The sequence below is a fragment of the Stenotrophomonas sp. STEN147 genome, from assembly GCF_056757995.1.
This window is the reverse complement of record NZ_JBRRCG010000018.1, coordinates 1-55,660: the sequence shown is the minus strand read 5'-3', so window position 1 is coordinate 55,660 and position 55,660 is coordinate 1. Positions and strand designations below refer to the sequence as shown.

The following is a 55,660-nucleotide window of genomic DNA, read 5'->3' as shown; positions in this document are numbered from 1 at the left end:
GGCACCCCCCATCTGGGCAACTACGTTGGCGCCATCCGTCCGGCCATCGCGGCCAGCCGCACCCCGGGGATCGAGAGCTTCTTCTTCCTGGCCGACCTGCACAGCCTGATCAAGGCGCAGGATCCGCAGCGCACCCAGCGCGCGACCCTTGAGATCGCAGCCAGCTGGCTGGCCTGCGGCCTGGATCCGGAACACGTCTGGTTCTACCGCCAGAGCGACATCCGCGAAACCACCGAACTGATGTGGTTCCTGACCGCGATCGCCAGCAAGGGCATCCTCAATCGTGCCCATGCTTACAAGGCAGCGGTGGACAAGAACCGCGAGGAAGGCCTGGACGAGGATGCCGGCGTCAGCGCCGGGCTGTTCATGTACCCGGTGCTGATGGCTGCCGACATCCTGATCTTCAAGGCCAACCAGGTGCCGGTCGGTCGTGACCAGATCCAGCACATCGAGATGGCCCGCGACTTCGCCCAGCGCTTCAATCACGTCTATGGCAGGGAATACTTCCCGCTGCCGGAGGTGGTGATCGATGAGCAGGTGGCCACGCTGGCCGGCCTCGACGGCCGCAAGATGAGCAAGAGCTACCACAACACCATTCCGCTGTTCGCGCCGCGCGAGGAGCTGAAGAAGCTGGTGTTCTCGATCCTGACCGACTCGCGCGCACCGGGCGAGCCCAAGGACACCGAGGGTTCGGCGCTGTTCCAGATGTACCAGGCCTTCGCCACTCCCGAGCAGACCGCTGCTTTCGCCCGGGCATTCGCCGAGGGCATCAGCTGGGGCGATGCCAAGCAGCAGTTGTTCGAGCGCATCGACGGTGAGCTGTCACCGTTGCGCGAGCGTTACAACGCGCTGATGGCCGAGCCGGAAAAGATCGAGGCGCTGCTGAAGCGCCGTGGCCAGCAGCTGCGCGAGACGTTCGCGATGCCGCTGCTGGATGAGCTGCGGCACGCCGTGGGGTTGCGCGACCTGTCCACCGCCGGCGACATCGCCAGCGAGGATGCCGGCGCTGCCCGTGTGGCGCCGCCGCAGTTCAAGCAGTACCGCGAGAAGGATGGTCGCTTCTACTTCAAGCTGACCGCCGGCGACGGCACGCTGCTGATGCAGAGCATTGGTTTTGATTCGCCGCGCGATGCCGGCCAGTTGATCGCCGTGATCAAGCAGGCCGAGCAGGGTGATGCGCTGCAGAGCGAGCTGTTCAAGCTGGAGGCGGAGGTTGACGCGGTCCTGGCGGCGCTGGCGGTGCTGCGCGAAGATGCCTGAGCGGAGGCTGCTGTAACGCCGGGCCCATGCCCGGCGGCGCTACCTGATGCACCCCGCCGGGCATGGCCCGGCGCTACCGATGGATGTGGAGTCGGGCATCGGGCCCGGCGCTATGGAAGGAGTCTGCGATGGCGTGGTTGTCGCTGCTGCTTTTCCTGCCCTGGTTCGTCGTGCTGGGCAGCCTGTACTGGCTGTTCCCGCGCCAGCCGCGCACGTCGCGGCGGCGCCTGTTCGATGGCCTGGTGCTGCTGCTGGCCTTTGTTCTGAGCATCGTGGCGATGCTGTGGGGCCACCACCTGGGCCTGGTGCAGACCGACGCGGGGCCGATCTGGCCGCAGGTGCTGGCGGTGCTCTATGCCTACGGCGCGTTCCTGGCGGTGCTGGTGCTGGCACTGCTGCTGCGACCGCGATGGTTGTAGTCCCGGGGCAGAGTGCGTGCCTCCGACCAAAGCCGCATCGAACCGGTCCTGCCTGCGCGCCTACCATGGACGCCTGATTCCGATTCCGCCAGGTGCGTGCCGATGATCGCCGACCCCAGCATCCACACCATCGATACCGGCTTCCAACGTCCCGACTTCGATGCGGCCTACCTGATCGTCGAGAACGGGCGGGGCGCCTTCGTGGACTGTGGCACCGGCCTGTCCGTGCCGGCGATGCTGCGGGCGCTGTCCGATGCCGGCCTGCAGCCCGACGCGGTGGACTGGCTTCTGCTCACCCATGTGCATCTGGACCATGCCGGCGGTGCGGGCCTGTTGATGCAGCAGCTGCCCAATGCCCGGGCCGTGCTGCATCCGCGCGGTGCGCCGCACATGATCGATCCGACCCGGCTGATCGCCGGCGCCACCGCAGTCTACGGCGCGGAAGAGATCGCACGCAGCTATGGCCGCATCGAGGCGATTCCCGAGCACCGCGTCGTGGTGGCCGAGGATGGCCATCGCCTCGATCTTGCCGGACGCGAACTGCTCCTGCTGCATACGCCCGGCCACGCACTGCATCACTACTGCGTATGGGATGCGCGCAGCCGCAGCTGGTTCACCGGCGATACCTTCGGTATCTCCTACCGCGAACTGGACAGCGCGCAGGGCGCCTTCATTTTTCCGACCTCTTCGCCCGTGCAGTTCGATCCCGAAGCGATGAAGGCGTCGATCCAGCGCATGCTCGACTACGATCCGCAGTCGATGTACCTCACCCACTATGGCCGCGTGGAGCAGGTGCAGCGGCTGGCCGGCGACCTGTTCGAGCAGATCGATGCGATGGCGGCGATCGGCCGCCAGTGCGACGAGCGGCCCGACCGCCATCGCTGCCTGCTGGCGGCGCTGCAGGCCCTGTACCTGGAGCGCGCGCAGCAGCATGGCTGTGTGCTGGATGACGCAGCGGTGGTGGCCGTGCTGGCCATGGACATCGAGCTCAACGCGCAGGGACTGGCCTGCTGGCTGGATCGCGAGCGCCGCTGACGGAGCGGGACTGCGGCCGGCACTGCTGTCACGTTACACTCTGGTGACTTCCCATCCTGCCGTGGTATTGCCGTGAACCCGATGCGCGTGTTGCTGCTGTCGTCCTGCCTGTTCGTGGGTGGCCTGGCCCAGGCGGCCAATGACCTTCCCGGCGGCGGTATCGACCCGCAGGCGCTGTCGCGCCACGTGCGTGTACTGGCGTCGGACGAATTCGAGGGCCGCGCTCCGGCCAGCGAAGGCGAAGAGCGCACCGTGCAGTACCTGATCGAGCAGTTCCGCAGCTATGGCCTGCAACCCGGCGGCGTGGACGGCAGCTGGGTGCAGCCGGTGCCGCTGGTGCGTGCGCAGCTGGAGGGTGCGGCCACGGCCAGCCTGGCGTTGAAGCAGGGCCGCCGCGCCCTGGTCAATGGCGTGGATGTGACCCTGCAGAGCCTGCAGCCGCGCGCCCGGGTGCAGATCAAGGATGCACCGCTGGTGTTCGTGGGCTATGGCATCGACGCACCGGAACGCCATTGGAACGACTACAAGGACATTGACCTGCACGGCAAGATTGCCGTGGTACTGATCAATGATGCCGATTTCGAGGCCGACGCTCCCGGCGCGTTCGATGGCAAGGCAGTGACCTACTACGGCCGCTGGACCTACAAGTTCGAGGAGGCTGCGCGCCGCGGCGCCGAAGGTGTGCTGATCGTGCACGAGACCGCACCTGCGGCCTATGGCTGGGCGACGGTGAAGAGCTCGGGCACTTCGCCGTTGTTCGATATCGAGCGCAGCCAGGCCGAGGCGATGGCCCAGCACACACCGCTGCGCGGCTGGATGCAGCGCGAGCTGGCCGAGGCGATCTTCGCCGACGCCGGCCTCGATTTCGAGGCGGAGAAGCGCAAGGCGATGCGTGCCGACTTCCGTCCGGTGGCCCTGGACAACGCGCGGCTGAGCGTCGATTTCGCCCTCAAGCGCGAACAGGTGGTGACCCGCAACGTCGTGGCCAAGCTGCCGGGCGGCGAGCACGGCGATGAAGCAGTGATCTTCTCGGCGCACTGGGACGCTTTCGGCATCGGCCAGCCCGATGCGAAGGGCGACCGCGTGCGCCGTGGCGCCATCGACAACGCCACCGGCGTGGCTACCGTGCTGGAACTGGGCCGGGTGTTCGCGGCCGGCCCGCAGCCGCAGCGCACGCTCTACTTCGTGGCGCTGACGGCTGAAGAAAAGGGATTGCTGGGGGCCAGCTACTACGCTGCGCATCCGCTGGCGCCGCTGGACAAGACCGCTGCCGTACTGAACATCGAGATGTTCAGCCCGGATGGGCCGACCCGTGACATCGCTTCGTGGGGCAAGGGCCGGGTATCGCTGGAAGGCGACCTGGAGCGGGTGGCCAAGGCACGCGGCCGCAGCTACAGCCCGGACCCCAACCTGGAGGCCGGTTTCTTCTACCGCGCCGACCATTTCGCCTTCGCCCGGCTGGGTGTACCGGCGATCACCATCGGCCCGGGCCTGGACAAGCTGGACGGCGGCGTGGACGCCGGGCGCGCGCTGCGCGAGAAGTACTTCGCCGACTGCTATCACCAGGCCTGCGACGCATGGACGCCGGGCTGGGATCCCAGCGGTCATGCCGCCGATACGCTGCTGGTCTACGACCTGGGCGCGGAGCTGGCCAACAGCCGGCGCTGGCCGACCTGGGAGAAGGACTCCGAGTTCCGCGCTGCCCGCGACAAGAGCGAGGCGGCACGCCGCTGACGGCTAGCGCCTGCGCAGCAGCGTCCAGGCACCCCATGCGCTGGCGGCCAATGCCGCCAGGTAGCAGGTGATCATGGTGCCGAGGCTGACCGTGCGCAGGCCGCTGAAGCGGCCGAGCAGGTTCATCCGCAGCGAGCTGTGACCGCTGCCCAGGTCCACTGCCAGCTGCAGTGCAAGCGCGGTGGCGAACACCAGAAGGGCGATGCCGAAGCCGGTGCGTGGCCAGCGCGCCTGCGCGCCCGGGCGTCGCAGCAGCCAGGCCAGCGTGGTTGCCACCGTCAGCAGCAGGGCGGCCCACATCAGGGGCGTGGCGGGAGATGCGGCAGCCACCGGCATTGCACCGGTGGCTGCCATCAGCACGGCATCCTTACTTGCGGGTGCCGTCGAGCCAGTTCGGGCCCTTGTTGGTGAGGAAGAACACATAGACCACCAACGATACCGCGATGGTGGCGGTGACATAGATGGCGAACCAGTCCACGTGGCCGGTCTTCAGCGCGCCCTGGTACAGCAGCGGGGCCGTACCGCCGAACAGCGAGTTGGCCAGCGCGTAGCCCAGGCCCACGCCCAGTGCCCGTACGTGGGTCGGGAACAGTTCGGCCTTCACCACGGCGTTGATCGAGGTGTAGCCGGTGAGGATGACGAAGCCCAGCGCCAGGGTGAGGAAGGCGAAGGTAGCATCGTGCTGGTGCGGCAGCTGCGTGATCAGGTACCAGCTGTACAGCACGCCGCCCACGCCGAAGAACACCAGCAGGCTCTTGCGCCCGATGATGTCCGACAGCCAGCCGCCGACCGGCTGCAGCACCATCAGGAAGGCCAGCACGCCCAGGTTGATCAGGGTGCCGGTCATCGGGTCGTCGCCTGCGAAGGCGCTCTGGATCATCTTCGGGCCGTTCACCGAGTAGGTGTAGAAGGCAATGGTGCCGCCGGCGGTGATCAGGAAGCACAGCAGCAGCGGGCGCCACTGGTGCACGAACAGTTCGTACATCGAACCGGATTTCTTGGCCTTGCCTTCGCGCGCGGCCTCGATCGAGGATTCTTCCAGCGACTCATCCATGCCACGGCGCAGCCAGAACACCACGACCGCGGCGATGCCACCGATGCCGAAGGCGATGCGCCAGCCGAACTCGGAGATCTCCGGCTTGCCCCAGACGTTCAGCATCAGGAACAGGGTCAGCTGGGCCAGCACATGGCCGCCGACCAGGGTGACGTAGTGGAAGGAGGACAGGAAGCCACGACGACCCGGAATGGCGGCCTCGGACATGTAGGTGGCGCTCGCGCCGTACTCGCCACCGGTGGCGAAGCCCTGCAGCAGGCGCGCGAACAGCAGGATGATCGCCGCCCAGATGCCGATGCTGGCGGCAGTGGGGGTGATGGCGATGATGAAGGAGCAGAACGCCATCAGCGTGACCGATACGGTCAGGGCCAGGCGACGGCCGTGGCGGTCGGCGAAGCGGCCGAAGAACCAGGCACCGATCGGGCGCATCAGGAAGGTCGCGGCGAAGATCGCCCAGACGTACATCGTGGAGTTCTTGTCTTCCGGCGAGAAGAACTGCGACTCGAAGTACACGGCGAACACCGAGTACACGTAGACGTCATACCACTCCACCAGGTTACCGGCGGAGCCTTTGAGGGTATTGGAGATCGAGCGGCGCAATGCGGCGCCGTCGGTCGCGGGAACAGCAGGGTGGGGCGTGGTGCTCATCTGGGCGGGGATCCTCGATGCGATAGCGTCCGTGCGCGGAAAATACAGCGTCCGACCATGTGGTGGCGCAGCCGGGCAGCCTTCTTGGTACTGCATGACCCGTCAACGCGGGGTGGCAGGCCAGGACAGGGTGCATGGATGGACGACAGCGTGCCACCTTGCGGGGTGCCGGACCATACTCAAAACGTCCTAGAATCCGCCTTCCCCCGGTCCCTTGGTGCGTCATGTCGGCTCCCCCTGTTCCGTCTGCGGCTGCCCCCCGGGGCGGCCTTGTCGTGTTGGCGCTGCTGCTGGTCTACGTGGTCTGGGGCTCGACCTATCTCGGTATCGCCAAGGCCCTGCACGGCGGTGCGCTGCCGCTGACGATGGTCTCCGGCAGCCGCTTCATCATCGCCGGGGGCCTGATGTACCTGGCGCTGCGCCTGTTCTGGAAAATGCCGAAGCCGACGTTGCGGCAGTGGCGCAGCCTGGTGCTCATGGGGGTGACCATGCTGGTGCTGGGCAACGGCATGGTGGTGCTGGCCGAACGCGATGTGTCGTCCGGCCTGGCGGCCACGGCGGTGGCGTCGGTGCCCCTGTGGATGGCGCTGTTCTCGGCGCTGCGCGGCCAGCACGCCAGCCGCGGCGAATGGCTGGGCATTGCCATCGGCTTCCTCGGCGTTGTCTGGCTGAATGCGGGCAGCAGCCTGACGGCGACGCCCACCGGGCTGGTGCTGCTGCTGATCGCACCGATCGGCTGGGCCTTCGGCTCGGTGTGGGCGCGCGGCCTGGACCTGCCTGGCCCGTTCATGACGGCCGCCGGGCAGATGATCTGCGGCGGCGTGCTGCTGGTGCTGATCGGGCTGGCGGCGGGTGAGCGACCCACCACGCTGCCCGATACTGGTGGCCTGCTGGCCATGGCCTATCTGTGCGTGTTCGGCTCGATCGTCGCGTTCACGGCCTACGTGTGGCTGCTGCAGAACGTACGCCCGGCGCTGGCCGGCAGCTATGCCTACGTCAACCCGGTGATCGCGGTGCTGCTGGGCGCAGCCCTCAACAGCGAACGCTTCGGCTGGCGCGACGTGCTGGCGATGGTGGTGATTCTGCTGGGCGTGGTGGTACTGACAATGGCAAGGACGCGCAAGCGATGAACATCGACGAGACAGAACAACGCCGGGGCCTGCTGGTCACCGCATCCACCTTCGTGCTGTGGGGACTGGTGCCGGTGTACTGGCACCTGCTCAATGAAGTGCCATCGTTCCAGATCATCGCCCATCGCATCATCTGGAGCACGGTGCTGGTGGTGGCCTGGCTGCTGCTCAGTGCGAAACTGGGCTGGTGGCGGAAGATCGCCGCGCAGCCGCGCGCGCTGCCGATCCTGGCGGTGTCGAGCCTGACCATCGCGTTCAATTGGGGCCTGTACATCTGGGCCGTCAATGCCGGCCACGTGATCGAGACCAGCCTGGGCTACTTCATCAACCCGCTGGTGAACGTGCTGCTGGGGGTGCTGGTGCTGAAGGAACGCCTGCGCCGGCTGCAGTGGGTGGCGGTGGGCATGGCGGCGGTGGGCGTGGCCTGGCTGACTCTCGACGCTGGCACGCCGCCGTGGATCGCGCTGGGCCTGGCCTGTTCGTTCGGCCTGTACGGCCTGCTGCGCAAGCTGGTCTCGGTCGATCCCGTAGCCGGGCTGGGCGTGGAAAGCCTGTATCTGTTCCTGCCTGCGCTGGCGTTCGCGGTCTGGGCCGAGAATGGCCACGGTGGCGGATTCTTCAGCGGCTGGGGCCTGCGCAACGATCTGCTGCTGATCTTCGGCGGCGTGGTCACCGCCGTGCCGCTGATCGGTTTCGCCTACGGTGTGAAGCGCATCGCGCTGTCGCTGGTGGGCATCCTGCAGTACATCGCACCGAGCCTGCAGCTGCTGCTCGGCGTGTTCTTCTTCCACGAATCGTTCGACATGGCCAAGGCCGTCGGTTTTGCAGCGATCTGGGCCGGACTGCTGCTGTTCATCGGTGACAACCTGCGCACGATGCGGGCGGCAAAGCGCTGAGCCGGAAAGCAACGCGGGACGGAGCACCGGCCCCGTCCCGCGTCCGCGCCGCCTCCGCTGGCGGCGCATGCATCAGGTTTCGCGCAGTGCCGTGGTGATCGGCAGGCGGGCGGCGCGCAGCGCCGGGAACAGGCCACCGACCAGGCCGATGCCCAGGGCCCACTTCAGCCCCGTCCACAGCAGTTCCGGCGATACGTGGAACTTGAACACCACCGCGCTGAAGTTGCTGCCGATGGTGGACACGCTGTAGCCATTGAACAACAGCCATGCCACCGTGCAGCCCAGCAGGCCGCCGAGCAGGGCCAGCAGCATCGTTTCCAGCATCACCGCGGTCACCACCGGCAGTCCGCGGAAACCGATCGCGCGCATGGTGGCGATTTCGCGCGCACGCGTGGCCACGGCGGCATACATGGTGTTGAGCGCGCCGAACACCGCGCCCACCGCCATGATCGTACCGATCACCTTGCCGAGGATGTCGATCAGCTTGGTCAGGCCGCCGCCCTGCTTGCTGTAGTACGCACGGGTGGTTTCCACGTCCAGCTTCAGGCGCGGATCGGCGGCGACGGCGGCCTTGAACTGATCGAAGCCCGGCTTGCCCTCGGTACGCACGCTGATCGACTGCCAGGCACTGCGCTGGTACGTGGTGGCCAGGGTATCGGCGTCGGTCCACAGTTCGGAGTCATGCGCATCACCGGTGGCGAACACACCGACCACCGTCCAGGTCTGGTTGCCCAGGGTGAGCGTCCTGCCGACCTCCATGTCGCGGAACTGGCCCTTGGCGCCCTGGCCGACCACGATCTCGCGCAGGCCGGTAGCAAACTTGCGGCCTTCGATGATCTTGACCTTGTCATGCACCGCCCACGCCTGCGGCCCGACCCCCCGGAACTGCGCGTTGACGTCGGTACCGTCCGATTTGGAGACCAGGTTGACCACCTGCGAGAGTTCAGGCGACAGCAGCGGCCGTCCCTGCGCATCGCGGCTGATCCCGGGCAGAGTGGACAGCGTCGGTACCTGCTCGCGGGTGATGACCGAATTGGTTTCCGCCTGTGAGCCACCGCGCAGCACGATGGCGGTGGTGTCATCGCCGGTGTTGCTGAGCGTGGCCTGGAAGCCTTCGCCCATCGCCAGCATCGCCACCAGCACGCCGACCACGCCGGCGATGCCGACCACGATCACCGAGGATGCCCCCCAGCGCTGCGGCAGGCTGGCGATGCCGATGCGGGTGGCGGCCAGGGCCAGCCGCCCGCTGCGGGTCAGCGCCAGCCACAGCCCCACCAGCACCGCCACGGCAAGCACGCCCACCCACGGCAGGCCGATCCATACCGCCAGGCCGATTGCCAGCGCCAGCACGGTCACCGTGTTGCCGAACCACTTCTTGAGCTTGTTCTTGAACATGTCGGTGTCCTCCTCAGCGGCCGGCCAGTGCGTCGACGATCTTCAGGCGCTTGGCGCGCAGCGCCGGCAGCAGGCCGACGACCGCGCCGATCACCACGATCAGGCCCAATCCCATCAGCCAGGTCGGGGTGGGGATGTGCGGCGGCAGCAGGCCCATGCTCTTCGGTCCGATGGCGGGCAGGATCAGTGCCGCCAGGCCCATGCCGATCAGGCCACCGAGACCGATCAGCAGCACCGATTCGATCATCACCAGTATCAGCACCGTGCTGTCCTTGAAGCCCAGTGTCTTCAGCGTGGCCAGCTCCGGCACGCGCTCGCGCACGGCCTGGGCCATGGTGTTGCCGGTCAGCAGCAGCAGGGTGAAGAACACCGCGCCCATGATCGAGGTGACGATCATGCCGATGTCGGCAAACTGCTTGACGAAGGCCTGCTGGAACGCCGATTCGGTCTGGGTCTTGGTTTCGTGGTCGGAGTTGGCGGAAATCGCATCGATGGCCTGTGCCACCCGCGAAGAGTGGTCGGGGTTGTCGAGCGTCACCGTGTACCAGCTGACCTGGTTCTTGATGTAGTCGTTGGACTCATCGAAGTACTTCCAGTTCATCATCAGCTGGCGCTCTTCGTTGGAGGCCTGCGCCGGATCCTTGGAACGGAAGATGCCCTTCAGTTCCAGCGGCCAGTCGTTGCTGCCGCCGCGCGGGAAGATCGTCGCCTGCAGCGGGATGGTGTCGCCGACTTTCCAGCCGAACTGCTTGGCCAGGGTCTCGCCGACGATCGCACCGGTGCGGGTGTTCTTCCAGTCTTCCAGCTGCGCCGGGTCGATCTGCAGTTCGCGGTAGACGTCGAAGTAGTTGGGCGATACCGAGAAGTTCGGGAAGAAGTTCTTCGGATCCTGGTAGATGCCGCCGAACCACATGCCATAGGCCACGTCGCGCACGCCCGCCACCTGGCGGATCTGCGTTTCCAGGCGGATCGGCAGCGACTGGGTGATCGACAGGCGCGAGGCCACCACCAGGCGGTTGGCCCCTTCCACGCTGCCACCGGAGGTGAATGCCACGCGCACCGAGTCGAGCATGCCGAACAGGAGGAACGCGGCCACCACCGACAGCAGGGTCAGCAGGGTCCGGGTGCGGCTGCGGAACAGCTGCGCCCAGACCAGAGAGAAGTATTTCATCGCTGTGGCCTCCGTCAGTGGGCCAGCGGCGCGTCGGCCAGCTCGCCCTTGTCCAGGTGCACCGTGTGCGTGGCGTACTCGGCGGCCTTCGGGTCATGGGTGACCATGATGATGGTCTTGCCGTGTTCGCGGTTGAGCTGCTGCAGCAGGCCCAGGATCTCCTCGGCGGACTGGCGGTCGAGATCGCCGGTGGGTTCGTCGCAGATCAGGAAGGTCGGGTCGGAGACGATCGCCCGGGCGATCGCCACGCGCTGCTGCTGGCCGCCGGACAGCTCGTTGGGTCGATGGTTGCGGCGGTCGGCCAGGCCGACCAGGGTCAGCGCGATCTCGGCGTTGCGGCGGCGCTGCGCGGCATTGAGATGGGTCAGCAGCAGCGGCAGTTCCACGTTCTTCTGCGCGGTCAGCATCGGCATCAGGTTGTAGAACTGGAACACGAAGCCAACGTGGTGGCTGCGCCAGGTCGACAGCTGGCCACCGCTCATCTGGTCGATGCGCTCGCCTTCGATGCTGATCTCGCCGCCGCTGGGATTGTCCAGGCCACCGATCAGATTGAGCAGGGTGGTCTTGCCTGAACCGGACGGCCCCATCAACGCGACGAAGTCGCCGCGGGCGATGTCCAGGTCGATGCCGTGCAGCACCTGCACCTTCTCGGGACCACGCTGGTAGGTCTTGGTGATGTTGCGCAGTGAAACCAGGGTCGACATGGGTGGTTCTCCACGTAGGCGGGAAACGGTGACGCACCCCGGCCGCCGGCCGGGCATGCGTGGAACGGTGTCGTTGTCGAACGGTGCCGCTGGCGGCGCCCCGGAAGGCGCCGTGCCGCTACTGCGTTTGTTTCTGCTGGACCCGGGTGCCATCGCGCAGGGTGTCCGGCGGGTTGACCACCACCAGCTCGCCCGCATTCACACCCTTGAGCAGCTGGCGATCCTTGCCCATGGCCTGGCCAGCCTGGACCGTGCGCTGCTGCACGCGGTTCTCGTCGCCGAGCACGAAGGCCACCGATGCACCCTCGCGCTCGACCACCGCGCCTGCCGGCACACGCACGCCCTGCGGCTTGGCTTCAGCCTGCGGTGCCGCCTGTTCCAGGAAGCTGACCCGCACGCCCATCTCCGGCACGATGCGCGGGTCCTTCAGCTTCAGGGCCACGCGCACCTTCACCGTCGCCTTGCCCCGGTCGGCGGTGGGGATGATGGCGATCACCTCGGCCGGAATCTTCCATTCCGGATAGGCATTGAGGATGGCTTCCACCGGCATCTTCGGTTGCACGCGGCCGATGAAGGCTTCGCCGACCTCGACCTCGATCTCCAGCGAATCCATGTCGACGATGGTGCCGATGCCTGTGCGGGTGAAGCCGCCACCGGCCGACAGCGGCGAGACGATCTCGCCCGGCTGTGCCGCCTTGGCAGTGACCACGCCGGAGAACGGCGCACGCACGATGTTGTTGTCCACCCCAAGGTCGGCGATCGCCAGCTGGTCGTTGGCCACCTTCACGTTGCGCTGTGCGGTTTCCAGCTGCGCGCGCAGGCTGTCGCGCTGGGCCACGGCCTGGTCGTACTGCGAACGCGAGACCAGCTGCTGCCCGACCAGCGCCTGCAGCCGGCTGGCCTCTGCCGCCGCCTGCCTCTGCTGTGCCTCCAGTCCGGCCACCTGGCTGCGTGCGGCCTGCAGCTGCGAGGCATACAGACTGCGCTGTGCGTCGGCATCGATCGGGTCGAGGGTGGCCATGATCTGTCCCGCCTCCACGCGCATGCCTTCCTCGATCATCACCTCGCGCACCTTGCCGGTGATCTTGGCCGACACCGTAGCCATGCGCCGGGCGACGACATAACCACTGGCATCGAGGACCGAGCTGCTGGCGCTGCCATGCTGGATGGCGACCGCCGGTGCGGTTTCCACCTGCACGGCCGGAGTGCGGCCGAACAACGCGAAGGCGCCTGCGGCCAGGAGCAGCACCACCGCGATCACGGCGATCCACAGCCAGCGGCGCCCGCTGCCACCACCACCAGAGGCAGGCGGCGGTGACTTGCGTTCGATACGGAGTTCCTTCAACAGCTCGGCAGAAGCGTTCATTCGTTCCATCACAGGCGTTCGGGCGGGTGTGACCGGAAGGGCGGACAGCGGCGGTTCCGGCAGTGGAGCGTGCGGCACAGCATGACGGCAGGCACGGGGATGACGGCAGTGACAGCTGTCATCCGATGACCTTGACGGTGGCAACTGCGAAACGTGACCAAGGGGGCGCAGGATGGCAACGTCCCCGCTACCGGTACCGCCCATGGCTCCGATCGCCCCGTCGCTGGCTGGCCTGCAGCAGATGCAGGTGCGTCGTAACGGCGCCGGCAAGAGTACCGCGATCAGCGGGCTGTTGCGCCTGCGCCTGCGCAGGATCGGCTGAACTGGCATGATCGGCAGCGATCGTTCCCGCCTGGACCCTCCCGTGTCATCGAGCTGGCTGGCCTCCCTGCTGCGCCCTGCGCCGGACTCGGCGGTCGCCGACACGCTGCGGCGTGGCAAGTCGCCCTGGAGCGAGGCGATCCATCTGCTGTGGTCGGTGTGGATCGTCCTGACCCCACTGCTCGGCCACGGCTTCAACCTGCGCTGGCTGCTGCTGACGCTGGCCAGTTACCCGGTGTTCCTGCTGCTGTACGCGAGGGTGATGGTGGCTCCACGCCATCATGCGCCCCGTTATGCGCTGGGCCTGATCGCGATGGCGCTTGTGCTGCTGCCCTGGTATCCGGCCGGGCTGACCTACTTCGTGTTCGGCTGCGTGCTGCTGAGGGTGAGCGGGCGGGGCAGCTGGTGGACGTATCTGTTGCAGCTCACCGGCCTGAACATCCTGTTCTGCAGTCTCGCCGTGTGGTTCCAGTATCCGTGGCAGAGCCTGGTCTGGATTCCGGCGGTGTCGTACATCGTCGGCCTGGTGGTGAACGTGGAGGCGATCAACCAGCAGAAGGACGCGGCATTGCAGCTCTCGCAGGAGGAAGTGCGGCGACTGGCCACCACCGCCGAGCGTGAGCGGATCGGTCGCGACCTGCACGACCTGCTGGGCCACACCCTGTCGCTGATCACGCTGAAACTGGAGCTGGCACGCAAACTGCACGATCGCGGCGACGCGCGCGCGCGGCAGGAGATTGGCGAGGCCGAGGCCATCGCCCGCGAAGCGCTGGCGCAGGTGCGCAGTGCGGTCACCGGCATCCGGGCCAGCGACCTGGCCGGGGAGCTGGCCTCGGCGCGGCTGCTGCTGGAGTGCCAGCAGGTGCATCTGCAGTACGCGCCGCCGCCGCCGATGCCGGTGGAGGTGGAGCGTGGCCTGGCGCTGGTCCTGCGGGAGGCCGCGACGAATATTGCCCGCCATGCGCAGGCGACACAGGCGCGGGTGGACTTCATGAAGGAAGGAAAAGTACTGGTGATGCAGATCCGCGATGATGGCCGGGGTGGCATGCAGGCCGAGGGCAATGGACTGAGCGGCATGCGTGAGCGCGCCGCGGCGCTGGGCGGGTATCTCACCGTGCAGTCTCCGCGCGGCGAGGGCACGGTGCTGAGCGTGCGCGTGCCGCTTTCGGCGGCCACTGTCCCGTTGCCGCCCGCTGCACCCGCGCCGGTGGCGCAGGATGGCGCGGCATGATCCGCATCCTGCTGGCGGAAGACCAGGCCATGGTGCGCGGCGCACTGTCCGCATTGCTCGGCCTGGAGGCGGACATCGAGGTGCTGGGCAGCGCCGCCGATGGCGAGGCCGCCTGGCGCATGCTGCAGCAGCTGAAGCCGGACATCCTGGTGACCGATATCGAGATGCCCGGTCTGTCAGGGCTGGAACTGGCCCAGCGCATCGCACGCCACGAACTGCCCATCAAGGTGGTGATCGTGACCACCTTCGCGCGTGCCGGCTTCCTGCGCCGCGCGCTGGACGCAGGCGTGCTCGGCTATCTGCTCAAGGACGCGCCAGCGGAGAACCTGGCCGATGCACTGCGCAAGGTGAAGCAGGGCGTGCGTGCGATCGACCCACAGCTGGCACTCGATGCCTGGTCACAGGCGGACCCGCTGACCGACCGCGAGCGGCGCGTGCTGCGCCTGGCGGGCGAAGGACGGACTGCCAGCGAGATCGCCGAGCAGCTGGGGTTGTCGCACGGCACGGTGCGCAACTACCTGTCCGAGTGCATCGGCAAGCTGGGCGTGGCCAACCGGATCGAGGCGTACCGGCTGGCACGGCAGAAGGGCTGGCTGTAGCGGAGTGGCTCGACCCTTTTGAGCCGAGCCATGCCCGGCGGCTCCCGAGGGGTTCGCTGGCCCGCCGGCGATCGAAAGGCCGCAGTCGCGTCAGTCCTTCCCGCGCGCCATCGCCTGGAACACGCCATCGCGGCGGACCCACAGGTGGAAGAGGGCGGCACCGACATGCATCAGCACCGTGGCGAACAGCACGTAGGCCAGCAGGCTGTGCGCGCTGCGCAGCGCTGCATACAGTGCCGGTGTGTGCGGCACGATCGGTGGCAGGTGCAGTCCGCCCCCCAGCACGATGGGGTAGCCCCCCGCGGACAGCATTGCCCAGCCCACCAGCGGCATTGCCAGCATCAGCGCGTACAGCATCCAGTGCGATGCCTTTGCCGCCATCACCTGCCACACCGGAAGATCGGCCGGCAGCGGCGGCGGCCGGTGGCGCAGGCGGTTGTACAGGCGCAGCAGCACCAGCACGCCGATCGCGATGCCCAGCGGGCGGTGCAGGTCGAGCAGCATCGGCCGCAGGTGCAGCGAGGCGACCATGGTCACGCCGATGAACAGCATGGCGATGATCAGCACCGCCATCGACCAGTGCAGTACCCGCGCCAACAGGTTGAAGTGGCCATTGCCGGTGCTCATCGTGCAGCCTCCTTCGGTTGCGCTGCCGCTCCGGCCGCGCGCTCGCGCTCGCGCCGGTTGAACGACTGCGAATAGACCGCCGACCGCGCGGCCAGGATCGGATCGTCACTGCCGCGGATGCCGCTGGGCAGGATCAGCGGGTCGAAGTTCAGCTCGCCGCAGGCGCCCTGTTCCTGCGACTGCATGCGCTCCAGGCTCAGCACGCCTGCCACCACCGTTTCCCGCGCGTCCGGCCAGGGCACCGACGGATCATCGATGGCGTCCCCCGGTTCGGCGATGCTGACCACCAGGTCCCATTGCACCGGGCCGGCCGCCAGCCGGCGCTGCAGGTCCTGGCTGAGGAAATCGACATCGGCGCGCTTGCGGGCGTCGGCATCAAGCTCGGCGACCGGCGTGTGGGGCTGCCATTGCCAGCGCACGGCACGTCGCTGGCCCTGCGCATTGGTGAACCAGAAGCTGTTGACGCTGTTGAAGCGGGTGTTGGCCCAGCTGTCGGTCCACGGCGCGGTCCGTGCCCATTGCTGGAACGCCTGGGCGCTGGGGTACTTGGCCAGCACCGCCGCCATCTTCTGCGGATCGGGCTTGCCGGTGGCCGGATCCGGTATCTGCGCCTGCGTCTGTTCGAAAAAGGCCTCCGCCGTCGGCACCGCGAAGAACGGGAAACTGTTCATCGCCATCCGCCATTCCTGACCATCGTCGCTGACCAGCTGCAGGGCGATGCTGCGCACCCGGGCGCTGCCATCGGCCCCATGGGGATCGCCACCACCGATCGACAGGCGGCCCAGCACCGGTACCCGGGCCTGCGAGAACACGCGCGCGCTGGACAGCGTCGGCGCCTGTGCACTGGGTGCGAACCAGCCACTGACGCACACGCCCTTGCTGTGCGCACGGCGGAACCCGGGATGGGCCGGGCCGGTGGCCTCGATGGTGTCGGTGAAGCGTTGCGCGGTGAGGCGGTGGCCGACCCAGCCGGCCAGCCAGGCAAAGCCCAGCGTGATCCCGCCAAGAATCAGGGCGATCAGGGCGATCCAAGGCAGCGGCGAATGCCTGCGCGGTGTGCGCGGCTCCTGGCCGGCGCGGGTGTAGCGGAAGAGCGACATGGTCGGAGTCCTGCCTTCACGGAATGTGTGGGTGGTCGACCGACACATCCTCGCAGAACCCGACCGTGGCCGGAATTCAATTTTTCGTCACAACCCGGTGGAGCGGACCCCTGTCCGGCTCCACCCGCGCATCGGCTGCGCTCAGGCGTAGCGTGCCTTCAGCATCGCCCAGGCCGAGCGCAGGGCCAGTGCTTCGCCGCCGGCCGGGCGGCCCGGCCGTTCGCCATCGTTCCAGGCGTACACATCCAGGTGCGCCCAGCGCTGGCCATCCTCAAGGAAGCGCTCCAGGTACAGCGCGGCGGTAACCGAGCCCGCCATGCGCGAACCGGCATTGGCCAGGTCGGCGATGCCGCTGCTCAGGTAACGCAGGTAGGGACGCCACAGCGGCATGCGCCAGACCGGGTCGCGCGTTTCATCTCCGGCCTGCAGCCACTGCTGGGCGACGGTGTCATCGTTGCTGAAAAGTGCCGGCAGGTCCGGGCCCAGCGCGATGCGCGCAGCGCCGGTCAGGGTCGCAAAGTCCAGCACCAGGTCCGGCTTCTGCTCCGCGGCGAAGGTCAACGCGTCGCACAGGATCACACGGCCTTCGGCGTCGGTGTTGTCGATCTCCACGCTCAGGCCCTTGCGGGTGGCGATCACTTCGCCCGGACGGAACGCATCCGGGCCGATCGCGTTCTCCACCGCCGGCACCAGCAGGGTCAGGCGCACCGGCAGCTGCTGGGCCATCACCAGTCCTGCCAGGGCCAGCGCGTGCGCGGCGCCGCCCATGTCCTTCTTCATGTTGCGCATGCCATCGGCCGGCTTGATGTCCAGCCCGCCGGTATCGAAGCACACGCCCTTGCCGACCAGCACCAGCGCCGGATCCGCCGGCTTGCCCCAGCGCAGCACGACCAGGCGCGGTGCACGATGCGATGCGCGGCCGACGGCATGGATGGCCGGGAAATTCTGCGCCAGCAGCGCATCACCGGTGATCGCTTCGACCTCGGCGCCGTGCGCCGCTGCCAGCGTGCGTGCGGCCTCTTCCAGCTGCTGCGGACCCATGTCTTCGGTGGGCGTGTTGACCCAGTCGCGCACGCGCAGGCTGGCGGCGATCAGATCCGCCACTTCCCCCGTCGGTGCGGCAACCAGCTGCGCCGGGTGCCGGTTGCGCTTGCGGTAGCGGTCGAAGCGATAGCTGCCCAGGCCCCAGCCCAGCTGCAGCAGTGCCTGCTCGCTGGCCGGCAGCTCACTGGCCAGTTGCCACACGCTGCCTTCGGGCAGGGCGTGCGGCGCGTGCGCATAGCTGTAGGCATCGCCGCGATCGCCCACGCCCATCACCGCACCGGCCAGGCCCTCGCTGCCGGGCAGCAGGGCGATGCTGTGCGAGCCGGCGGTGAAGCCCTGCGAGGCCAGCCAGGCCTGCGTGGCGGCCGGCTGCCCGGCGTTCCAGCGGGCGAACTGCTCGCGATCCAGCACGTACAGCGGCAGTGCGGCAGAAGTGTCGGCGGTGAAGCCCGTGATCTCGCTCATGCGTCAGTTGCTCCGGGGTGCGGTGGCGCCGAGGTTGGCGTCCAACCAGTCGGCCAGGCCGGTGAGGGTGTCGAACTGCAGGTCGGGCTGCAGCTGCGGATGGGTCCAGGTGGCGGCGTCGCGGTTGATCCAGCAGCCGCGCAGGCCGGCGGCGATGGCGCCGGCCACGTCCATCTCGATGTGGTCACCGACATGCAGCACCTGCGCCGGGGCCACGCCCAGCCGGGCACACGCGGCATGGAAAATGCTCGCCTCCGGCTTCGCCGCGCCATGTTCGCGCGCACCCAGCTGGAAGGCGAAATGATGGGCCAGCCCGATCCGCTGCAGGTCCGCATTGCCATTGCTCAGCGCGGCCACCGGTACCCGCGCGGCGATACGCGCCAGGGCATCAAGGGCATCGGGATAGCACTCCACCTGGTTGCGCGCGGCATAGAACGCTTCGTAGGCCGGCTCCAGCAGGTCCAGGCTGGCGCCGCTGTTCTGCAGCGCCTCACGCAGCGTCAGCCGGCGCAGCGCGCTCAGGTCATGATGCAGATGCGGGTTGTCGCGGAACGAGCGCTCGCGCAGTTCGCGCATCGCCGCCAGCGGATACATCGCGGCGGTGGCCGGGCTGTGTTCACGCATCCAGTCGTGCAGCACCTGGTCGATGCGGGCGCCGATCGGTGCGAACGGCCACAGCGTGTCGTCGAGGTCGAGGGTGATGGCAAGGACGGGGAAATTCACCCGGTCATTCTACGCCTGCCCGCGCGCGCTTTCATTCCAGCAGGCGCGCCCAGCCCTGCATGCCGTCCAGCCGGGCCAGCACCAGCTTGATGCAGACCAGCAGCGGCACCGCCAGCAGCAGCCCGATCATGCCCCAGGCCCAGCCGAACACCATCAGTGCCAGGATCAGGACCAGCGGCGAGAGCTTCATGCGCCGGCCCAGCACGATCGGGGTCACCAGCTGGCCCTCCAGGGTATGCAGGCCCAGATACGCCGCGGCGGGCAGCAGTGCCTGCAGCGGGTCGCGGAATTCGACGAAGCCCATCAGCAGCATCAGCGCCACTCCGATCAACGGGCCCACATAGGGCGCGAAGTTCAGCAGTGCCGCCACCGTCCCCCACAGCAGCGCTTCCTGCAGGCCGATCCCCAGCAGCATCAGCACACCCGCGAAAACCAGGCCGACCAGCGTGTTGATCACGCTGATGGTCAGCACATAGCGCGACACCTCGCGCTCGATCGAGCGCAGGATGTCGCTGGTGAAGCGCTGTTGCTGGCGATTCGGGAACAATGCGATCGCCGCGCGCTGCAGGCTCTGCCCATAGATCATGAAGAACAGCGTCAGCAGGACCACGGCCAGTACCGAGGCGGCCAGCCGGGGTGCGCGGGTCAGCATGCGATAGGGATCGTCCAGCTGGGTGCGGATCACCTGCACCTTGCGATTGCTGTCGCCGCCGGCAACGCGGGCGAAATTCTCGGCCGCCAGATTGGCCTGCTGCACCGGCTTGGTCAGATCCTGTACCTGCCGGGCGACCTTGCGCAGCTGTTGTGGCGCTTCCTGCGCCCATTCCATCGCCGGGCCGATCAGCTGCACGGCCAGCGAGCTGGTCACGCCCAGGCCGGCACCGAGAACCAGCAGCGCTCCCAGCGCCCGCGGAATCCACAGCTTCTGCAGCAGGCGCAGGATCGGGTTGCCGACCAGCGCGAAGAACATCGCCAGCAGTACCGGCAGGATGATGTCCTGTGCGGCCCACAGCGTGTAGGCCACCGCCAGCGTTGCCAGCACCACCAGCGACATCGGCCCGCGCGGGCGGGCGGGCGGCGGAAGGGCGGCAGCAGACGGTGCGGGTTCGGCCGGTGACGGGGACAGGAGGGACTCGCTCATCGACGTACCGACCGGGAAGGGGAGCCTATTATCCGTCCGCCGCGGTCAACGCGGCGGATGCTGTTCGTCAACGTTCCGACAGTTCGGTGGCCGCTTCTGCAGGCCGCGGTTCGCGCGCCTCAGGCTCGGCAGGTGGCGCGGAAGCGGGCGCCGCGGCAGCAGCAGGAGCGACCGGGTCGGCGGCGGCTTCGGCAGTGTCGGCCGCATCGTCTGCGGTGTCGGCGGCGTAGGCTGCCACGGCGGCAGCCAGTGCTGCCTGGCCGCTGGCCACCAGGCTGGAGACCGAGCCGATCATCTGCAGCCAGCGTGCACCGTTCACTTTGCCCGGCACTTCCAGCTTGCCGGCCACGAAGCCACCGGCCAGGCCGACCACCACGATACGCAGGGGGGACCAGCCCCGGCGCCAGACCTCGCTGAGCACGGTCCAGTTGTCCTGGGTTTCACCCATGCGCACGGCCACCACCTGTTCGCAACGCTTCACCCGCCGCTGCAATGCGCCGAACTTCATGGCTTGCCCTCCGGAATCTGTACGCCGGCATCGGGATCGTCTTCGCTGGGCTCGTCGAACAGGCCGAGGCGCGACAGCTGGCGCCGGGTAGCGTGCATGCCGGTGTGGTGGAAGAAGTAGGACACCCGCCAGATTGAGTAGCCGGTCACTGCCAGGCTGATCAGCGAGGTGATCAGAAGTGCCTGCAGCCAGCTCAGGCCCCAGCTCTGCAGCAGGGCGATGAGCGTGGCGGCCATCAGCAGCCAGGCCGAGGCCCCGAACACGATCGCCACGCCCGCCCAGGCCAGGGCCCGGCCGAACGCACTGCGGGCGAGCGCGAAATCCGACGAGGCCAGGCGACGCAGCGAGCGCAGCGTGTGCTTGGCCGAATCGGCGGCGGCGCGACCGGCCGCGCCGACCTGGCGGATGCTCTCGTCCAGCGGCGGGGTGGCCGCCGGATCGGGGCGTTGCGTGTTGTCTTCGCTCACGCCGTGGACTTACTTGTCGCTGCTGCCGCGAGCCAGCTTGGCGATGATCCAGCCAGTGGCGAAGGCAACACCGAACGATGCCAAGGGACGTTCACGGATCAGTTCAGCGGCGCTGTCGATCAGATCCTTGCCCTTGTCCATCAGTGCATCGACCTGTTCCTTGGCGGCAGCGCCGCCGAATTCAGCCGCAGCCAGGCCGGACAGCGCGGTGTCGGACAGCTCGGCCTTGACGTTGGCCTTGCCGATGCGCAGTTCGTCGGTCGCAGCGCCGGTCGCGCCCTTGATCGCACCGCCGGCAGCACTGGCGGCCTGCTTGAGGTGGGAACCGGCTTCACCCAGGTGTTCCTTCAGGTTCTCGGTATTGGTGGGGCTCATCGAATCACTCCTGTTGCGATGGGGGAACGGACGATCGGCTTCAGCCGACAGGGACGTACAGCAATAGCACTGGCCGGGTATAGGGGGTGTTACGGCGGAGCGATCAGCGCATCACCAACTGGCCCTGCTGCTGGCCGTTGTTGCGCAGGATGCGCAGCACCAGGGTCGGCGGCCGCTGCTGGAAATTGGCGCGCCAGCTGGCCAGGTCGGCGAATTCACCCACCGTGGCATCGGTGATGATGTCGCCCTGCTGGAGCCCGTTGCTGGCTGCGCGGCTGCCGCGCTTGACCTCGCTGACCAGCACCCCGCGTACGCCGGACTGGCGCAGCGATTCGGGCAGGTCGACGAAGGTCGCGCCGCCCAGGCGCGGGTCCAGGCTGTCGCCGCTGGCGGCGCGCGCCTGCTCCTTCAGCGTCGCCCGGATCTGCAGCGGCTTGCCTTCGCGGCGCACGTCCAGCGCCAGTACGCTGCCTACCGCTGCCAGGCCCTCCACGTTGTGCAGGGCTTCGGCGCTGTCCACGCGCTGACCGTTGGCGGCAACCACCACGTCGCCCGGCTTCAGCCCGGCCGCCGCACCGGCCGAACCGGCCAGTACCCGGGTGATCAGCGCGCCGCGGGTTTCGCCCAGGCCCAGGCCCTGGGCGATCTGCGCGCTCAGGTTCTGGCTTTCCACGCCCAGGGTGCCGCGCACCACCACGCCATGCTTGACCAGCTGGTCGACCACGCTGCGCGCCAGGTTGGTGGGAATGGCCAGGCCCAGGCCGATGTTGCCGGCCATGCTGCCCTGCGGGTTGAAGCTGGCGGTGTTGATGCCGACCAGCTGGCCCTGCAGATCGACCAGCGCACCTCCGGAGTTGCCCGGGTTGATCGAGGCGTCGGTCTGGATGAAGTTCTGGTAGCCCAGCCCACGGATGCCACTGCGGCCGACCGCCGAGACGATGCCCGAGGTCACCGTCTGGCTGAAGCCGAACGGATTGCCGATCGCCACCACGAAGTCGCCGACCCGCAGCTGGTCGCTGTTGCCGAGCTTGATCTCGGTCAGGTTCTGCGCGGGGATGCGGATCAGGGCGATGTCGGTGTCGCGGTCCGAGCCGAGGAACTCCGCCTTGACCGTGCGCCCGTCAGCGAGCGTCACCTGCACGTCATCGGCGTTCTCGATGACGTGGTGGTTGGTCAGCACCAGGCCTTCCTTCGCATCGATGATGACGCCCGAACCCAGCGATTCGTTGATCCGTTCCTGCGGGATGTCCGGGAACAGGCGGCGGAAGAACGGGTCGTTGAAGAAGGGGTTGCGTACCCGTACCACCTGCTTGGTATTGACGCTGACCACGGCGGGCATGGTCTTTTCCAGCATCGGTGCCAGCGAAGGCACCGGCTGGCCGGCGACCGAAGCCGGCAATGCGGCGGTGGCCGGAAGGGCAGCCGGCAAGGGCGCGGCGTCGGCGCGGTTGTCCAGGTGGGCGTTGATGCCGGTGGCGACGAAGCCACCGAAGGCGGCGGCGATTGCGAGCGTGAGCAGGGTAGGTAGCGGTCGCATGGGAGTCGGTTCGCAGGCGTGGAATGGGGGCCGTTGGCCCATACGGTAAAACAAGCTGAATGAATCTGCCGCGGCGTGGATAAATGCGCGATGAAAGCGACCCTCGTCGATGCGGCGCTCGACGCCGGCTGACCCGCCTGCGGTACGGTCGGCCATCGGCGCCACACCGAGAGGGCGTGTCCGCCGGCATGGTCAGGACAGCTTCTGATACTTGCGCAGTTCCGCCGATCCAAGGTGCGCGATGGCACGTCGTGCGTGCAGGTTCCGGCGAGGGGCGTGCAGGCAGCCCGTCGCCGCGGCGTGCACCTCAATCCCATGGCGCAGCGCTGAAAAAAAGGGGTTTGCTGCGGATCGACGGTAGCAGCACCGGCCTCCCTCTACACTACTATCGTCGCAGCAGGCGCGATTGCAGGCGGACCACCCGTTCCACGATCGTCATTGTCGGTATAGCATCGCCCCGTTTTGACAATCCACGCCCCCAGGAGGGCAACATGAGCAACGGTAATGGTGTGTCGGTCGTGACCGACGCCGTCGAGAACGCGAAAGAAACCGCCACCAACGTCGGCGAGACCATCGCCCACGCCGCTGAAGACGCAGTGAAGTCGGTCAAGAAGACCGTCAAGCGCGCCCGCAAGGCCGCCACCACCCGCGTCGCCAAGGCCAAGAAGGCCGTGGCCAAGGTCGAGAAGACCGTTGCCAAGAAGGCCGAGAAGGCCGCCAAGTCGGTCGGCAAGACGGTCGCCAAGGCCAAGCAGAAGCTGGAAGCCGCCAAGAAGAATGCCAAGGCCGAAGCCGCTGCCCTGAAGAAGGAAGTGGCCAAGAAGAAGGCCGCTGCCGGCAAGACTGTCGCCAAGAAGGCTGCTGTTGCCAAGAAGTCCACCAAGGCCGCCACCAAGGCTGCCGGCAAGAAGGTCGCCACGGTGAAGAAGGCCGCCACCAAGAAGGCGGCCGCCACCAAGAAGACGGTTGCCAAGAAGGCCGCCGCCGCGAAGAAGGTTGTCGGCAAGAAGGTGGCCACCGCCAAGAAGGCCGTGGCCAAGAAGACGGTCGCCGCCAAGAAGGTGGCTGGCAAGAAGACCGTGGCCGCGAAGAAGGTTGTCGGCAAGAAGGTTGCCGCTACCCGCAAGGTCGCCACCAAGAAGACGGCTGCCGCCAAGAAGGTTGTCGGCAAGAAGGCCGCTGCCACCCGCAAGACGGTTGCCAAGAAGGCAGCGACCACCAAGAAGGCTGTCGCCCGCAAGGCTGCGCCGCTGAAGAAGGCCGCTGCCAAGAAGGCCCCGGCGAAGAAGGCTCCGGCCAAGAAGGCCGTGCGCAAGGCCGCCAAGCGCAAGTAATCGCGCGTGCGGCGAAGGCCCCTCCGCCCTGCCGGGCGGTGGGGCCTTCTGCGTTCATGGGGCGGTACAACGGCCCGGCATGAAGCCTGCGGGGGCGTCCTGGGGCAAGATGAAGTCCCTCCGCTGGAGTTCCCATCATGCGCGGCATCGATTTCAGTTCCTGGCAGGGTGTGCTTTCCACGTTGGCCGGCCTGGTGCTGATCACGCTGCTGGGCGTGGGTATCCGCCTGCTGGTGATGCAGACCCTGCAGCAGCGCCGCGAGCGCGAGAACCGGCAGATCAACGAACGGCTGCGCACGCTGATGGCCGCCTACAAGACCCTGGGCGGTTCGTTCACCGGTGAGCTGGGGGTCGACCCCAGCCATCTGCGCGACCTGCGCCAGCGCGCCCATGAGCAGGGCATCGTCGAGCCCGGTTCGGATCGCGCGCGGCGCATCCGCGACGCCGTCGAAGCGGCCTTGTCGGACATCCTGCTGCTGGGTACCGATGAGCAGGTGCGGCTGGCCGCGCGCGCCGCCGATGAGCTGGCGCAGGGACGACCGGTGCACACGCATGAGCTGGTGGTGTCGCTGCGCGATTTTGTCCGCGAAGCCCTGGATCTGGCGCCGATCCCGGCCGATCTGCAGATTCCACGGCAGGGCCCGACCCGGCCCGCGGGCGGCAAGGGCCGCCCTGAAGGCGAAGGCAAGGGCGGCCGTGCGGGCGGCGGCGGGGGAATGGGCATGGGCGCCGGCATGGGCGGGCTCGGCCTGGGGGCCGGCGCCGCACTGGGCGCCGGCACTGCCGGAGAAGACGACGCAGGTACGCGCTGAGCGCCGCGAAGGCGTCAGCGGGTCAGTTCGTAGATGGGTGTGAAACCGCCATAGATCATCCGCGCACCGTCGAACGGCATCGGGTTCTTCGCGGGGTCCAGGCGCGGGTCTTCCATCATCTTCTGCATGCCTGCATCACGGGTGGCCTTGTCAGGCCACTCGATCCAGGAAAACACCACCGTCTCTTCCGGTGTTGCTTTCACTGCGCCGAAGAAGTCCGTTGTCTTGCCATGCGGCACGTCATCGCCCCAGCACTCGACCACGCGCAGCGCCCCGTACTCGATGAAGACCACGTCGCCGCTTCGCGCATGGGCGAGGAACTTTTCCTTGTTGGCGGTGGGAACCGCCAGAACGAAACCATCGATGTAGCTCATTGCCTGCCTCCGTGATGGACCGCACTGCATGTGCGGCCTTCTTCTGTTCGACGAACCAGGGCGCGGCAGATCGACACGGCCGCGATCGAAGCATGCAGGACGTACCCGCGCGCCGCGCGTATGCCAGAGACCGCCTGAATCAACCCAGAAAATTCAGCAATGCGAAGCCTGCTGTTTTCAGGGTGCGTTGTGGCGAATAACGGAGAATTTACATTCCCGATGCGACGGCGCTCCCGCGCTGCTGCTCACCATAAGAAAGTAAAGGTGTACCCCCATGAAGAATTCGCTGATCGCCCTGGCGCTGGCTGCTGCCCTGCCGTTCTCCGCCTCGGCTGCCGAGAACCTGTCCTACAACTATGCTGAAGCCAACTACGCCAAGACCGACATCGACGCGTTCAAGGCCGACGGCTGGGGCGTGAAGGGTTCCTACGGCTTCCTGCCGAACTTCCACGCCTTCGGTGACTACAGCCGCCAGGAAATCGACCACACCAACCTCAAGCTGGACCAGTGGAAGGTCGGTGTAGGCTACAACCAGGAAATCGCACCGTCGACCGACTTCGTGGCGCGCGTGGCGTACCAGAAGCGTGACCTGGAGCATGGCCTGGATTTCAACGGCTACAGCGCTGAAGCCGGCATCCGCACCGCGTTCGGTGCCCACGCCGAAGTCTACGGCATGGTTGGTTACGAAGACTTCTCGAAGAAGCGCGGCATCAATCCGGAAGGCGAGTGGTACGGCCGTCTGGGTGGTCAGGTGAAGCTGAACCAGAACTGGGGCCTGAACGGCGAGCTCAAGATGAACCGCGACGGTGACAAGGAATACACCGTCGGCCCGCGCTTCAGCTGGTAATCGCTGCAGGCGCTCTGCGCCCTGTGAGCATCGACAGGCCCGGCATCTGCCGGGCCTGTTGCGTTCCACGCAACCGAAATGAAATCTGACTGCGGCTGCGCGGTCGATGCTGCATTGCAACGAATTGGATTCCGCCGCTGCAGGGCGCGACCTACGGTGGGCATCCCCTTCCGCCGGATCTGCCTGATGCCGCCCGCCCCCGCCACCCCGCATACCGGAAAGCTGCGCCGCCTGGCGCTGCTGGATCCGCATCCGGTGCTGCGGCTGGGCCTGGAAGTGTTGTTATGTGAGGACAGCGGCCTGCAGGTCCGTGCCAGCTTCGCCAATGAAGCCGACCTGCTGTCGCTGCTGCATCAGCAGCCCGGTTGTGTCGATCTGCTGGTGATCGATGCCCTTCCGCTGGGTGACCAAGGGGTTGGCCTGCAACTGCTGCGCACGCTGTCGCAGCGGTGGCCATCGCTGCCGGTGCTTGTGCTTTCAGCCCATTGCAACGCCAGCACGGTGGTGACGGCCATGCAGGCCGGCGCGCGCGGCTTCCTGTCCAAGGCGACCCCACCGCGCGTGCTGCTGCGGGCTGTGCAGGTAGTGGCCCGGGGTGGGCGGTTCGTGCCGCCGGAACTGCGCCCGCAGTTGAGCCGCTCGCGGGCGCGCCGCATGCCCTCATTGATGCCGCTCAGCCGCCGCGAGCGCGAGGTGCTGCGCCTGGTGCTGGAAGGCTGCAGCACCGGCGAAGTCGCGCAGCGCTTCGGCCGTTCCGCAAGCACGGTCAGCTCGCAGAAAAAAGCCGCCTACCAGAAGCTCGGCATCCGCAGCGACGGCGAGCTGTTCCGCATCCGCCACCTGCTCGAATGCGGCTGAAACCCAGGCTTATTCCCCCTGGTACTGCTTCTCTTCGACCAGTGCCGAACCCGCAACGCGGTTGATCTCGTTCTTGACCTGCACGCGCTCGCCATTGGTACCGTACACGCCGCGCGCCAGCTGGACGAAGGCGTCGTCGAACACCTGTGCCGCTTCCTTGTCGCGCAGCTGGTCCTGGATGTCCCACATGCGCTCGTTGATGGTCTTCAGCTGCTGCTTCAGCGCGGCAAGTGCCGGCTGTGCCTGCAGCTGCTGCTGCAGCAACGGCAGCAGGCCGTCCAGCTCCGTCCGCACATTGGCCAGCTTGGTGGCATCGCCGATGCGTTCGGCCTTGATCTCGAGAATGGTGATCTTGTCGATCAGCTCGCCGATCGATACCGGCGTCAGGATGGCGTCCATGGGTGGTTTCCTGGAAACAGGCGGCCATCATACCGCGCCACTGCCAAGCGGTTTTACGCTGATTTTGCGCCCCCGCCACGGTAGCGCCATCGAACCGTTACGGCCCTGCCATCGACACTGCCGTCCCGGCGGTTGAGCCGCCATTGGATGAGGAATGATGTGCAGTGAACAGCAAGGGGATGATCGCGGCGGTGGCCGCGGCGTTGGCGGGGCTGCTGGGCGTCGGCAGCGCACAGGCACAGGTGAGCGGCAACGCCACGTTGACCAGTGACTACGTCTGGCGCGGCAGTTCGCAGAGTGACGGCGACCCGGCGGTGCAGGCCGGAGCGAAGTTCGCGCTCGCGTCCGGGTGGTATGCCAGCGCGTGGGGCTCGAACGTATCGTTCAAGCCGGACAACGGCGCACGCAGCGAGTTCGATCTGGTAGCGGGCTGGTCCGGCTCACCGGCCGCGGACTGGACGCTGGACGCCAACCTGACCCGCTATGTGTATCCGGGGACAGCCCGCGCGCTGGACTGGACAGAGTTCGCTGCCACGGTGGGCTGGAAGCAGCGGACCTGGCTGCAGGTCGCGCATTCCAGCGATGCCCTGGCCGGTGGCCATCGCGGTACCTACGCACAGTTGGGCGTGCGCCTGCCGCTGCACGAGCGCTTCCGGCTTGAAGCGGCCGTGGGCCACTACTGGCTGGCGGCCGCGCAGGGGCCGGATTACCTGCACGGGCAGCTCAGCGCCATCGCCACGTTGGCTCCGGCGTGGGAAGTGCGGGCCACCGTGCATGACACCGATACCGCGGCCAGACGGCTGTTCCCGGGCAACGCGGGCGGGCGCTGGGAACTGGCGCTGCAGGGCAGCTTCTAGCGGGCCGGCGCCGCCACGACGGTATCGGCCACCCATGGGCCGGTACCGCGCGGCTCAACCGCGCAGGCGCTGGCTCAGGCCCTTGAGGAAGTTGCGCAGCATCTGATCCAGGCAACGTCGGTAGTTGGCATGCCCGGGTTGGCGGAACAGCGCCCCGATCTCGGACTTGGATACCTTGAAGCCGGCGCTGGCGAAGATGTCCATCAGATCGACGTCGCGCAGCTGGAACGCCACGCGCAGCTTCTTCAGCACCAGGTTGTTGTCGACGCGGGTTTCCACGGCGCGCTGCGGCTGGCTCTCGTCGCGGCCGCGCAGGTGCACGATCAGGCCATCCAGGAAGTGCGCCAGCGCACTGTCGTCCATCGGCACGAAGCCGGCTTCATCCTCGCGCCGCAGCCACGCCCTGGCCTGCTCCAGATCCACCGCGAAGGTCGGGTCGGCCAGCTGGCACAGGGCCACCACGTGATGGTCGCCCAGGTCCAGGGAGTAGCGCACGCTGCGCAGTACATCATTGTTGATCATGGCCCATTGTAGCGGTCCGGCCGTTGTCACCGGATTGTCACCGGATTGAAGCATCGTGAGCGCTGTTCCGTAGAGACCTCCTCCGATGCGCCGGTACCTCGTTCTCCTCCTGCTGGCGGCCAGCAGTGTTGCCGCCCATGCCCAGGACCGTTTTGTTCCGGTCGAACAGCGGCTCACTGCGGCCCAGCTGGCCGAAGTGGGGCTGAGCCCGGCCCAGCTGCAGGCGTTGAACCGCGTGCTGCGCCAGGCAGAGGCCGCGTCGCCTGCCATTTCCGCGGTCACGGCCGCCCCCGCCGGCGCGCCGCTGCCTGCGAATGTTCCGGCGCCGGCCGCCATGCACCTGGGGCTGGAAGAAGGCCCGGTCAGCGCACGCGTGGTGGGGGAGGTGGCCGGTTGGGCCCCCGGCACGGTGTTCACCCTCGACAACGGACAGCAATGGCAGGTGATGAAGGGACAGATGAAGCTGCGCAGGGCCCTCCAGGCGCCGCAGATCGAAGTGATCCCGGGCATCGCCGGCCGCTGGTTCCTGCAGGTCGACGAGGATCTGCCGAAGGCCCGCGTGTTCCGCCTGCGCTGAGTGTGCCCGGCGCGAAGACCGATCAGGCAAGGCAGGGTCCGGCCGACGGTGCCAGAATGGGGGTCTCGTTCCTCCACGGAGTTGCCTGATGTCCCGCACCGTCCTGATTACCGGCGCCACGTCCGGGTTTGGCGCCGCCGCCGTCCATCGCTTCGCCCAGGCAGGCTGGAAGGTGATCGCCACCGGCCGTCGCAGCGACCGCCTGCAACCGCTGGTCGAGCGCTATGGCAAGGACGTGGTGCACGCAGCGGCCTTTGATGTCCGCGATCCGATCGCAATGGAAGCGGCGCTGCTGGCGCTGCCCCCCGCATTCGGTGAGATCGACCTGCTGGTCAACAACGCCGGTCTCGCGCAGGGCACCGCTCCGGCGCAGAGCGCCAGCCTGCAGGACTGGACGACGATGATCGATACCAACATCACCGCCCTGGTGACGTTGACCCACCGCCTGCTGCCGCAGCTGGTCGAACGCAGGGGTGCGATCATCAACATCTCGTCGGTTGCCGGTGTCTACCCGTACCCGGGCGGCAACGCGTATGGCGGTACCAAGGCGTTCGTCAGCCAGTTCTCGCTGGGCCTGCGTTCGGACCTGCACGGTACGGGCGTGCGTGTGACCACCATCGAGCCGGGCATGGCCGAGACCGAGTTCACGGTGGTGCGTACCCACGGTGACCAGGCCGCGTCGGACAAGCTGTATTCCGGCGCCAACCCGATGACCGCCGAGGACATCGCCGAGCAGATCTTCTGGGTTGCCAGCCTGCCGCCGCATCTGAACATCAACCGCCTGGAACTGATGCCGGTCAGCCAGTCGTTCGCCGGCTTCCAGGTCGCGCGCGAGGGCTGACCTGCGTGCCTTCAGGGCCGCCCGGCGTGGGTCGGCCCTGCGGGGCCCAAAAAAAGAAAGCCGGGCAATGCCCGGCTTCTTCCGTTCAGACCCGAACGATCACTGTGCCTTGATCGCCATCGCCTGCAGGCCGGTGCCATCCAGCTTCTGCTTGGCTTCGGACAGCTCACCGGCGCTGCCGTAGGGCCCCATGCGCACGCGGTACACGGTCTTGCCATTGATCTGCGCCGACTCCACCCGTGCCGCCAGGCCCATCATCGCCAGCTTGGCCTTGGTGGCCTCGGCGTCGCCGGAGGCGCCGAACGCACCTGCCTGCAGGATGTAGCGCGCGTTGTCGCCGGCCACGGCCGGTGCCGCAGCGGAGGTCGGCGCCGCGTCCACGCGGGCGGCCTGCGCGGTCGATGCCGTGTTGGTCGCCGCCGGGCTGGTCGTGGCCGGTGCAGCCGTTGCCGGGCGTTCGCTCAGCGGGGCAGGCAGCGGACGGCTGGTCGCGGTCACCGGTGCCGTGCTGGCGACACTGGCCGTTGCGGTCGGTGCCGGCGTTGCGGGGACCGGTTTGCCTTCCAGCGCCGCCTGCGCGCGCTGCGCTTCGGCCTTGGCCCGGCGCTGTTCCTCGGCGCGGGTGCTGGCGGCCAGTTCGGCATCGGACATCTCCACTTCCTTGCCGGGCAGCAGGGTGTAGAAGTCGTACTGGGTCGCCGCCGGCTTCTCGGCTTCGGCAGGTTTCGGCGTGGCCGGTTGTGCGGCTGGCTGCGTGCCGACATCGCCGTCGGCATCAGCGACCGGCGCCGGCTGCGCGTTCGGGTTCGGCTGCGGACCGGCGCGCAGGAAGCCATCGCCCTCGCCCTTGAACAGATTCGGCGCCGCCAGGAACACCACGGCGGCGATGGCCACACCGGCGACCAGCCACACCCATCCCGGGGTGCCCTGGCTGCTGCTGTTGCGTCGTGCCTGGTTTTTGCCGCGTCGTGCTGCCATGTGTACTGCGTCTCCTGATGCTTACATTTTTTCCGGGGCGCTCACGCCCAGGAGGTCGAGGCCATTGGCCAGCACCTGACGCGCCGCGCAGGCCAGCGTCAGCTTGGCGTTGCGATCGTCGGCGTCGTCCACCAGCACCGGTGTCCCGTGATACCACGTGTGGAAGGCATGCGCCAATTCACGCAGGTACTGCGCCACCAGATGCGGCTCCAGCGCCACGCCGGCGGCTTCGACCACTTCCGGATAGCGCGAGATCTCGTTCATCAGCAGCAGCGAGGCGTCATCGGCCAGGCGCACGAGCTGACCCAGGCCACTGCCCTGGTCATAGGCCAGGCCCTTCTCCTGCGCTTGGCGGAGCAGGCTGCACACGCGGGCATGCGCGTACTGCACGTAGAACACGGGGTTGTCGTTGCTCTGCTGGCGGGCCAGATCGATGTCGAAGGTCAGCTGCGAATCGGGCTTGCGCGCGATCAGGAACCAGCGGGTCGCATCGCGTCCAGCTTCTTCGATCAGGTCGCGCAGGGTGAAGTAGCTGCCGGCACGCTTGGACAGCTTCACTTCCTCGCCGCCGCGCATGACGGTGACCATCTGATGCAGCACATACTCGGGCCAGCCCTGCGGGATGCCCACTTCCAGCGCCTGCAGGCCTGCACGCACGCGCGCCAGCGACCCGTGGTGGTCGGCGCCCAGCTCGGTGATCGCGCGCTCGTAGCCGCGCTGCCATTTGGACAGGTGGTAGGCCACGTCCGGCACGAAGTAGGTGAAGGTGCCGTCGGACTTGCGCATCACGCGGTCCTTGTCGTCACCGAAGTCGGTGCTGCGCAGCCACAGTGCGCCGCCTTCCTCGTAGGTGTGGCCGGACGCCTGCAGCTTGGCCACGGTTTCCGCGACCTTGCCATCGGCGTACAGCGAGCTTTCCAGGAAGTAGATGTCGAAATCGACGCCGAACGCGGCCAGGTCCAGGTTCTGCTCGTTGCGCAGGTAGGCCACCGCGAAGCGGCGGATCGCCTGCATGTCGTGCGGATCCTTGGCGCCGACCACGAGGGTGCCTTCCAGGTCGACGCTGGCGCCGGCCATGTAGGCTCGCGCGACATCGGCGATGTACTCGCCGCGGTAGCCGCCTTCCGGCCAGCCCTCCTGGTCAGGGGCGATGCCCTGGACGCGGGCCTGCACCGACAGCGCCAGGTTCTCGATCTGCACGCCGGCGTCGTTGTAATAGAACTCACGCTTGGCGTTCCAGCCGTTGGCGTCGAGCACGCGGGCCACGCAGTCGCCGATCGCCGCAGCGCGGCCATGGCCGACGTGCAGCGGACCGGTCGGGTTGGCCGACACATACTCCACGCCCACCGTGCGGCCGTTGCCGGACAGGTTGCGCCCGTAGTCGTGGCCTTCCTTGATGACCGAGGCGGCTTCGCGCTGGTACGCGGCCGGGGCCAGATGGAAGTTGATGAAGCCGGGTCCGGCGATCTCGACCTTGCTGACGTCCTCGCTGCGCGGCAGCGCCTCGACCAGTGCCTGCGCCAGTGCGCGCGGGTTGCTGCGCGCGGCCTTGGCCAGCAGCATCGCGGCGTTGGTGGCGAAGTCGCCATGGTCACGGGTCTTCGGGCGCTCGACCACGAAGTCCGGCGGCAGGGAGTCGGCGGGCAGGGTGCCATTGGCGCGCAAGGCTTCGATGCCTTGGCTGATCAGGGCGCGGAGGAGATTTTTCACGAGGCCTGCTGTGAGAATGAGCGGCGGAATCGCCCATTTTAGCGCAGATGCCGGCGGCCACGCTGACCGTTGCCTGCCTGTGCGGTCCCCCCGGGGCGGCCGGGGGGCCGGGGCTCAGCCGAACAGGCGGGCCTGGCGCTGGCCCAGCAGGCCACGTTCAGCAAACGAAACAGGGCGGCCTTCGCCCACTACGAAATGGTCGAGCAGGCGGATGTCGACCAGGGCCAGGGCCTGCTGCAGCTCCTCGGTGATGCGCGCGTCGGCCGGCGATGGCTCCGGGTCGCCGGACGGGTGGTTGTGGCTGATGATCACGGCGGCGGCATTGAGCTGCAGGGCGCGCCGCACGACCTCCCGCGGATAGACCGCCGCTGCGGTGAGGGTTCCGGCAAACAGTTCCTCGCACGCGATCAGCCGGTGGCGGTTGTCCAGGAACAGCACCAGGAACAGTTCGCGGGCCTGCCCGCGCAGACGGTGCTGCAGGTAGCGCCCCACCGCCCCGGGATTGTCGCCAACTGCTTCGCCGTGCTGCAGTTCGGCGGCCAGGTACCGGTGGGCCAGTTCCAGGCCGGCGGCCAGGGTGCAGCTGCGGGCCGGCCCCAGCCCGGGCAGTCGTGCCAGCTCGCCGGCAGGCCGGTCCAGCAGCACCCGCAGCGGACCGTGCGCGTGCAGCAGGTCGCGTGCGGTCTGCACGGCATCGCGGCCGCCGACCCCGGAGCCGAGGAACAGCGCCAGCAACTCCGCGTCGGACAGCATGGTGGGACCCCGCGCCAGCAGCTTCTCGCGGGGACGTTCCTGTTCAGGCCAGTCATGGATGGGCATGCCTGCATCATCGCCAGCGGCGCCCGGCGCTCCCATCGGCGCTTGCCGCCGATGACCGTCAGCCGATGCCTCAATCGCGCACGGTCTTCAGGTAGTCGAACAGTTCCTGGTTGCTCTGCAGTCCCAGCTTGCGCTTGGCCTCGGCCTTCTGCCGGCTGATCGTCTTCGGGCTGCGGCCGCAGCGGGCCGCGATGGCGTTGATGTTCAGGCCCTCGGCGAGCAGCTGCAGGACTTCCTGCTCGCGCGCGGAGAGCGAGACCGGTGTGCGCTGGAACAGCAGGTCGCGCGACTGCAGGTGATGACGCAGCTGCTGTGAGACGAAGACCTGGCCGGACATGGCTGCCGCGAGCGCCATCGGCAGTTCGGCAAAGCCGGCGCATTTGTCGACCAGGCCATCGATGCCTTCGCGCAGCAGCCTGTCCAGCAGTCCCGGGTGGCGCGCTCCGGTCAGCACCACCACCGGCAGGCCCGGATGACGCTCGCGCAGTGCGCCCAGCAGCGCAGGGCCGTCGGGGCCGGCGCCGGGCATGGACAGGTCGGTGAGGACGGCATGGCAGGTTTCACGCTGCAGCAGGTCGAGCAGCTGGGCACCGTCGGCCGCGCTGCCGGCCACCTGCATCTGGTGAGCCTCCAGCACGATACGGATGCCATGCAGTACAACCGGATGGTCGTCGGCGATGATGATGCGCGGTTGCACGCGGGATCCTCGGGGAAGCGGAGCGGCGCACCGGAGGTGGCCAGTACCGATTCTGCAAAGCCGACCAGGGGACGGGTATAGGAAAGTTCCGAATCATCGGCGGGTGAACCCGGGAACTGCGGTAGTGGAAGTTCCATCTGCTGATAGCTGCCGGCTATGTGCGCTGTGCATCGGGACATTACCGACCATCGGGTAAGCTAGCGCCCTCGTTTGCACAGGAATTCCAGGTGGCTGACTCCCCCAACGCATCCCCCGCGCCGGCCGGCGCGCTGGAAGGCCAGAAACTGCTGTTGTGTGTCGGCGGCGGGATTGCGGCTTACAAGGCCCTGGAACTGGTGCGGCGGCTGCGCGATGCCGGGGCGCTGGTGCAGGTGGCGATGACTGCCGGCGCCCAGCAGTTCGTGACCCCGCTCAGTTTCCAGGCCCTGTCCGGGCAGCCGACCCGCACTACGTTGTGGGACAGCGCCGCAGAACAGGCCATGGGCCACATCGAGCTGGCGCGCTGGGCCGACCGCATCGTGATCGCACCGGGCACCGCCGACCTGCTGGCGCGGCTGGCCCATGGTCACGCCGACGACCTGGTCAGCACGTTGTGCCTGGCCAGTACCGCGCCGCTGACCGTGTGTCCGGCGATGAACCATCGCATGTGGCTGCATCCGGCCACGCAGGCCAACGTCGCACTGCTGCGCCAGCGGGGCGCGCAGGTGATCGGACCGGTCGACGGGCCGTTGGCCGAGGGTGAGTCCGGCCCGGGGCGGCTGGCCGAGCCGGGTGACATCGTTGCCGCGCTGGCGGCCAACGGCAATGCCGTGGCGCCTGCCGCGCCCTCGGCAACCCGCGCGCTGCAGGGACTGCGTGTGCTGATCAGCGCCGGACCCACCTACGAGGACATCGACCCGGTGCGCTACGTCGGCAACCGCAGCAGCGGCAAGATGGGCTTCGCACTGGCCGCGGCCGCGGCGACGATGGGGGCGCAGGTGGTGCTGGTCAGTGGTCCCGTGCAGCTGCCGACGCCGGTCGGCGTGCAGCGCGTCGATGTGCGCTCGGCCGCACAGATGCGCGACGCCGTGCTCTCATCGCTGCCGGCCGACATCTATATCGGTGCCGCCGCCGTGTCCGACTACACCCCACGGCAGGTGGCGCCGCAGAAGCTGAAGAAGACCGCCGACAGCCAGTCACTGGTGATCGAACTGGTGCGTACCCCGGACATCCTGGCCGAGGTGGCCGCGCAGACGCAGTCGCTGAAGCTGGTGGTCGGTTTCGCCGCCGAAACCCACGACGTGGAGAAGTACGCGCGTGGCAAGCTGGTCGACAAACGCCTGGATCTGGTGATCGCCAACCAGGTCGGCATCAGTGGCGGTGGCTTCGAAAGTGACAACAACGCCGCCACGGCCTTCTGGCAGGATGGCGAACAGGTATTCCCGGCGACCTCCAAGCGCGAGCTGGCCGAACAACTGCTGGCGCTGATCGCGCGGAGACTTCAGGCATGACCCAGGTGATTTCATCGCAACCGTTGCAGGTCAAACTGCTCGATCCGCGCTTCGGCGACAGCTGGCCGCTGCCGGCGTATGCCACCGAGGCCAGTGCCGGCATGGACCTGCGCGCAGCGCTGGACACCGCGCTGACCCTGCAGCCGGGCGATACCGCGCTGGTTCCCAGTGGCCTGGCCATCCACATTGCCGATCCGCACCTGTGCGCGGTCATCCTGCCGCGTTCGGGCCTGGGCCATCGCCACGGCATCGTCCTCGGCAACGGCACCGGCCTCATCGACGCCGACTACCAGGGTCCGCTGCTGATCAGCGTCTGGAACCGGGGCCGCGAGGCCTTCACGATCGAGCCGGGTGACCGCATCGCGCAGCTGGTGGTGGTTCCGATTGCCCGCGTCAGCCTGCAGGTGGTGGATACTTTCACCGACAGCGTGCGGGGAACGGGTGGATTCGGCCATACCGGGGTGCGTTGACGGGGGACATTGATGAGCGGCATCGGGGAAAGGCAGCAGGGACGGTCGTTGGGGCGCAGCGCACCGCTGCTGGCAGTGCTGCTCGTGTTGCTGGCCGGCTGGTTCGGCTGGAGCGCCGTGCAGCAGTGGCGCCAGGAGGCAGGTGGCAAGGCGCTGGAAGAGGCGCGTGACCAGGCCGTGCAGGGCCTGCAACAGGCCGCCAGTGGCCAGTTGCAGCAGCTGCAGCAGCAGTTGAAGAACGAGCGCCTGCAGCAGGCGCTGCAGGCCGGCGATGCGTCCGCCGCTGCGCTGGCCCTGCGCGAGAGCTGGTCCGGCGTGGAGCGGGTGGAGGTGCTGGGCGCCGACCTGGCCGCTGCCTACGCCGATCCGGCCACCTTTGGCTATGCGCGCCTGGCCCTGCTGGAGCAGGCATTGGGCGAGGACCGGCCGAGCCTGCGGGTGGTCCGCGATGGGGGAGGCAACCGCCTCGGCCTGGCTGCGCCGGTGCAACTGGGCAGTCTGGGGGCGGCGGTGGTCTACGTCCGTCAGCCGCTGCTGCGCCTGACCGCGCCGCTGGATCAGATCCGCGCACCTGCCAGTGGTTTCCTCGGCCTGCGCCAGGGCACGCACGATCTGGTCACCCAGGGCGATTCCGGCCTGGCGCAGATCGCCGAGGCGCAGGCAAGGCCGATTGCCGGCACCCCGCTGCGGCTGGCAGCGGCCGTGCCCAACGTCGAACCCGGCCCGCTCGGTCTGGGCGCGCTGGCCAGCGGCATCGTCGCGCTGCTGCTGGCCTTCATCGCCGTGCTGCTGCTGGTCGGTCGCGATCGCCTGCCGAAGCGCCTGCCGCTGCCGCGGCGCACGTCCGCCGTCGAGGTGGATGAGGGCCCGACCCTGCGCGAGAGCCTGCAGATGGCGCCACCGCAGGTCGCCGAAGCTGCCGCCGACGCCACAGTGGCCCCTCCGCCGCCGGTCCCGGCGGAAGCGCTGGCAGCGGGCATCTTCCGGGCCTACGACATCCGCGGTGTGGTGGGCAGCGAACTGACGGCAAAGACCGCCGCGCTGATCGGCCAGGCCATCGGTACCGCTGCGCTGGAACAGGGCCTGCGCGAGGTGGTGATCGGCCGTGACGGGCGCCTGTCCGGCCCCGAGCTGGCAGCCGGCCTGGCCGAAGGCCTGCGCCGTGCCGGCTGCGCGGTCATCGACATCGGCCTGGCGCCCACGCCGGTCGTCTATTACGCCGCATTCCACCTGCGTACCGGCACCTGCGTGGCGGTGACCGGCAGCCACAATCCTCCCGAGTACAACGGCTTCAAGGTCGTCATCGGCGGCGAAACGCTGTCCGGCGATGCCATCACCGGCCTGTACCAGCGCATCGTCGAGGGTCGCCTTGTGCAGGCGGCCGAACCGGGTGACTACCAGCAGCGCGATGTCGGCGCCGATTACATCCAGCGGATCGCCGACGATGTGCAGCTCGACCGCCCGCTGAAGGTGGTGGCCGACGCTGGCAACGGGGTTGCCGGTGCGCTGGCCCCGCAGCTGCTGGAAGCGATCGGTGCCGAGGTGATTCCGCTTTACTGCGATGTTGATGGCACCTTCCCCAATCATCATCCCGATCCCAGCGAGCCGGACAACCTGCAGGACCTCGTACAGACGGTCAAACGCTTTGGCGCTGATCTCGGCGTGGCCTTCGACGGTGATGGCGACCGCCTGGGCGTGGTCACCGGCGAGGGCAGGATCATCTACGCCGACCGCCTGCTGATGCTGTTCGCCGCCGATGTGCTGATGCGCAATCCCGGGGCGATGGTGATCTACGACGTGAAGTGCACGGGCAAGCTGTCCGACCACGTGCTGCGCAACGGCGGCAGCCCGCTGATGTGGAAGACCGGGCACTCGCTGATGAAGGCGAAGATGCGCGAGACCGATGCTGAGCTGGCGGGCGAGATGAGCGGCCACTTCTTCTTCAAGGAACGCTGGTTCGGCTTCGATGACGGGCTGTACGCCGCCGCGCGCCTGCTGGAGATCCTGGCCCAGCGCGAGGAAACCCCGGATGAGGTGCTGTCCGGACTGCCGGAGATGGTGGCCACACCGGAGCTGAAGGTGCCGGTGTCCGAGGGTACGCCGCACGCCCTGGTGGCGATGCTGGTCGCGGCAGCGCAGTCGCCGGACAACCCGTATGTGGGTGGCCGCCTGTCGACCATCGACGGCCTGCGTGTGGATTTCCCCGACGGCTGGGGACTGGTGCGCGCCTCCAACACCACCCCGGTACTGGTGCTGCGCTTCGAGGGCGACGACGAGGTGGCGCTGGAGCGCATCCAGGCACTGTTCCGCAGCCAGCTGCAGCCGATCGTCGGCGACACCCCGCTGGGGTTCTGATCGATCCGGGTGGGTGCCGACCGTTGGTCGGCACACCCTCACCCCTTGAACCGCAATCCGACACCAGGTTCGGTGAACAGGTAGCGTGAATCCAGCGCCGAATCGCCCAGCTTGTGCCGCAGCTTGCCCACCAGGATGCGCAGGTAGTGCGTGTCGTGCTGGTGGGTGGGTCCCCAGATCTCCTGCAGGATCTGCGGCTGGGTGACCACCCGGCCGGCATTGCGCAGCAGCAGCGACAGCAGCGCGTACTCCTTGCGGGTCAGCGCCACCGGCTCGCCCGCGATCGCCACCTCCCGGCGCACCAGGTCCACATGCAGATGGCCGTCGTCGAATACCGGAGGCGTACCATCGGTCGGCACGCTGCGTGTCCGCAACAGCGCGCGCACCCGCGCCATCAGTTCCTGCGTGCCGAAGGGCTTGGTCACATAGTCGTTGGCACCGTTGTCCAGCGCCCGCACCTTTTCCGCTTCTCCGGCACGTACGGTCAGCATGATGACCGGCACCTGGCTCCATTGCCGCAGCTGCTCCAGCACCTGGTGGCCCTCCATGTCCGGCAGGCCGATATCCAGGATCACCAGGTCCATGTCCTCGCTGGCAGCCAGCTGCAGGCCTTCCTGGCCGGTCGCGGCCTGCCTGACCTGATAACCCTGCGCCCGCAGGCTGATATCCAGGAAACGGCGGATTTGGGTCTCGTCATCGATCACCAGCACGCGCGGGGCCGGTACGCTCGCATCAATCGGGGTCGGGCTCATCGTGGGAGGCTGGCTTGAGCAGGGGCAGGGTGATGCGGATCAGGGTACCGCGACCGTCACGTCCCGGCAGCGCCTGCACGCTGCCGCCATGCGCGCCGATCATTCCCTGGCAGATGGTCAGGCCCAGACCGGTACCATGGCGGCCACGGTCGCCACGCTCGACGCTGTAGAACATGTCGAAGATGCGCGCCCGCTCTTCGTCGGGGATGCCGGGACCGGCGTCGATCACGTCGATGCGCAGTTGGCCGTCCAGTTCACGCGCCTGCACCTGTACCGCGGCATCGGCGGGGGAGAACTTGGCCGCATTCTCCATGACATTGAATACCGCCTGCTCGACCAGCGCCGGATGCACCCAGATCGGCGCCAGGGTCGGCGGGATATCCAGTTCCAGCCTCACGTTGGGCTGGTAGCGCTGCAGCCGTCGCGCGGCCGACCCGATCAACTCGTCCACCCCGATCCAGTCGCGGTTGATCTTCAGGCCTTCGTGGCCCAGCCGGGTCATGTCCAGCAGGTTCTGGATGTAGCGGTCCAGCCGTTCGCCTTCGACCAGGATGGTGTCCAGCAGCGCGCGGCGGTCAGCCACGTCCATCGCCGTGCCATAGCTGGCCAGGCTGTCGGCCGATCCGATCATCGCCGCCAGCGGCGAGCGCAGATCGTGCGATACCGAAGACAACAGAGCAGAGCGCAGGCGCTCGGTCTCATTGCTGACGTGCGCCCGCTCCAGCTCGGCCACCAGCCGCGTGCGCAATGCCGCCTGGGCAATGTCGTCCACCATCGCTTCGGCCAGCTGGCGCTGCTCGGGCAGCAGGCGTGCACCTGGCAGATACAGGCCGGCCACGCCGATTGCACGGTCCTCGCCATCAAGCAGGGGCAGGAACCACCATTGCGCGCCGGCCAGCGTATCGGTGAAACGCCCGCTGGGCTGGCCGTGGCGCAGCGCCCAGTCGGCGGCAGCCAGGTCGGTGTCGCCGGGCAGGGTGCGGCCGCCGGCGGTGGTGTCCACGCCGATCCGCAGCCATGCCGGCACGTCCATCGCCTGCTCCAGCGCATGGCGGCCGGCCAGTGCCACCTCGCCATCGCCGGCAGCGCTGGCCAGCTGTCGCCCCAGCTGCTGCCGCGCGCGCGCATGCCGGTTGGCGGCCCGCAGGGCGATCACCTGCATGCGCAGCCGTGATGCCAGGCGCCCGGCCACCAGTGCCGCTGCCAGGAACAGGAACACGGTGATCACGCCTTGGCGTGCGCCGATGGCGAAGGTGAAGCGTGGTGCGATGAACAGGAAGTTGTAGGCGAGGAAGCACAGGATCGCGGCCATGACCGCCACGCTGGCGCGGGTGCGGGCTGCGACCAGCACGACCGCCACGATGAACACCATCGACAGGTCGGCCATGCCCACCCAGCGTTCAACCAGCCACGCGACCAGGCAGGCCAGCGCGGTGGCGAGCAGGGCCTGCAGTGGTTCGTGGTTGATGCCGCGCGCCGGCGGCAACAGGCCTTCGCGGCGCGAACGCGCACGTGCCTGCGGCGTGCTGATGATGGTGATTTCGTAGTGCGCACCGCGCTGGATCAGCTGCTGGGTCAGGGTGCGGTTGAACATCCGTGCCAGCGGCCGCTCGCGGGTGCGGCCCAGCACCAGGGTCGAGACACCGTTGTGCGCGGCGTGGTCGAGCAGGGCATCGGCGATGCTGGAGCCATGCAGCAGTTCGGCATCGCCGCCCAGGCGACGTGCCAGCGCGAACGCCGCGTCGATCTCGCGTCGGGTTGCTTCGTCCTGGCGTCGTCCCTGCACCGTCACCACCGTCCACGGCGCATCGCGCCGTTCGGCAATGCGGCGCGCGACCCGCACCAGATACTCGCTCTGCCCGCCACCATCGATCGCCACCAGTACGCCGCGGCGCAGCGGCAGGTTGCCCTCGCCGCGTGCGGCACGGGTCTCGCGCAGGCTGCTGTCGACGCGATCAGCGGCTTCCTGCATGGCCAGCTCGCGCAGTGCGGTCAGGTTGGCCGGCGAGAAGAACGCCTGCAGTGCCTGTGCCGCCTGCTCCGGCACGTACACCTTGCCCTGCTGCAGGCGGGCGATCAGTTCGCGTGGCGGCAGGTCCACCAGCACGATGTCGTGCAGGCGGTCGAGCACACCGTCCGGCACGGTTTCGCTGACCCGCACCCCGGTGATGCGCATCACCACGTCATTGAGGCTTTCCAGGTGCTGGATGTTGACCGTGGTCCAGACATCGATGCCCGCATCCAGAAGCTCCATGACATCCTGCCAGCGTCGCTCGTGGCGGCTGCCCGGTGCATTGCGATGTGCCAGTTCGTCGACCAGCACCAGCGCCGGGCGCCGCGCCAGCACGGCATCCAGGTCCATTTCCTGCAGGGCGTGGCCGTGGTAGGCCACGTCCTTCAGCGGCAGCCGTGGCAGTCCTTCCAGCAACGCCTGGGTATCGGCACGGCCATGCGTCTCCACCAGCCCCACCACCAGGTCGACCCCCCGGCGCAGCTGTTCCTGCGCGCGGTTGAGCATCGTGTAGGTCTTGCCCACGCCCGGCGCCGCGCCGAGGAATACCGTCAGCTTGCCACCGGCTTCGCGTTGCAGGCCTTCCACCAGGGCGTCGGCCTGGCGGGTTCGCAGGTCAGTCATGGCGGCCATTGTGCGCGCAGCGGGTGCACGATCGCATCACGGCCTGGCGGCTGCGTGGTCCAGCGCGAAGTTCAGCGTCACCACGTTCACCCGCGGCTGGCCGAACAGACCCCATTGGCGTCCCTCGGTGTGGGCCTGCAGCAGCGCCTGCACACGTTCCACCGGCAGGCCCCGGGCACGCGCCACGCGGGCCACCTGCAGCTGCGCCGCCGCCGGCGTCAGCTGCGGATCGAGCCCGCCGCCGGATTGGGTGACGAGGTCTGCCGGCACCTGGTCCGGTGCGACGCCTTCGCGCGCTGCGACCGCAGCCGTGCTTGCGGCGACGCGCTCGGTCAACGCAGGGTTGCTGCGTGCCAGGTTGGAGCCGGCCGCCGCCATCGGGTCATAGTTGGCGGCCGATGGCCGCGCCTGGAAGTAGCCATCGCCAGTGAACGGCTGCGCCAGCCACGCCGACGCACGCACCTGGCCGCTGCCATCGCGCAGCAGGCTGCCTTCGGCCTGCATCGGGTACGCCAGGCCGGCAAAACCGGTGGCGATGCCGGCGTAGACCGCACCGGCCAGCAGCAGGGTCGCCACACCCAGGCCGATCGCCGGGCGCCAGCTGGCGTCGTCCTGCAGGCGCGCCATGCGGGATGCGGCCTTTGCTTCGCGCGGAAGGGAAGAAGAAGTGGAAGCAGAGCGTTTCATGAGCCGGATACCAGGACAAGAAGGAGGTCGATCGCCTTGATCGCCGCGAACGGCAGCAGCACGCCACCCAGGCCGTACACCAGCATGTTCCGGCGCAGCAGCGCGGTGGCCGTGGCCGGGCGGAAGCGCACGCCCCGCAGAGCCAGCGGAATCAGAGCGGGAATCACCAGGGCGTTGAAGATCAGCGCGGCCAGCACCGCGTTGCGCGGACTGGACAGCTGCATCACGTTCAGCGCCGCCATCGCGGGTACCGCCGCGGCGAACAGCGCCGGCAGGATCGCGAAGTACTTGGAGACATCGTTGGCCAGCGAGAAGGTGGTCAGCGCGCCGCGGGTGATCAGCTGCTGCTTGCCTACCTCCACCACCGCCAGCAGCTTGGCCGGATCCGAATCCAGGTCGACCATGTTGCCGGCTTCCTTGGCGGCCTGCGTGCCGGAGTTCATGGCCAGCCCGATGTCGGCCTGGGCCAGCGCCGGCGCATCGTTGGTGCCATCGCCGACCATCGCCACCAGACGGCCCCCGGCCTGTTCCTGGCGGATGCGTGCCAGCTTGTCCTCGGGCCGGGCTTCGGCGATGTAGTCGTCGACGCCGGCTTCGGCAGCGATGGCGGCCGCGGTCAGCGGGTTGTCACCGGTGATCATCACCGTCCGGATGCCCATCGCCCGCAGCTGTGCGAACTTCTCGCGCATGCCGTGCTTGACCACGTCCGACAGTTCGATCACGCCCAGCACATGGCGACCTTCCGCCACCACCAGCGGCGTGGCGCCGTTGCGGGCGACCTGTTCGACGCGCCCGCACAGCTCGGCCGGCACCACGCCTCCCTGCGCCTGCACATGGTTGCGGATCGCATCCAGCGCACCCTTGCGGATCTGCCGGCCATGGGCAAGGTCAACGCCGGACATGCGGGTCTGCGCACTGAAGGCCAGGTAGACGGCCTGCTCCGGCTCGGCGGTGGTGCACCCCTGCTCGCGTGCCAGGCGCACGATCGACTTGCCTTCCGGGGTCGGGTCGGCCAGCGAGGACAACAGGGCCGCGTCGCGCAGCTGGCTGGCGTCGATTCCCGCCAACGCATGGAAGTGGCTGGCCTGGCGGTCGCCGTAGGTGATGGTGCCGGTCTTGTCCAGCAGCAGCACATCGACGTCGCCGGCCACTTCCACCGCCTTGCCCGACTTGGCCAGCACGTTGGCCGCCAGGGCGCGGTTCATGCCGGCGATGCCGATGGCCGGCAACAGTCCGCCGATGGTGGTCGGGATCAGGCAGACCAGCAGTGCGATCAGCAGCAGTGGATCGACCTGGACGCCGACATGGGCGCCGATGGCCGGCAATGTCGCCACCACCACCAGGAAGGTCAGCGTCATCGCCGCCAGCAGCAGGGTCAGGGCGACCTCGTTCGGTGTCTTCTGCCGGTTGGCGCCTTCCACCAGCGCGATCATCCGGTCCAGGAAGCTGTGGCCCGGCTCGGCGGTCACACGCACGACGATCTGGTCGGACAGCACCTTGGTGCCGCCGATCACACCGGAGCGATCGGTACCCGCTTCGCGCAGCACCGGTGCCGATTCGCCGGTCACCGCCGCTTCGTTGATGGTGGCCAGGCCCTGCACGATCTCGCCATCGGCTGGCACCAGCTCGCCGGCACTGACGATGACGTGGTCGCCCGGGCGCAGTTCGGCGGCCGGCACCTGCGTTTCTGCGGCCCCTGGCTGCGCGGCGGCCAGTCGGCGCGCCACCAGGTCCTGGCGGGCACGGCGCAACGATGCGGCCTGGCCCCGGCCGCGTGCTTCGGCGACGGCCTCGGCGAAGTTGCCGAACAATACGGTGACCAGCAGGATCGCGGTCACCGCCAGGCCGAAGCCCAGTGGAGCGTTGCCGGTCAGGGTGATGATCGCGGCGACGATCGTGCCGGCCATCACCACCGCCATTACCGGGCTGCGCACCAGATGCATCGGTGAAAGCTTGCGTACGGCGTCGACCAGTGCGCGGCGCAGGCCGGCCGCATCGAGCAGGGCAGGGCGTGACGCAAGCGGGTTACGGGTTGAGGTTGTGTGGCTACTCATGGGGGTGTCCTCAATGCAGTCCCAGGCTCAGGTGGTCGGCGATCGGGCCAAGCACCAGCGCCGGCATGAACTGCAGCACGGTCAGGATGACGATCACCGACACCAGGGTCAGGGCGAACGTCGGGGTTTCGATCTGCAGGCTGCCCGCCGATTCCGGTGCCTGCCGCTTGGCGGCGAGCTGGGCAGCAACCACCAGCGGAATCACCAGCAGCGGAAAGCGACCCAGCAGCAGCACCAGCGAGCAGCTCAGGTTCCACCACGGCGTGGCATCACCCAGTCCCTCGAAGCCCGAACCGTTGTTGGCATAGGCCGATACGTATTCGTAGAACACCTGGCTGATGCCGTGGAAGCCGGGATTGGAGGTGCCGGCCAGGCCGGGCACGGCCAGAGTGACCGCGGTGAACACCAGCAGGGTGATGGGCTGCAGCAGCACCAGCAGGGCCAGCAGGCGCACCTGCGGAGTCTCCAGCTTGCGACCGAACAGTTCCGGCGTCCGGCCGGTCATCAACCCCGCCAGGAACACGCCCAGCAACAGGTAGACGATGAACTGCTGCAGGCCGCAGCCGATGCCACCCCAGATCGCACTGACCAGCATGTTGACCAGGGCAATGCCACCGCTCAGCGGGGCCAGCGAATCGTGCATGCCGTTCACCGAGCCATTGGACACCTGCGTCGTCACCGCCGCCCACAGCGCGGTGCCGTCGGCGCCGAAACGTACTTCCTTGCCCTCCATCAGCAGGGGCGTGGCCGCACTGGCACTGTGGCCTTCGCTCCACACCATGGCGCCGGTGGACAGCAGCGACATTCCCAGCATGCAGACGAACACCAGCGCGCCGAAGCGACGTCGCCCGGTGAATGCCCCGATCATGAAGATCACCGCCATCGGTACCAGCAGGATGCCGATCACTTCGAGAAGGTTCGAAACCGGCGTCGGATTCTCCAGCGGGAAGCTGCTGTTCGGGCCATACCAGCCGCCGCCGTTGGCGCCCAGCTGCTTGGCGGCGACCATCGCCGCGACCGGACCCAGCGGCAGCTTCTGCGTCGTCATGCCGGCGGAGGCATCGATCGGCGTAGCCTGCGGCCCCGCCGCCAGCGTCGACGGCACGCCCTGGCTGGTCAGCAGCAGTGTCCACAGCAGGCACAGCGGCAACAGGACGCGCACGCACAGGCGCACCACGTCGGCGTAGTAGTTGCCCACTGCGACCTGGCGGTCATCGCCGGCGCTGCCTGTGGCCGACTGCGGCGCCGGCGCGAACAGCGCGCGCAGTGTGGCCACCGCCAGCGCCAGGCCCATCATCGGGGTCACCACCTGCAGACCAGTGATCCCGGTCATCTGCGAGAGGTAGGACAGCTGCGCCTGGCCCGAATAGTGCTGCTGGTTGGTGTTGGTCAGGAACGAGATCATCGTGTGCAGCGCGGTGTCCCAGCGCATGTTCGGGATCTGGTCCGGATTCAGCGGCAACCACGCCTGGGTCATGAACACCGCCAGGGTCAGCACCGCCACCACCCCATTGCTGAGCAGGAATGCCAGCACGTAGCCACGCCAGGACATCGAGCGTGCGGGATCGACGCCGAAGACCTTGTACAGCGGCGTTTCGATCCAACGGAACAGCACGTCGACCTTCATCGGCGTGCCGCGCATCACGCGCGCCAGGTACAGTCCCAGCGGCCATGCCAGCGCGACGCTGGCAGCAAGAATGACAAGAATTTCAATCATGGCCGGCTCCGCTCAGAACGACTCGGGCCGCAGCACGACATACAGAAGATAGGCGGCGGCGATCAGCACCAGCACGCCACACACCAACGACAGCCAGGGGGACATGGGAATTGCGTCCTGGTGGAACCCCTCCACCTCAGGCCGTCATGGTCGGCCTGCGCCCCGTAAACGCACTACCCGGCGGACCGGGCCGGCGCGTAAAGACTGCATAAATTCCGCGCGTCAGGCCGTAACCTGGCCACGGGTAGCGCCGGGCCATGCCCGGCGGCAGGCGCGTTTTCAGCCAGCCGGGGCAGCCGGCGCCAGGCCCTTCAGCTCGCGATAGCGCTGCAGGGTGCTTTCGATCTCCGCCTTCAACGCCTGCTGCTGCTGCAGGAAGCCGGACTGCAGGCGCTGCTGCGACTGCAGCTGTACGTGCCGCTGGCGGATCGCTTCGGCCTGCGGGTCGCCCACCTTGGCGCCCGCCAGCTCGCGGTCGCCGGCCGCCGACAGCAGCGCGACCAGCGATTCACGCAGGCTGGCCACGTTGTACTGGGCGGTCTTGAGGTTGTTGTCGAGCACTTCCTGGCGCTCGGCGAACACCCGCCGCAGGTCGTCTTCGCTGCCGTAGGTGGTCAGCATCGCCTGCTCGGTGCGCTGGCGGGTCTGCTCGGCCATCCGGTCCAGCTGCTGCTGTGCCGCCGCGGTACTGGCGGCGGCACGTTCTTCGTCGGTCAGCGCGCGCTGCACCTGCGCATTGCGCAGCCCACTGCGGGCATTGAACTCGTCGCGCGCGTGGTTGACCGCATCGGCAGGAAGCGCATCGCTGCAGATCCGCTCCTGGCCCTCGTTCCAGCAGTACAGCTTCTTCTCGACCTTGTCGCCGCCTCGCGACTGCCCCGCCACGGTGAACGGCAGGGCCAGCAGCAGGCCGGCGAAGAGAACAGCAGGAATTCGGGACATGCGACCTTCCCCTGGCGGTCAGCGTGTGGAGCGGACGCCGTACTGGGCCCGATAGGCTTCCAGCGGCTGCCGGTAGCCGACAAGTTCCGGGTTTCCCGAGGCGAAATCAAGCAGGTCGCCCAGCGAAGCCACTGCGATCACCGGGATGCCGGCTTCCTCGGCCACTGCCTGCGCCGCGGAGCGGCGATCGGCTTCCGAAGCGATCTCCTGGCGATCCAGAGCGACCACAATGCCGGCCGGAGTGCCGCCTGCCGCGCGGATGATGGCCAGCGCTTCGCGGATCGCAGTACCCGCAGTGATCACGTCATCGACGATCAGCACGCGCTTGCCATTCATGTCGGCGCCGATCAGCTGGCCGCCTTCGCCATGGTCCTTGGCTTCCTTGCGGTTGAACGACAGCGGCAGGTCGCGGCCACGCTGGGCCAGCTCGCAGGCCATTGCCGTGGCCAGCGGAATGCCCTTGTAGGCCGGGCCGAACACCACGTCGTACTTGACCCCGCTGGCGTCGATGGCATCGGCATAACAGGCGCCGAGCTGGGACAGCAGCGAGCCGGAGTCGAAGCGACCGGCGTTGAAGAAATAGGGGCTCAGCCGGCCGGACTTGAGGGTGAACTGGCCGAAGCGCAGGGCGTCGGCGGTCAGGGCCAGCTGCAGGAAACGGTGACGGTGGTCGCTCATCAAAACTCGATTCATCTTCATTTGGAGCACAAATCCTAATGCAGCCGGGCCTTCCGCGCTCGTCGGCGCTCTTCCGGGGGGCCGTCCGGCCGCGTCCGCCGGACTGCGCAGCCCAGCAGCCAACCGGTATGCTTGCCCGGTTTCCCGCCGTAGGTCCCCCGCATGCGCATCATCAGTTTCAACGCCAATGGCATCCGTTCCGCCGCGACCAAAGGCTTCCTCGACTGGTTCCGCGCCCAGGACGCCGACGTCCTGTGCCTCCAGGAGACCAAGGCCCAGGAAGACCAGCTGACCGACCCGATGTTCCGGCCCGACGGACACCATTGCTTCTACCGCGATGCCATCACCAAGAAGGGCTACAGCGGCGTGGCGATCTACAGCAGGCGGGAACCGGACCAGGTCATCACCTCGCTGGGCTGGGCGCCGTTCGACGATGAGGGGCGCTATATCGAGGCGCGCTTCGGCAACCTCAGCGTGGTGTCCTTCTACATTCCGTCCGGCAGCTCCGGCGACCTGCGCCAGGGATTCAAGTTCGAAGTGATGGAGTGGCTGCGGCCGATCCTGGAGGAGTGGGCGCGCAGCGGTCGCGACTACGTGCTGTGTGGCGACTGGAACATCGTGCGGTCGGCGCTGGACATCAGGAACTGGAAGTCCAACCAGAAGAATTCCGGCTGTCTGCCCGAAGAGCGCGACTGGCTCAACGCGCTGTGCGCCGATCATGGCCAGGCCACCGACGTGGCGGCCGGTCGTGGCTGGGCCGATGCGTATCGCCTGCTCAATCCCACCGGGGAGGACTACACCTGGTGGAGCAACCGCGGGGCGGCCCGCGCCAACAACGTGGGATGGCGCATCGACTACCAGTTCATCACGCCGGGCCTGCGCGACAAACTGCGTGGCTGCTCGATCTACCGCGAAGAGCGCTTCTCCGACCACGCCCCGTTCACCGTGGACTACGACCTGTGAGCGAGGCGGCCAGGCCGGTCAGCTACAAAGGCTGGGCAGGAATCAAGCGCGCCTTCGGTACACCGTCGGCGCTGACCATGGCCATGCTGGGTTTCGGCAGTGGCCTGCCGTTCCTGCTGATCGCGTCGCAGACCTTGTCCACGCGCCTGCGCGATGTGGGGCTGGACCTGGGCAGCATCGGCCTGATCAGCCTGGCCAGTTTCTTCTACCTGCTCAAGTTCCTGTGGGCACCGCTGCTGGATCGGTATGCCTTCCCGTTGCTGGGCCGGCTCGGCCGTCGTCGCTCCTGGCTGCTGGTATCGCAGGTCATGGTGCTGGTCGGACTGATCGCGCTGGCCTTCGTGCGCCCCGAACAGGGCGTCTGGCCCCTGGTGATGTGGGTGCTGGTGGCGTCCTTTGCCGGCGCCACCCAGGATTCGGCCGTGGATGCCTACCGTATCGAGATCGCGCCGCAGACCGCTCAGGCCGCGCTGGCGGCCACCTACACGTTGGGTTACCGGATCGGCCTGATCCTGGCCGGTGCCGGCGCGCTGTATCTGGCCCAGTTTGAGGGCTGGGTCATCGCGTATCTGGCAATGGCCGCCCTGATGCTGCTGCCGATCATCACCACGCTGCTGTGCGCCGAACCGGAGCGTCCCGCCACCGCCGTGCAGCGCCGCATCGATGTCGCCGAAGCCTTCGTCCAGCCGATCACAAGTTTCTTCAGCCGCAACGGCGTCGCATTGGCGCTGGTGCTGCTGGCCTTTGTCGGCCTGTTCAAGTTCCCTGACCAGGTCATCGGGGTGATGGCGGGGCCGTTCTACCTCGATTCCGGCTTCGACAAGGCCGACATCGCCACGGTCTCCAAACTGTTCGGGGTGTGGATGGGCATCGGCGGTGCCTTCCTGGGAGGCATCGCGGTGGCCGCGTTTGGCTTCCGGCGCATGCTGCTGGTGGCGGCACTGGGCGTGGCGCTGTCCAATCTGGCCTTCCTGCTGATGGCGCACAACCCGGGCAAGCTGTGGGCGTTCTATGCCGCCCTCAGTGCCGACAACCTGTTCCAGGGCTTTGCAGGCACCGTGCTGGTCGCCTTCATGTCGTCATTGACGGACCGCAACTTCACCGCCACCCAGTATGCGCTGCTGGTCTCGCTGGCCAACCTGCCCGGCAAGTTCGTCGGCGGTGTGTCGGGCTACATCGTCGAGGCCACCTCCTACAGCACGTTCTTCATCCTCAGCTCGGTCACCGTGGTGCCGACCCTGCTGCTGCTGGTCTGGCTGTGGCCGCGCATCGTCGACCGCGGGCCACCGCCGGCCGCCTGATTGCCTGCCCGCCCGGTCTGCGGGATCATCGCCCCCGACGCGCCGAGGGGGCGGTGCCTTGCGAACGGGGAGTGAGCATGGCTGATGTTGTGCTGCGGGACCTGGACCCGCTGCTGCTGGAACGCATCCGGCGGGTCGCGGTTGCCCGTGGCTGGAGCCACGAACAGACCTGTGCGGCGCTGCTGGAACAAGGGTTGTTCAGCAGCGAGCTGGAGGTCCGCTCCGGTTTTGGCGATACCGAGGTCGATGCGCTCGCTGCGGCCATCATCGCGCTGCAGGCGCTGCCGGCCGGGCAGGGCTTCGATTGATCTGATACCTCACCGCCGGGCATGGCCCGTCGCTACCAGGAGGGTGCCGAAGGGCGCGCACCCGGCGGAGGGCGCCGAAGGGGGTAGCGCCGGGCCATGCCCGGCGGAGGCTGCCGCCTCAGGCCAGATGGATCGCGCCGAGAATCCGCGGTCCCTTTGCGCCGGTGACACTCGGCAGGTTCCCCGCCAGCCCGTCCATCGTCCGCTGCGCCAGCCAGGCGAAGCCCATGGCTTCCACGTACTCCGGGTCCAACCCATGCACGGCGCTGGATTCCACCTGCAGCGCCGGCAGCCGTTCGGCCAGCCGTTTCATCAACTGCCGGTTGTGCACGCCGCCGCCACAGACCAGCAGGCGGCGTGTCTGCGGCTGCTGCGCCAGCAGCGCATCGGCCACGGTCGCCACGGTCAGCTCAAGCAGGGTCGCCTGCACATCGGCAGCGGCGTACTGGCCTTCACCCATGTGCGCCTCCGCCCACGCCAGATGGAACTGTTCGCGACCGGTACTCTTCGGCGGGGGCAGGTCGAACCAGGGGTCCGCACGCCAGCCCGCCAGCAGGGGGCCATCCACCACACCGCTGGCGGCATAGGCGCCTTCGGCATCGAAGGTGCGCCCGGTGTGGCGCTGGCACCACGCATCCATCAGCGCATTGGCTGGACCGGTGTCGAAGCCGCGTACGGCACCCTTCCGCGGGATCAGGGTCAGATTGGCGATGCCGCCCAGGTTGAGCACGGCCCGGTCCTCGTCGGCCGTGCCCAGCATGCCGAGGTGGAAGGCCGGCATCAGCGGTGCGCCATGACCGCCGGCAGCCACGTCGCGGCGGCGGAAATCGCACACCGTGGTGATCCCGGTCAGCTCGGCGATGCGGTTGCCGTCGCCCAGCTGCACGGTGAAGGCCGGATCGGCCAGCGGCCGGTGGCGCACGGTCTGCCCATGCGAGCCGATCGCCCGCACGCGGGTGCGGTCCACGCCGGATTCCTCCAGCAACTGGTTGGCGGCCTCGGCGAAGGCGATCGCGATCCGCGCGTCGAGTTCGCCAAGCTCCTCCAGCGACGCCAGCGGCCCCCCTTCGCCCAGCGCCACCAGCCGCGCGCGCAGCAGGGGCTCCCAGCGCGCCGTCAGGCCATGCACGAAGCGGCAGCCGCCCTCGTCGGGAAACTGCACCAGCGCGGCATCGATACCGTCGGCGCTGGTGCCTGACATCAGGCCCAGGTACAGGGGAGTGTTGGCGTCGGCAGGTGTGCTCATGGCGCGCAAAAGAAAAGGACGCGGCAAGCTTGGGCTGCCGCGTCCTTGTTCGTCAACGCAGGTCTCAGCCGCGCTTGCGGCCGCGGGTCTGCGTGTCCTTGGCGCTGGCCACCTCCGTGGCCGCCTCGTCCCGACCGGTCGGCGCCGGGCTGGCGTCGGCGTAGATCAGCTTCTCCATGCCCTGGATGCGCGCCATCGCCGGCGCGGTCTGGGCGCGGAAGGCGGCCAGCTCGGCGCCCTTGAGCGGCTCCGGCGGCGGCATGGTCACCGTCAGCGGGTTGCGGTGCACGCCGTTGACGCGGAATTCGTAGTGCAGGTGCGGGCCGGTGGCCAGGCCGGTCGAGCCGACATAGCCGATCACCGTGCCCTGCGCCACGCGCTGGCCGGTGCGGATGTTCGCAAAGCGCGACATGTGCCCGTACAGGGTGGTGTGGCCACGACCGTGGTCGAGGATCACCACATTGCCGTAGCCGCGCTGCACGCCGGCGAACTGCACGCGCGCATCGCCGGCCGCCATGATCGGCGTGCCGGTGCGGGCGGCGTAGTCCACGCCCTTGTGCATGCGCATCTTGCCCAGCACCGGGTGCTTGCGCGCGCCGAAGGTCGAGCTCAGGCGCGCGAACGGGATCGGCATGCGGATGAAGCTCTTCTTCAGCGAGCGCCCATTGATGTCGTAGTACTCGGACTTGCCGTTGCGTTCGAAGCGGAAGCCCGAATAGGTCTTGCCGCCGGTGGTGAAGGTCGCTGCCAGGATCTTGCTGGTATCGACCTTTTCGCCCTCGCGCCAGGTCTCATCCATCACCACGCTGAAGCGGTCGCCCGGCTGCAGGTCCTTGGAGAAGTCGATGTCGTACTTGAAGATGTCGTCGGTCATGGTGGCGATCGCCGAGGGTGACAGCCCGGCCCGGCGCGCTGCGGCATACAGCGAACTGGTGATCTCACCACTGGTGACCACCGTGCGCGTGGAGGTCTCGCGCTTGGTCACGGTTTCCTTGATGTTGTCGCCGGCCAGGCTCAGCTCGACCCGGTTCTCGCCGTCGCGGTCGAAGCGGATGCTGCGCAGGTCGCCGGACAGCGGCATGTCGAAGGCGATCTCGGCGCCCGGGCGCAGCTTCGTCAGCGATTCGCGGGCACCGGGGTGGTCCAGGACGCGGTGCAGGGTGGTCGCCGGAATGCCGGCCTGGTCGAACAGCTCGCTGAGGGTCTGGCCACGTTGTACGCGCAGGACCTGCCAGCTGTCACCCGGCACCTGCTGCTGTCGGGCCAGCGACAGCGGCGGCAAGGGCAGGGCCAGGCTGGTGTGGCTGTCGGCGTAGGGGGCGTCGATGGTGTGCGAGAAACCGGGGACGATCGTGGCGACCAGCGCACCGATGGTCGCGAACAGGCTGGCATGCATCCAGTGACGCCGGGTCCAGCGCTCATTGAAGGCGGCGGGAAGATGTTGCCTGAGCTTCCGATGCAGGGCGTTGTCGTGCAGGACGTGAAGGCGTTCCTGGAAGCGCTGCTTGCGTGCGCGCCCTTGTTCGGAGTTGTGCATCGGCGGTTTTTCCTGGCTGGCCCGGGAGCGCGGGCCTGAACGCCGGTTACCATAGACACCTGAGAAAAGCGCGTCAAACCCTTGTGCCCATTGGCTTTTGTGAAGCCAATCGGGTTAACTTGGCTTTAACACCCCCACACAAGAATCGGCGTTGCCGGGAGTAGTCACGTGTCCTCGATTGAAGAAGCCCTTTCCCTGATCGGCCGTGGTGCCGACGAGATCCTCAAGCTCGAGGATCTGCGTGCGCGCCTGCAGGAAGGCCGTCCGCTGCGGATCAAGGCTGGCTTCGACCCCACCGCGCCGGACCTGCATCTGGGTCATACGGTGCTGCTGAACAAGATGCGCCAGTTCCAGGACCTCGGTCATCAGGTCATCTTCCTGATCGGCGACTTCACCGGCATGATCGGCGACCCTTCGGGCAAGAGCCTGACCCGCAAGCCGCTCAGCCGCGAGGATGTGCTGGCCAATGCCCGCACCTACGAGGAACAGGTGTTCAAGGTGCTGGACCGCAGCCGTACCGAAGTCCGCTTCAATTCCGAGTGGTTCGGCAGCATGGGGGCGGCCGACATGATCCGCCTGGCCGGCCAGCACACCGTGGCACGCATGCTGGAGCGCGACGACTTCGCCAAGCGCTACGCCGCACAGCAGTCCATCGCCATCCACGAGTTCCTGTACCCGCTGGTGCAGGGCTACGACTCGGTCGCCTTGGAGGCGGACGTCGAACTGGGCGGTACCGACCAGAAGTTCAACCTGCTGATGGGTCGTGGCCTGCAGGAGCACCACGGGCAGAAGCCGCAGGTGGTGCTGACCATGCCGCTGCTGGAAGGCCTGGACGGCGTCAACAAGATGTCCAAGTCGCTGGGCAACTACATCGGCATCAGCGAGCCGGCCATCGACATCGTCACCAAGACCATGAAGGTGGACGATGCCCTGATGTGGCGCTGGATCGAACTGTTGTCCTTCGATATCAGCCAGGCCGAGGCCGCGCAGCTGCGGGAGCAGGTGGCCAGCGGCGGTCTCAACCCGCGCGTGGTGAAGCTGCGCTTGGCGCGGGAGCTGGCAACCCGCTTCCACGACGCAGCCGCCGCCGAACAGGCCATTGCCGGCTGGGAAGCGGCGGTGACCGGACAGGGCGACATCACCCAGTTGCCGCTGCAGGACGTGGCGATTCCGGCCGAAGGCCTGCGCATCGCGGCGCTGCTGACCGCTGCCGGGCTGACTCCGAGCAACTCCGAAGCCAACCGCAAGCTCAAGGAGCGCGCCGTCAAGGTGGATGGCGAGGTCGTGGAAGATGGTCAGCAGGTGCTGCGGCCGGGCTTCGAAGGTCTGCTGCAGGTGGGTAAGCGCACATTCGCCCGTGTGCGCCTGATCGCAGCCTGAGATCTGTCGGACGAGCGCCGGGCACACGCCCGGGCGCTCGTGGCGCCGTTCATCGGGCGCCTGTCGGATGAACGGTGCCAACATCCGATGAAAAAAGTCGCCACACCCCCTTCACAAATGGAGCGAACAGGGACATACTTTCCCTCCCCCGTCGCAGGGGCCGCCACCAAGGGGCTTGAGCGACACCAGGGCGCCCATCACCCCGAACGAGATGATCGAACGAAGGTGTTGACGGACTGAAAAAGTCTGGCATAATGGGCGGCTCGCTACGAAGGAAACTTCGCAGCACACGGGAATGGCGCTGAGGCCACTTCCCCGGATCTTTGAAAGTATGCGCAGGTATCTTGTGAAGGCGCCTGCAGGAAGGATGATTGTCCATCTTGCAGACGTTTGATCAAGCAACTATTAATTGTTTTAAAGCAAGCGATACGTTGCCAGAATCATTCATCTGCAGCTTTGAATTTTTGCCTTCGGGCAATGCAGTTTTAAGTGAAGAGTTTGATCCTGGCTCAGAGTGAACGCTGGCGGTAGGCCTAACACATGCAAGTCGAACGGCAGCACAGAGGAGCT

Annotated in this window: 54 protein-coding genes and 1 rRNA gene (1 of these 55 cut by a window edge); 23 read left to right on the top strand and 32 right to left on the bottom strand. The window is 67.8% G+C overall.

Going from position 1 to position 55,660, the window contains the following annotated elements:
- The 4 genes from ACVOKU_RS15775 to ACVOKU_RS15760 all read left to right on the top strand — a co-directional run.
- Positions 1-1,260 carry the 3' portion of a tryptophan--tRNA ligase gene (locus ACVOKU_RS15775; protein WP_197572246.1) on the top strand. Its footprint begins 36 nt before the window's first position, so only the last 1,260 of its 1,296 coding nucleotides appear in the window; its start codon lies beyond the left edge, outside the window; its stop codon occupies positions 1,258-1,260.
- A gap of 128 nt (positions 1,261-1,388) precedes the next feature.
- Positions 1,389-1,679 (top strand): hypothetical protein, encoded by a 291-nt coding sequence (locus ACVOKU_RS15770; protein WP_065182023.1) that lies wholly within the window; start codon positions 1,389-1,391, stop codon positions 1,677-1,679.
- Between the two features lie 102 nt (positions 1,680-1,781).
- Positions 1,782-2,714 (top strand): MBL fold metallo-hydrolase, encoded by a 933-nt coding sequence (locus ACVOKU_RS15765; RefSeq protein WP_053520143.1) that lies wholly within the window; start codon positions 1,782-1,784, stop codon positions 2,712-2,714.
- 81 nt (positions 2,715-2,795) lie between these two features.
- Positions 2,796-4,448, top strand: coding sequence for a M28 family metallopeptidase (locus ACVOKU_RS15760; RefSeq protein ID WP_111186493.1), 1,653 nt, complete (start codon positions 2,796-2,798; stop codon positions 4,446-4,448).
- Between the two features lie 3 nt (positions 4,449-4,451).
- On the opposite strand, the gene ACVOKU_RS15755 is transcribed toward ACVOKU_RS15760, so the two are convergent.
- Positions 4,452-4,748 carry a hypothetical protein gene (locus ACVOKU_RS15755; protein WP_481560357.1) on the bottom strand — a complete coding sequence of 99 codons (297 nt, stop codon included), beginning with the start codon at positions 4,746-4,748 and terminating at the stop codon, positions 4,452-4,454.
- 67 nt (positions 4,749-4,815) lie between these two features.
- Positions 4,816-6,150 (bottom strand): MFS transporter, encoded by a 1,335-nt coding sequence (locus ACVOKU_RS15750; protein WP_481560346.1) that lies wholly within the window; start codon positions 6,148-6,150, stop codon positions 4,816-4,818.
- A gap of 224 nt (positions 6,151-6,374) precedes the next feature.
- Here ACVOKU_RS15750 and yedA point away from each other — a divergent pair, with 224 nt between their 5' ends.
- Positions 6,375-7,280, top strand: coding sequence for a drug/metabolite exporter YedA (gene yedA / locus ACVOKU_RS15745; protein ID WP_481560345.1), 906 nt, complete (start codon positions 6,375-6,377; stop codon positions 7,278-7,280).
- On the top strand, positions 7,277-8,176 hold the full coding sequence (gene rarD / locus ACVOKU_RS15740) for an EamA family transporter RarD (protein WP_180876916.1): 900 nt from the start codon (positions 7,277-7,279) through the stop codon (positions 8,174-8,176). The genes yedA and rarD overlap by 4 nt, the downstream gene beginning before the upstream one ends.
- 72 nt (positions 8,177-8,248) lie before the next feature.
- On the opposite strand, the gene ACVOKU_RS15735 is transcribed toward rarD, so the two are convergent.
- The 4 genes from ACVOKU_RS15735 to ACVOKU_RS15720 form a co-directional block, all read right to left on the bottom strand.
- Entirely contained in the window at positions 8,249-9,571 is a 1,323-nt protein-coding gene (locus ACVOKU_RS15735) for an ABC transporter permease (RefSeq protein ID WP_128987897.1), read from the bottom strand.
- Positions 9,572-9,584: 13 nt separating this feature from the next.
- Entirely contained in the window at positions 9,585-10,742 is a 1,158-nt protein-coding gene (locus ACVOKU_RS15730; RefSeq protein ID WP_053516548.1) for an ABC transporter permease, read from the bottom strand.
- A gap of 14 nt (positions 10,743-10,756) precedes the next feature.
- Positions 10,757-11,446, bottom strand: a complete 690-nt coding sequence (locus ACVOKU_RS15725; RefSeq protein ID WP_053516547.1) for an ABC transporter ATP-binding protein — start codon at positions 11,444-11,446, stop codon at positions 10,757-10,759.
- A gap of 118 nt (positions 11,447-11,564) precedes the next feature.
- Complete coding sequence (locus ACVOKU_RS15720) at positions 11,565-12,812, bottom strand: efflux RND transporter periplasmic adaptor subunit (RefSeq protein WP_481560344.1); 1,248 nt, start codon at positions 12,810-12,812, stop codon at positions 11,565-11,567.
- Between the two features lie 328 nt (positions 12,813-13,140).
- Here ACVOKU_RS15720 and ACVOKU_RS15715 point away from each other — a divergent pair, with 328 nt between their 5' ends.
- Entirely contained in the window at positions 13,141-14,364 is a 1,224-nt protein-coding gene (locus tag ACVOKU_RS15715; protein WP_481560343.1) for a sensor histidine kinase, read from the top strand.
- Positions 14,361-14,963 carry a response regulator transcription factor gene (locus tag ACVOKU_RS15710; RefSeq protein ID WP_193395762.1) on the top strand — a complete coding sequence of 201 codons (603 nt, stop codon included), beginning with the start codon at positions 14,361-14,363 and terminating at the stop codon, positions 14,961-14,963. Before ACVOKU_RS15715 ends, ACVOKU_RS15710 begins: the two co-directional genes overlap by 4 nt.
- A gap of 90 nt (positions 14,964-15,053) precedes the next feature.
- Here the strand turns inward: ACVOKU_RS15710 and ACVOKU_RS15705 are convergent, their stop codons facing one another.
- From ACVOKU_RS15705 to ACVOKU_RS15665, 9 genes are all read right to left on the bottom strand, one after another.
- Complete coding sequence (locus tag ACVOKU_RS15705) at positions 15,054-15,590, bottom strand: cytochrome b (RefSeq protein WP_481560342.1); 537 nt, start codon at positions 15,588-15,590, stop codon at positions 15,054-15,056.
- Positions 15,587-16,690, bottom strand: coding sequence for a catalase family peroxidase (locus ACVOKU_RS15700; RefSeq protein WP_481560341.1), 1,104 nt, complete (start codon positions 16,688-16,690; stop codon positions 15,587-15,589). The genes ACVOKU_RS15705 and ACVOKU_RS15700 overlap by 4 nt, the downstream gene beginning before the upstream one ends.
- Positions 16,691-16,831: 141 nt before the next feature.
- Positions 16,832-18,199, bottom strand: coding sequence for a leucyl aminopeptidase family protein (locus ACVOKU_RS15695; protein ID WP_481560340.1), 1,368 nt, complete (start codon positions 18,197-18,199; stop codon positions 16,832-16,834).
- A 3-nt stretch (positions 18,200-18,202) separates the two neighbouring features.
- Entirely contained in the window at positions 18,203-18,922 is a 720-nt protein-coding gene (locus tag ACVOKU_RS15690; RefSeq protein ID WP_065174216.1) for an HAD family hydrolase, read from the bottom strand.
- A gap of 31 nt (positions 18,923-18,953) precedes the next feature.
- On the bottom strand, positions 18,954-20,063 hold the full coding sequence (locus tag ACVOKU_RS15685) for an AI-2E family transporter (RefSeq protein WP_481560339.1): 1,110 nt from the start codon (positions 20,061-20,063) through the stop codon (positions 18,954-18,956).
- A 67-nt stretch (positions 20,064-20,130) separates the two neighbouring features.
- A complete protein-coding gene (locus tag ACVOKU_RS15680; RefSeq protein ID WP_481560338.1) occupies positions 20,131-20,571 on the bottom strand; it encodes a protein sip-5 in 441 nt (146 codons plus the stop codon).
- Complete coding sequence (locus ACVOKU_RS15675; protein ID WP_197600105.1) at positions 20,568-21,038, bottom strand: phage holin family protein; 471 nt, start codon at positions 21,036-21,038, stop codon at positions 20,568-20,570. The genes ACVOKU_RS15680 and ACVOKU_RS15675 overlap by 4 nt, the downstream gene beginning before the upstream one ends.
- A gap of 9 nt (positions 21,039-21,047) precedes the next feature.
- Positions 21,048-21,413, bottom strand: coding sequence for a hypothetical protein (locus tag ACVOKU_RS15670; protein WP_053516533.1), 366 nt, complete (start codon positions 21,411-21,413; stop codon positions 21,048-21,050).
- 103 nt (positions 21,414-21,516) lie between these two features.
- A complete protein-coding gene (locus ACVOKU_RS15665; RefSeq protein WP_053516532.1) occupies positions 21,517-22,950 on the bottom strand; it encodes a Do family serine endopeptidase in 1,434 nt (477 codons plus the stop codon).
- Positions 22,951-23,441: 491 nt separating this feature from the next.
- Between ACVOKU_RS15665 and ACVOKU_RS15660 the strand changes: the two genes are divergently transcribed.
- The gene (locus ACVOKU_RS15660; protein WP_481560337.1) at positions 23,442-24,284 is read left to right on the top strand and encodes a histone; all 843 of its coding nucleotides are present in this window, start codon (positions 23,442-23,444) and stop codon (positions 24,282-24,284) included.
- A 137-nt stretch (positions 24,285-24,421) separates the two neighbouring features.
- A complete protein-coding gene (locus ACVOKU_RS15655; RefSeq protein WP_481560336.1) occupies positions 24,422-25,096 on the top strand; it encodes a hypothetical protein in 675 nt (224 codons plus the stop codon).
- A 14-nt stretch (positions 25,097-25,110) separates the two neighbouring features.
- Here ACVOKU_RS15655 and ACVOKU_RS15650 read toward each other — a convergent pair whose 3' ends face one another.
- Positions 25,111-25,470, bottom strand: a complete 360-nt coding sequence (locus ACVOKU_RS15650) for a DUF1428 domain-containing protein (RefSeq protein WP_053516528.1) — start codon at positions 25,468-25,470, stop codon at positions 25,111-25,113.
- A 274-nt stretch (positions 25,471-25,744) separates the two neighbouring features.
- Here ACVOKU_RS15650 and ACVOKU_RS15645 point away from each other — a divergent pair, with 274 nt between their 5' ends.
- A complete protein-coding gene (locus ACVOKU_RS15645; RefSeq protein ID WP_053516527.1) occupies positions 25,745-26,317 on the top strand; it encodes an OmpO family porin in 573 nt (190 codons plus the stop codon).
- Positions 26,318-26,503: 186 nt separating this feature from the next.
- The gene (locus ACVOKU_RS15640) at positions 26,504-27,175 is read left to right on the top strand and encodes a response regulator transcription factor (RefSeq protein WP_128987889.1); all 672 of its coding nucleotides are present in this window, start codon (positions 26,504-26,506) and stop codon (positions 27,173-27,175) included.
- 9 nt (positions 27,176-27,184) lie between these two features.
- Here ACVOKU_RS15640 and ACVOKU_RS15635 read toward each other — a convergent pair whose 3' ends face one another.
- Positions 27,185-27,574, bottom strand: coding sequence for a DUF6165 family protein (locus ACVOKU_RS15635; protein WP_053516526.1), 390 nt, complete (start codon positions 27,572-27,574; stop codon positions 27,185-27,187).
- Positions 27,575-27,738: 164 nt separating this feature from the next.
- Here ACVOKU_RS15635 and ACVOKU_RS15630 point away from each other — a divergent pair, with 164 nt between their 5' ends.
- Positions 27,739-28,431 (top strand): TorF family putative porin, encoded by a 693-nt coding sequence (locus ACVOKU_RS15630; RefSeq protein WP_481560335.1) that lies wholly within the window; start codon positions 27,739-27,741, stop codon positions 28,429-28,431.
- Positions 28,432-28,485: 54 nt separating this feature from the next.
- Here ACVOKU_RS15630 and ACVOKU_RS15625 read toward each other — a convergent pair whose 3' ends face one another.
- Positions 28,486-28,953 (bottom strand): YehS family protein, encoded by a 468-nt coding sequence (locus ACVOKU_RS15625; protein WP_053516523.1) that lies wholly within the window; start codon positions 28,951-28,953, stop codon positions 28,486-28,488.
- A gap of 85 nt (positions 28,954-29,038) precedes the next feature.
- Between ACVOKU_RS15625 and ACVOKU_RS15620 the strand changes: the two genes are divergently transcribed.
- Positions 29,039-29,530: a hypothetical protein gene (locus ACVOKU_RS15620; RefSeq protein WP_053516522.1), complete on the top strand. Its 492-nt coding sequence runs from the start codon at positions 29,039-29,041 to the stop codon at positions 29,528-29,530.
- Positions 29,531-29,618: 88 nt separating this feature from the next.
- Positions 29,619-30,371 (top strand): SDR family NAD(P)-dependent oxidoreductase, encoded by a 753-nt coding sequence (locus tag ACVOKU_RS15615; protein WP_065174225.1) that lies wholly within the window; start codon positions 29,619-29,621, stop codon positions 30,369-30,371.
- Between the two features lie 99 nt (positions 30,372-30,470).
- Here ACVOKU_RS15615 and ACVOKU_RS15610 read toward each other — a convergent pair whose 3' ends face one another.
- The 4 genes from ACVOKU_RS15610 to ACVOKU_RS15595 all read right to left on the bottom strand — a co-directional run bounded on the left by ACVOKU_RS15610 (position 30,471) and on the right by ACVOKU_RS15595 (position 34,575).
- A complete protein-coding gene (locus ACVOKU_RS15610; RefSeq protein WP_481560334.1) occupies positions 30,471-31,349 on the bottom strand; it encodes an SPOR domain-containing protein in 879 nt (292 codons plus the stop codon).
- A 21-nt stretch (positions 31,350-31,370) separates the two neighbouring features.
- Positions 31,371-33,059, bottom strand: coding sequence for an arginine--tRNA ligase (gene argS / locus ACVOKU_RS15605; protein WP_053516518.1), 1,689 nt, complete (start codon positions 33,057-33,059; stop codon positions 31,371-31,373).
- Positions 33,060-33,173: 114 nt separating this feature from the next.
- The gene (gene radC / locus ACVOKU_RS15600) at positions 33,174-33,878 is read right to left on the bottom strand and encodes a RadC family protein (RefSeq protein ID WP_065174506.1); all 705 of its coding nucleotides are present in this window, start codon (positions 33,876-33,878) and stop codon (positions 33,174-33,176) included.
- Positions 33,879-33,948: 70 nt separating this feature from the next.
- On the bottom strand, positions 33,949-34,575 hold the full coding sequence (locus tag ACVOKU_RS15595) for a response regulator (protein ID WP_065182003.1): 627 nt from the start codon (positions 34,573-34,575) through the stop codon (positions 33,949-33,951).
- Between the two features lie 227 nt (positions 34,576-34,802).
- Here ACVOKU_RS15595 and coaBC point away from each other — a divergent pair, with 227 nt between their 5' ends.
- Genes coaBC through ACVOKU_RS15580 form a run of 3 tightly spaced genes read left to right on the top strand, consistent with a single transcriptional unit; the run spans position 34,803 to position 38,890 of the window.
- Positions 34,803-36,065: a bifunctional phosphopantothenoylcysteine decarboxylase/phosphopantothenate--cysteine ligase CoaBC gene (gene coaBC / locus ACVOKU_RS15590; RefSeq protein WP_053516507.1), complete on the top strand. Its 1,263-nt coding sequence runs from the start codon at positions 34,803-34,805 to the stop codon at positions 36,063-36,065.
- Positions 36,062-36,535: a dUTP diphosphatase gene (dut, locus tag ACVOKU_RS15585; protein ID WP_053516506.1), complete on the top strand. Its 474-nt coding sequence runs from the start codon at positions 36,062-36,064 to the stop codon at positions 36,533-36,535. Before coaBC ends, dut begins: the two co-directional genes overlap by 4 nt.
- A gap of 12 nt (positions 36,536-36,547) precedes the next feature.
- Positions 36,548-38,890 (top strand): phosphomannomutase/phosphoglucomutase, encoded by a 2,343-nt coding sequence (locus ACVOKU_RS15580; protein ID WP_481560333.1) that lies wholly within the window; start codon positions 36,548-36,550, stop codon positions 38,888-38,890.
- A 38-nt stretch (positions 38,891-38,928) separates the two neighbouring features.
- On the opposite strand, the gene ACVOKU_RS15575 is transcribed toward ACVOKU_RS15580, so the two are convergent.
- The 8 genes from ACVOKU_RS15575 to pyrE form a co-directional block, all read right to left on the bottom strand.
- Positions 38,929-39,642, bottom strand: a complete 714-nt coding sequence (locus tag ACVOKU_RS15575) for a response regulator transcription factor (protein WP_053516504.1) — start codon at positions 39,640-39,642, stop codon at positions 38,929-38,931.
- Positions 39,623-42,277 carry a sensor histidine kinase gene (locus tag ACVOKU_RS15570; RefSeq protein ID WP_065182159.1) on the bottom strand — a complete coding sequence of 885 codons (2,655 nt, stop codon included), beginning with the start codon at positions 42,275-42,277 and terminating at the stop codon, positions 39,623-39,625. The genes ACVOKU_RS15575 and ACVOKU_RS15570 overlap by 20 nt, the downstream gene beginning before the upstream one ends.
- Positions 42,278-42,313: 36 nt before the next feature.
- Positions 42,314-42,964, bottom strand: a complete 651-nt coding sequence (gene kdpC, locus ACVOKU_RS15565; protein ID WP_481560332.1) for a potassium-transporting ATPase subunit KdpC — start codon at positions 42,962-42,964, stop codon at positions 42,314-42,316.
- Positions 42,961-45,018, bottom strand: coding sequence for a potassium-transporting ATPase subunit KdpB (gene kdpB / locus ACVOKU_RS15560; protein ID WP_481560331.1), 2,058 nt, complete (start codon positions 45,016-45,018; stop codon positions 42,961-42,963). Before kdpB ends, kdpC begins: the two co-directional genes overlap by 4 nt.
- A 10-nt stretch (positions 45,019-45,028) precedes the next feature.
- Positions 45,029-46,735, bottom strand: coding sequence for a potassium-transporting ATPase subunit KdpA (gene kdpA, locus ACVOKU_RS15555; RefSeq protein ID WP_128987879.1), 1,707 nt, complete (start codon positions 46,733-46,735; stop codon positions 45,029-45,031).
- Positions 46,736-46,747: 12 nt separating this feature from the next.
- Positions 46,748-46,840, bottom strand: a complete 93-nt coding sequence (locus ACVOKU_RS15550; RefSeq protein ID WP_053516498.1) for a potassium-transporting ATPase subunit F — start codon at positions 46,838-46,840, stop codon at positions 46,748-46,750.
- Between the two features lie 174 nt (positions 46,841-47,014).
- Entirely contained in the window at positions 47,015-47,677 is a 663-nt protein-coding gene (locus tag ACVOKU_RS15545) for a hypothetical protein (protein ID WP_065174232.1), read from the bottom strand.
- Between the two features lie 18 nt (positions 47,678-47,695).
- The gene (pyrE, locus tag ACVOKU_RS15540; protein WP_065174233.1) at positions 47,696-48,355 is read right to left on the bottom strand and encodes an orotate phosphoribosyltransferase; all 660 of its coding nucleotides are present in this window, start codon (positions 48,353-48,355) and stop codon (positions 47,696-47,698) included.
- A gap of 162 nt (positions 48,356-48,517) precedes the next feature.
- Here pyrE and ACVOKU_RS15535 point away from each other — a divergent pair, with 162 nt between their 5' ends.
- From ACVOKU_RS15535 to ACVOKU_RS15525, 3 genes are all read left to right on the top strand, one after another.
- Positions 48,518-49,318 carry an exodeoxyribonuclease III gene (locus ACVOKU_RS15535; protein ID WP_053516492.1) on the top strand — a complete coding sequence of 267 codons (801 nt, stop codon included), beginning with the start codon at positions 48,518-48,520 and terminating at the stop codon, positions 49,316-49,318.
- A complete protein-coding gene (locus tag ACVOKU_RS15530; protein ID WP_053516490.1) occupies positions 49,315-50,619 on the top strand; it encodes an AmpG family muropeptide MFS transporter in 1,305 nt (434 codons plus the stop codon). Before ACVOKU_RS15535 ends, ACVOKU_RS15530 begins: the two co-directional genes overlap by 4 nt.
- A 77-nt stretch (positions 50,620-50,696) precedes the next feature.
- Positions 50,697-50,927 (top strand): hypothetical protein, encoded by a 231-nt coding sequence (locus tag ACVOKU_RS15525; protein ID WP_053516488.1) that lies wholly within the window; start codon positions 50,697-50,699, stop codon positions 50,925-50,927.
- Between the two features lie 118 nt (positions 50,928-51,045).
- Here ACVOKU_RS15525 and ACVOKU_RS15520 read toward each other — a convergent pair whose 3' ends face one another.
- Both ACVOKU_RS15520 and ACVOKU_RS15515 read right to left on the bottom strand, forming a co-directional pair.
- Entirely contained in the window at positions 51,046-52,173 is a 1,128-nt protein-coding gene (locus ACVOKU_RS15520; protein ID WP_481560330.1) for an anhydro-N-acetylmuramic acid kinase, read from the bottom strand.
- Positions 52,174-52,237: 64 nt separating this feature from the next.
- Positions 52,238-53,710 (bottom strand): M23 family metallopeptidase, encoded by a 1,473-nt coding sequence (locus tag ACVOKU_RS15515; protein WP_053516486.1) that lies wholly within the window; start codon positions 53,708-53,710, stop codon positions 52,238-52,240.
- A 168-nt stretch (positions 53,711-53,878) separates the two neighbouring features.
- Here ACVOKU_RS15515 and tyrS point away from each other — a divergent pair, with 168 nt between their 5' ends.
- Complete coding sequence (gene tyrS, locus ACVOKU_RS15510) at positions 53,879-55,090, top strand: tyrosine--tRNA ligase (protein ID WP_111186473.1); 1,212 nt, start codon at positions 53,879-53,881, stop codon at positions 55,088-55,090.
- A gap of 486 nt (positions 55,091-55,576) precedes the next feature.
- A 16S ribosomal RNA gene (locus ACVOKU_RS15505) occupies positions 55,577-55,660 on the top strand; the annotation flags it as partial.

Bases quoted from the DNA above. Each gene is read 5' to 3' on its own strand.
- ACVOKU_RS15770 (WP_065182023.1), top strand. From the start codon at position 1,389: ATGGCGTGGTTGTCGCTGCTGCTTTTCCTGCCCTGGTTCGTCGTGCTG.
- ACVOKU_RS15765 (WP_053520143.1), top strand. From the start codon at position 1,782: ATGATCGCCGACCCCAGCATCCACACCATCGATACCGGCTTCCAACGT.
- ACVOKU_RS15760 (WP_111186493.1), top strand. From the start codon at position 2,796: ATGCGCGTGTTGCTGCTGTCGTCCTGCCTGTTCGTGGGTGGCCTGGCC.
- ACVOKU_RS15755 (WP_481560357.1), bottom strand. From the start codon at position 4,748: ATGTGGGCCGCCCTGCTGCTGACGGTGGCAACCACGCTGGCCTGGCTG.
- ACVOKU_RS15750 (WP_481560346.1), bottom strand. From the start codon at position 6,150: ATGAGCACCACGCCCCACCCTGCTGTTCCCGCGACCGACGGCGCCGCA.
- yedA (WP_481560345.1), top strand. From the start codon at position 6,375: ATGTCGGCTCCCCCTGTTCCGTCTGCGGCTGCCCCCCGGGGCGGCCTT.
- rarD (WP_180876916.1), top strand. From the start codon at position 7,277: ATGAACATCGACGAGACAGAACAACGCCGGGGCCTGCTGGTCACCGCA.
- ACVOKU_RS15735 (WP_128987897.1), bottom strand. From the start codon at position 9,571: ATGTTCAAGAACAAGCTCAAGAAGTGGTTCGGCAACACGGTGACCGTG.
- ACVOKU_RS15730 (WP_053516548.1), bottom strand. From the start codon at position 10,742: ATGAAATACTTCTCTCTGGTCTGGGCGCAGCTGTTCCGCAGCCGCACC.
- ACVOKU_RS15725 (WP_053516547.1), bottom strand. From the start codon at position 11,446: ATGTCGACCCTGGTTTCACTGCGCAACATCACCAAGACCTACCAGCGT.
- ACVOKU_RS15720 (WP_481560344.1), bottom strand. From the start codon at position 12,812: ATGAACGCTTCTGCCGAGCTGTTGAAGGAACTCCGTATCGAACGCAAG.
- ACVOKU_RS15715 (WP_481560343.1), top strand. From the start codon at position 13,141: ATGATCGGCAGCGATCGTTCCCGCCTGGACCCTCCCGTGTCATCGAGC.
- ACVOKU_RS15710 (WP_193395762.1), top strand. From the start codon at position 14,361: ATGATCCGCATCCTGCTGGCGGAAGACCAGGCCATGGTGCGCGGCGCA.
- ACVOKU_RS15705 (WP_481560342.1), bottom strand. From the start codon at position 15,590: ATGAGCACCGGCAATGGCCACTTCAACCTGTTGGCGCGGGTACTGCAC.
- ACVOKU_RS15700 (WP_481560341.1), bottom strand. From the start codon at position 16,690: ATGTCGCTCTTCCGCTACACCCGCGCCGGCCAGGAGCCGCGCACACCG.
- ACVOKU_RS15695 (WP_481560340.1), bottom strand. From the start codon at position 18,199: ATGAGCGAGATCACGGGCTTCACCGCCGACACTTCTGCCGCACTGCCG.
- ACVOKU_RS15685 (WP_481560339.1), bottom strand. From the start codon at position 20,063: ATGAGCGAGTCCCTCCTGTCCCCGTCACCGGCCGAACCCGCACCGTCT.
- ACVOKU_RS15680 (WP_481560338.1), bottom strand. From the start codon at position 20,571: ATGAAGTTCGGCGCATTGCAGCGGCGGGTGAAGCGTTGCGAACAGGTG.
- ACVOKU_RS15670 (WP_053516533.1), bottom strand. From the start codon at position 21,413: ATGAGCCCCACCAATACCGAGAACCTGAAGGAACACCTGGGTGAAGCC.
- ACVOKU_RS15665 (WP_053516532.1), bottom strand. From the start codon at position 22,950: ATGCGACCGCTACCTACCCTGCTCACGCTCGCAATCGCCGCCGCCTTC.
- ACVOKU_RS15660 (WP_481560337.1), top strand. From the start codon at position 23,442: ATGAGCAACGGTAATGGTGTGTCGGTCGTGACCGACGCCGTCGAGAAC.
- ACVOKU_RS15655 (WP_481560336.1), top strand. From the start codon at position 24,422: ATGCGCGGCATCGATTTCAGTTCCTGGCAGGGTGTGCTTTCCACGTTG.
- ACVOKU_RS15650 (WP_053516528.1), bottom strand. From the start codon at position 25,470: ATGAGCTACATCGATGGTTTCGTTCTGGCGGTTCCCACCGCCAACAAG.
- ACVOKU_RS15645 (WP_053516527.1), top strand. From the start codon at position 25,745: ATGAAGAATTCGCTGATCGCCCTGGCGCTGGCTGCTGCCCTGCCGTTC.
- ACVOKU_RS15640 (WP_128987889.1), top strand. From the start codon at position 26,504: ATGCCGCCCGCCCCCGCCACCCCGCATACCGGAAAGCTGCGCCGCCTG.
- ACVOKU_RS15635 (WP_053516526.1), bottom strand. From the start codon at position 27,574: ATGGACGCCATCCTGACGCCGGTATCGATCGGCGAGCTGATCGACAAG.
- ACVOKU_RS15625 (WP_053516523.1), bottom strand. From the start codon at position 28,953: ATGATCAACAATGATGTACTGCGCAGCGTGCGCTACTCCCTGGACCTG.
- ACVOKU_RS15620 (WP_053516522.1), top strand. From the start codon at position 29,039: ATGCGCCGGTACCTCGTTCTCCTCCTGCTGGCGGCCAGCAGTGTTGCC.
- ACVOKU_RS15615 (WP_065174225.1), top strand. From the start codon at position 29,619: ATGTCCCGCACCGTCCTGATTACCGGCGCCACGTCCGGGTTTGGCGCC.
- ACVOKU_RS15610 (WP_481560334.1), bottom strand. From the start codon at position 31,349: ATGGCAGCACGACGCGGCAAAAACCAGGCACGACGCAACAGCAGCAGC.
- radC (WP_065174506.1), bottom strand. From the start codon at position 33,878: ATGCCCATCCATGACTGGCCTGAACAGGAACGTCCCCGCGAGAAGCTG.
- dut (WP_053516506.1), top strand. From the start codon at position 36,062: ATGACCCAGGTGATTTCATCGCAACCGTTGCAGGTCAAACTGCTCGAT.
- ACVOKU_RS15580 (WP_481560333.1), top strand. From the start codon at position 36,548: ATGAGCGGCATCGGGGAAAGGCAGCAGGGACGGTCGTTGGGGCGCAGC.
- ACVOKU_RS15575 (WP_053516504.1), bottom strand. From the start codon at position 39,642: ATGAGCCCGACCCCGATTGATGCGAGCGTACCGGCCCCGCGCGTGCTG.
- ACVOKU_RS15570 (WP_065182159.1), bottom strand. From the start codon at position 42,277: ATGACTGACCTGCGAACCCGCCAGGCCGACGCCCTGGTGGAAGGCCTG.
- kdpC (WP_481560332.1), bottom strand. From the start codon at position 42,964: ATGAAACGCTCTGCTTCCACTTCTTCTTCCCTTCCGCGCGAAGCAAAG.
- kdpB (WP_481560331.1), bottom strand. From the start codon at position 45,018: ATGAGTAGCCACACAACCTCAACCCGTAACCCGCTTGCGTCACGCCCT.
- kdpA (WP_128987879.1), bottom strand. From the start codon at position 46,735: ATGATTGAAATTCTTGTCATTCTTGCTGCCAGCGTCGCGCTGGCATGG.
- ACVOKU_RS15550 (WP_053516498.1), bottom strand. From the start codon at position 46,840: ATGTCCCCCTGGCTGTCGTTGGTGTGTGGCGTGCTGGTGCTGATCGCC.
- ACVOKU_RS15545 (WP_065174232.1), bottom strand. From the start codon at position 47,677: ATGTCCCGAATTCCTGCTGTTCTCTTCGCCGGCCTGCTGCTGGCCCTG.
- pyrE (WP_065174233.1), bottom strand. From the start codon at position 48,355: ATGAGCGACCACCGTCACCGTTTCCTGCAGCTGGCCCTGACCGCCGAC.
- ACVOKU_RS15535 (WP_053516492.1), top strand. From the start codon at position 48,518: ATGCGCATCATCAGTTTCAACGCCAATGGCATCCGTTCCGCCGCGACC.
- ACVOKU_RS15525 (WP_053516488.1), top strand. From the start codon at position 50,697: ATGGCTGATGTTGTGCTGCGGGACCTGGACCCGCTGCTGCTGGAACGC.
- ACVOKU_RS15520 (WP_481560330.1), bottom strand. From the start codon at position 52,173: ATGAGCACACCTGCCGACGCCAACACTCCCCTGTACCTGGGCCTGATG.
- ACVOKU_RS15515 (WP_053516486.1), bottom strand. From the start codon at position 53,710: ATGCACAACTCCGAACAAGGGCGCGCACGCAAGCAGCGCTTCCAGGAA.